General features: G+C 72.3%; 48 protein-coding genes (2 of these 48 running past the window's edge). 23 read left to right on the forward strand and 25 right to left on the reverse strand.

The window, feature by feature from the left end; translation table 11 throughout:
- On the reverse strand, window positions 1-679 hold the 5' end (the start) of the coding sequence (locus V1634_RS19280; RefSeq protein WP_331209264.1) for a coiled-coil domain-containing protein. Its footprint begins 692 nt before the window's first position; 679 of the gene's 1,371 nt are visible here — the first part of the coding sequence; its start codon is at window positions 677-679; its stop codon lies beyond the left edge, outside the window.
- Window positions 680-878: 199 nt separating this feature from the next.
- The gene (locus V1634_RS19285; protein ID WP_331209265.1) at window positions 879-2,771 is read right to left on the reverse strand and encodes a Xaa-Pro dipeptidyl-peptidase; all 1,893 of its coding nucleotides are present in this window, start codon (window positions 2,769-2,771) and stop codon (window positions 879-881) included.
- 222 nt (window positions 2,772-2,993) lie between these two features.
- Between V1634_RS19285 and V1634_RS19290 the strand changes: the two genes are divergently transcribed.
- A complete protein-coding gene (locus V1634_RS19290) occupies window positions 2,994-3,794 on the forward strand; it encodes an N-formylglutamate amidohydrolase (RefSeq protein WP_331209266.1) in 801 nt (266 codons plus the stop codon).
- An 82-nt stretch (window positions 3,795-3,876) separates the two neighbouring features.
- Window positions 3,877-4,995 (forward strand): NAD(P)-dependent alcohol dehydrogenase, encoded by a 1,119-nt coding sequence (locus V1634_RS19295; protein ID WP_331209267.1) that lies wholly within the window; start codon window positions 3,877-3,879, stop codon window positions 4,993-4,995.
- A 21-nt stretch (window positions 4,996-5,016) separates the two neighbouring features.
- Here the strand turns inward: V1634_RS19295 and V1634_RS19300 are convergent, their stop codons facing one another.
- Entirely contained in the window at window positions 5,017-6,534 is a 1,518-nt protein-coding gene (locus tag V1634_RS19300; protein WP_331209268.1) for an MFS transporter, read from the reverse strand.
- A 125-nt stretch (window positions 6,535-6,659) separates the two neighbouring features.
- Between V1634_RS19300 and V1634_RS19305 the strand changes: the two genes are divergently transcribed.
- The 4 genes from V1634_RS19305 (at window position 6,660) to V1634_RS19320 (ending at window position 10,837) form a co-directional block, all read left to right on the forward strand.
- Window positions 6,660-7,397 (forward strand): TetR/AcrR family transcriptional regulator, encoded by a 738-nt coding sequence (locus tag V1634_RS19305; protein ID WP_331209269.1) that lies wholly within the window; start codon window positions 6,660-6,662, stop codon window positions 7,395-7,397.
- Window positions 7,398-7,496: 99 nt separating this feature from the next.
- Window positions 7,497-8,540, forward strand: a complete 1,044-nt coding sequence (locus V1634_RS19310) for a sodium:calcium antiporter (protein ID WP_331209270.1) — start codon at window positions 7,497-7,499, stop codon at window positions 8,538-8,540.
- A 71-nt stretch (window positions 8,541-8,611) separates the two neighbouring features.
- Complete coding sequence (locus tag V1634_RS19315) at window positions 8,612-9,937, forward strand: hemolysin family protein (RefSeq protein ID WP_331209271.1); 1,326 nt, start codon at window positions 8,612-8,614, stop codon at window positions 9,935-9,937.
- 90 nt (window positions 9,938-10,027) lie between these two features.
- Window positions 10,028-10,837 carry an SAM-dependent methyltransferase gene (locus V1634_RS19320; protein ID WP_331209272.1) on the forward strand — a complete coding sequence of 270 codons (810 nt, stop codon included), beginning with the start codon at window positions 10,028-10,030 and terminating at the stop codon, window positions 10,835-10,837.
- Window positions 10,838-10,843: 6 nt separating this feature from the next.
- Here the strand turns inward: V1634_RS19320 and V1634_RS19325 are convergent, their stop codons facing one another.
- Window positions 10,844-12,691, reverse strand: coding sequence for an alkaline phosphatase family protein (locus tag V1634_RS19325; protein ID WP_331209273.1), 1,848 nt, complete (start codon window positions 12,689-12,691; stop codon window positions 10,844-10,846).
- Window positions 12,692-12,927: 236 nt separating this feature from the next.
- Between V1634_RS19325 and V1634_RS19330 the strand changes: the two genes are divergently transcribed.
- From V1634_RS19330 to V1634_RS19355, 6 genes are all read left to right on the forward strand, one after another.
- Window positions 12,928-13,977 carry a helix-turn-helix transcriptional regulator gene (locus tag V1634_RS19330; RefSeq protein ID WP_331209274.1) on the forward strand — a complete coding sequence of 350 codons (1,050 nt, stop codon included), beginning with the start codon at window positions 12,928-12,930 and terminating at the stop codon, window positions 13,975-13,977.
- Window positions 13,974-14,489, forward strand: a complete 516-nt coding sequence (locus tag V1634_RS19335) for a hypothetical protein (protein ID WP_331209275.1) — start codon at window positions 13,974-13,976, stop codon at window positions 14,487-14,489. The genes V1634_RS19330 and V1634_RS19335 overlap by 4 nt, the downstream gene beginning before the upstream one ends.
- 82 nt (window positions 14,490-14,571) lie before the next feature.
- Window positions 14,572-15,546 carry a phosphatase PAP2 family protein gene (locus V1634_RS19340; protein ID WP_331209276.1) on the forward strand — a complete coding sequence of 325 codons (975 nt, stop codon included), beginning with the start codon at window positions 14,572-14,574 and terminating at the stop codon, window positions 15,544-15,546.
- A gap of 59 nt (window positions 15,547-15,605) precedes the next feature.
- Window positions 15,606-16,298 carry a response regulator transcription factor gene (locus V1634_RS19345; RefSeq protein WP_331209277.1) on the forward strand — a complete coding sequence of 231 codons (693 nt, stop codon included), beginning with the start codon at window positions 15,606-15,608 and terminating at the stop codon, window positions 16,296-16,298.
- Window positions 16,299-16,362: 64 nt separating this feature from the next.
- Window positions 16,363-17,862, forward strand: coding sequence for a HAMP domain-containing sensor histidine kinase (locus V1634_RS19350; RefSeq protein WP_331209278.1), 1,500 nt, complete (start codon window positions 16,363-16,365; stop codon window positions 17,860-17,862).
- Window positions 17,859-18,452 (forward strand): hypothetical protein, encoded by a 594-nt coding sequence (locus tag V1634_RS19355; protein ID WP_331209279.1) that lies wholly within the window; start codon window positions 17,859-17,861, stop codon window positions 18,450-18,452. The genes V1634_RS19350 and V1634_RS19355 overlap by 4 nt, the downstream gene beginning before the upstream one ends.
- 18 nt (window positions 18,453-18,470) lie before the next feature.
- On the opposite strand, the gene V1634_RS19360 is transcribed toward V1634_RS19355, so the two are convergent.
- The 5 genes from V1634_RS19360 to V1634_RS19380 all read right to left on the reverse strand — a co-directional run bounded on the left by V1634_RS19360 (window position 18,471) and on the right by V1634_RS19380 (window position 23,756).
- The gene (locus V1634_RS19360; RefSeq protein WP_331209280.1) at window positions 18,471-19,466 is read right to left on the reverse strand and encodes a D-alanine--D-alanine ligase family protein; all 996 of its coding nucleotides are present in this window, start codon (window positions 19,464-19,466) and stop codon (window positions 18,471-18,473) included.
- 67 nt (window positions 19,467-19,533) lie between these two features.
- Window positions 19,534-20,676 carry an alanine racemase gene (gene alr, locus V1634_RS19365; RefSeq protein ID WP_331209281.1) on the reverse strand — a complete coding sequence of 381 codons (1,143 nt, stop codon included), beginning with the start codon at window positions 20,674-20,676 and terminating at the stop codon, window positions 19,534-19,536.
- A complete protein-coding gene (locus tag V1634_RS19370; protein WP_331209282.1) occupies window positions 20,673-21,881 on the reverse strand; it encodes an acyltransferase family protein in 1,209 nt (402 codons plus the stop codon). The genes alr and V1634_RS19370 overlap by 4 nt, the downstream gene beginning before the upstream one ends.
- 125 nt (window positions 21,882-22,006) lie before the next feature.
- On the reverse strand, window positions 22,007-22,834 hold the full coding sequence (locus tag V1634_RS19375) for an SAM-dependent methyltransferase (RefSeq protein ID WP_331209459.1): 828 nt from the start codon (window positions 22,832-22,834) through the stop codon (window positions 22,007-22,009).
- A 67-nt stretch (window positions 22,835-22,901) separates the two neighbouring features.
- On the reverse strand, window positions 22,902-23,756 hold the full coding sequence (locus V1634_RS19380; protein ID WP_331209460.1) for a helix-turn-helix domain-containing protein: 855 nt from the start codon (window positions 23,754-23,756) through the stop codon (window positions 22,902-22,904).
- A 181-nt stretch (window positions 23,757-23,937) separates the two neighbouring features.
- On the opposite strand from V1634_RS19380, the gene V1634_RS19385 reads away from it, so the two are divergent.
- Window positions 23,938-24,306 (forward strand): MmcQ/YjbR family DNA-binding protein, encoded by a 369-nt coding sequence (locus V1634_RS19385; protein ID WP_331209283.1) that lies wholly within the window; start codon window positions 23,938-23,940, stop codon window positions 24,304-24,306.
- Between the two features lie 57 nt (window positions 24,307-24,363).
- Here the strand turns inward: V1634_RS19385 and prfH are convergent, their stop codons facing one another.
- Window positions 24,364-25,023, reverse strand: a complete 660-nt coding sequence (prfH, locus tag V1634_RS19390; RefSeq protein ID WP_331209284.1) for a peptide chain release factor H — start codon at window positions 25,021-25,023, stop codon at window positions 24,364-24,366.
- On the reverse strand, window positions 25,020-26,219 hold the full coding sequence (locus V1634_RS19395) for an RNA ligase RtcB family protein (RefSeq protein ID WP_331209285.1): 1,200 nt from the start codon (window positions 26,217-26,219) through the stop codon (window positions 25,020-25,022). Before V1634_RS19395 ends, prfH begins: the two co-directional genes overlap by 4 nt.
- A 310-nt stretch (window positions 26,220-26,529) precedes the next feature.
- Between V1634_RS19395 and V1634_RS19400 the strand changes: the two genes are divergently transcribed.
- Window positions 26,530-27,666: a phospholipase D-like domain-containing protein gene (locus tag V1634_RS19400; RefSeq protein WP_331209286.1), complete on the forward strand. Its 1,137-nt coding sequence runs from the start codon at window positions 26,530-26,532 to the stop codon at window positions 27,664-27,666.
- 233 nt (window positions 27,667-27,899) lie between these two features.
- Here the strand turns inward: V1634_RS19400 and V1634_RS19405 are convergent, their stop codons facing one another.
- The 4 genes from V1634_RS19405 to V1634_RS19420 form a co-directional block, all read right to left on the reverse strand.
- A complete protein-coding gene (locus tag V1634_RS19405) occupies window positions 27,900-29,018 on the reverse strand; it encodes a Gfo/Idh/MocA family protein (protein ID WP_331209287.1) in 1,119 nt (372 codons plus the stop codon).
- Window positions 28,988-29,698 carry a ThuA domain-containing protein gene (locus V1634_RS19410; RefSeq protein ID WP_331209288.1) on the reverse strand — a complete coding sequence of 237 codons (711 nt, stop codon included), beginning with the start codon at window positions 29,696-29,698 and terminating at the stop codon, window positions 28,988-28,990. The genes V1634_RS19405 and V1634_RS19410 overlap by 31 nt, the downstream gene beginning before the upstream one ends.
- Before the next feature lie 264 nt (window positions 29,699-29,962).
- The gene (locus V1634_RS19415) at window positions 29,963-30,985 is read right to left on the reverse strand and encodes a cobalamin B12-binding domain-containing protein (protein WP_331209289.1); all 1,023 of its coding nucleotides are present in this window, start codon (window positions 30,983-30,985) and stop codon (window positions 29,963-29,965) included.
- Window positions 30,982-32,505 (reverse strand): PP2C family protein-serine/threonine phosphatase, encoded by a 1,524-nt coding sequence (locus tag V1634_RS19420; RefSeq protein ID WP_331209290.1) that lies wholly within the window; start codon window positions 32,503-32,505, stop codon window positions 30,982-30,984. Before V1634_RS19420 ends, V1634_RS19415 begins: the two co-directional genes overlap by 4 nt.
- A 331-nt stretch (window positions 32,506-32,836) precedes the next feature.
- Between V1634_RS19420 and V1634_RS19425 the strand changes: the two genes are divergently transcribed.
- From V1634_RS19425 to V1634_RS19450, 6 genes are all read left to right on the forward strand, one after another.
- Window positions 32,837-33,205 carry an STAS domain-containing protein gene (locus V1634_RS19425; RefSeq protein ID WP_331209291.1) on the forward strand — a complete coding sequence of 123 codons (369 nt, stop codon included), beginning with the start codon at window positions 32,837-32,839 and terminating at the stop codon, window positions 33,203-33,205.
- 110 nt (window positions 33,206-33,315) lie between these two features.
- Window positions 33,316-34,536: an alpha/beta hydrolase family protein gene (locus V1634_RS19430; RefSeq protein ID WP_331209292.1), complete on the forward strand. Its 1,221-nt coding sequence runs from the start codon at window positions 33,316-33,318 to the stop codon at window positions 34,534-34,536.
- Between the two features lie 5 nt (window positions 34,537-34,541).
- On the forward strand, window positions 34,542-35,864 hold the full coding sequence (locus V1634_RS19435) for a sensor histidine kinase (RefSeq protein ID WP_331209293.1): 1,323 nt from the start codon (window positions 34,542-34,544) through the stop codon (window positions 35,862-35,864).
- 5 nt (window positions 35,865-35,869) lie between these two features.
- The gene (locus tag V1634_RS19440) at window positions 35,870-36,523 is read left to right on the forward strand and encodes a response regulator transcription factor (RefSeq protein ID WP_331209294.1); all 654 of its coding nucleotides are present in this window, start codon (window positions 35,870-35,872) and stop codon (window positions 36,521-36,523) included.
- Between the two features lie 149 nt (window positions 36,524-36,672).
- Window positions 36,673-37,380: a fibronectin type III domain-containing protein gene (locus V1634_RS19445; protein WP_331209295.1), complete on the forward strand. Its 708-nt coding sequence runs from the start codon at window positions 36,673-36,675 to the stop codon at window positions 37,378-37,380.
- A 224-nt stretch (window positions 37,381-37,604) separates the two neighbouring features.
- The gene (locus V1634_RS19450; RefSeq protein WP_407951813.1) at window positions 37,605-39,713 is read left to right on the forward strand and encodes a cellulase family glycosylhydrolase; all 2,109 of its coding nucleotides are present in this window, start codon (window positions 37,605-37,607) and stop codon (window positions 39,711-39,713) included.
- A 50-nt stretch (window positions 39,714-39,763) separates the two neighbouring features.
- Here the strand turns inward: V1634_RS19450 and V1634_RS19455 are convergent, their stop codons facing one another.
- The 9 genes from V1634_RS19455 to araA form a co-directional block, all read right to left on the reverse strand.
- Complete coding sequence (locus V1634_RS19455) at window positions 39,764-40,987, reverse strand: chymotrypsin family serine protease (RefSeq protein WP_331209296.1); 1,224 nt, start codon at window positions 40,985-40,987, stop codon at window positions 39,764-39,766.
- A gap of 230 nt (window positions 40,988-41,217) precedes the next feature.
- Window positions 41,218-42,279 (reverse strand): COG1470 family protein, encoded by a 1,062-nt coding sequence (locus V1634_RS19460; RefSeq protein WP_331209297.1) that lies wholly within the window; start codon window positions 42,277-42,279, stop codon window positions 41,218-41,220.
- A 62-nt stretch (window positions 42,280-42,341) separates the two neighbouring features.
- Entirely contained in the window at window positions 42,342-42,974 is a 633-nt protein-coding gene (locus V1634_RS19465) for a hypothetical protein (RefSeq protein ID WP_331209298.1), read from the reverse strand.
- 244 nt (window positions 42,975-43,218) lie between these two features.
- Window positions 43,219-47,958, reverse strand: coding sequence for an Ig-like domain-containing protein (locus V1634_RS19470; protein WP_331209299.1), 4,740 nt, complete (start codon window positions 47,956-47,958; stop codon window positions 43,219-43,221).
- Between the two features lie 28 nt (window positions 47,959-47,986).
- Window positions 47,987-49,909, reverse strand: a complete 1,923-nt coding sequence (locus V1634_RS19475) for a glycoside hydrolase family 127 protein (protein WP_331209300.1) — start codon at window positions 49,907-49,909, stop codon at window positions 47,987-47,989.
- 2 nt (window positions 49,910-49,911) lie between these two features.
- Window positions 49,912-50,826, reverse strand: coding sequence for a carbohydrate ABC transporter permease (locus V1634_RS19480; protein WP_331209301.1), 915 nt, complete (start codon window positions 50,824-50,826; stop codon window positions 49,912-49,914).
- Between the two features lie 4 nt (window positions 50,827-50,830).
- Window positions 50,831-51,748 carry a carbohydrate ABC transporter permease gene (locus tag V1634_RS19485; protein ID WP_331209302.1) on the reverse strand — a complete coding sequence of 306 codons (918 nt, stop codon included), beginning with the start codon at window positions 51,746-51,748 and terminating at the stop codon, window positions 50,831-50,833.
- Between the two features lie 120 nt (window positions 51,749-51,868).
- Window positions 51,869-53,170: an ABC transporter substrate-binding protein gene (locus tag V1634_RS19490; RefSeq protein ID WP_331209303.1), complete on the reverse strand. Its 1,302-nt coding sequence runs from the start codon at window positions 53,168-53,170 to the stop codon at window positions 51,869-51,871.
- Between the two features lie 62 nt (window positions 53,171-53,232).
- Window positions 53,233-54,735, reverse strand: a complete 1,503-nt coding sequence (gene araA, locus V1634_RS19495) for an L-arabinose isomerase (RefSeq protein ID WP_331209462.1) — start codon at window positions 54,733-54,735, stop codon at window positions 53,233-53,235.
- Between the two features lie 219 nt (window positions 54,736-54,954).
- Between araA and V1634_RS19500 the strand changes: the two genes are divergently transcribed.
- The 3 genes from V1634_RS19500 (at window position 54,955) to V1634_RS19510 (ending at window position 57,105) form a co-directional block, all read left to right on the forward strand.
- Window positions 54,955-55,083 (forward strand): hypothetical protein, encoded by a 129-nt coding sequence (locus tag V1634_RS19500; protein WP_331209304.1) that lies wholly within the window; start codon window positions 54,955-54,957, stop codon window positions 55,081-55,083.
- 281 nt (window positions 55,084-55,364) lie between these two features.
- Window positions 55,365-55,520 carry a hypothetical protein gene (locus V1634_RS19505; protein WP_331209305.1) on the forward strand — a complete coding sequence of 52 codons (156 nt, stop codon included), beginning with the start codon at window positions 55,365-55,367 and terminating at the stop codon, window positions 55,518-55,520.
- A 274-nt stretch (window positions 55,521-55,794) separates the two neighbouring features.
- A complete protein-coding gene (locus V1634_RS19510) occupies window positions 55,795-57,105 on the forward strand; it encodes a M20 metallopeptidase family protein (protein WP_331209306.1) in 1,311 nt (436 codons plus the stop codon).
- Between the two features lie 127 nt (window positions 57,106-57,232).
- Here V1634_RS19510 and V1634_RS19515 read toward each other — a convergent pair whose 3' ends face one another.
- Window positions 57,233-57,671: the end of a hypothetical protein gene (locus V1634_RS19515; RefSeq protein ID WP_331209307.1), read on the reverse strand. It continues 458 nt past the right edge of the window; 439 of the gene's 897 nt are visible here — the last part of the coding sequence; its start codon lies beyond the right edge, outside the window; it ends in the stop codon at window positions 57,233-57,235.

Raw genomic sequence — 57,671 nt, forward strand, 5'->3', positions numbered from 1 at the left:
CCTCCTCGACCTGCTTCTGCACCCGGGTCAGCTCCGCCTCGGTGCCGTTGCGCAGCTCGGTCAGCTCCCGCTCCACGTTGGCCTGCCACTGGCCGAGCTCCTGCTGGGTGCGCGTCCGCGCCGCCTCGATCTCCTGCTGGATCTGGTTGCGCGCCGCCTCCAGCATCGACTCGGCCTGGGCCTGGGCCCGCTCGGCCTGCTGGGCGCTCCGCTCGCTGACCCGCTGCGCCTCCTGCTCGGCGCGCTCCCGGCTCGCCTCGCCCTCGGCGACCAGCTTCTCGGCCTGCTCGCGCGCGTCCGCCAGGACCCGTTCCGCCTCGTTCTGGTGCTCGGTCGCCCGCTGGGCGGCAGCGTCGACGATCACGCCGGCCTGCTTCTCGGCCAGCGCCATGATCTGGTCGACCATCGGGCCGAGGTCGCGGAACGACGCCCGGTCCACCTGCGGCGGGCGCTCCCGCAACTCGGTCAGCTCGGCCTGCACCTGCTGGAGATGGACGGTCAGCCCCTGGATGTGGCTGAACGCCTGCTCGCGTTCGGAGACCAGCTTCGAGAGTTCGTTGGCGGTCTGCGCCACGTACTGCTCGACCTGCCGCTTGTCGTAACCGCGCAGCGTGGTCTCGAAACTGGGCCGCGAAGTCTTGTCCTCGTGCAGGTCGAACAGCTCCTGGCCTTGGGACATGCGCCATCCTCCATACGGTCGCGAGCCCGGTGCCGGCGTCCGGGGCACACGCCGCAGGGGTAGGGCTCAACCGGCGGATCATACACCTGCCGACGGCCCGGCGGGGTGGCCCGGCCGACCCGTACCCGACCCGGCCGACCCGTACCCGGGACGACGGTGCCCCGCCGGCCGTCGCGGGGACGGCCGGCGGGGCGTACGGTCACAGCCCGGCGGCGTGCGCGGCGGGCGTACCGCCGACGATCGGCAGCACGATCCGGCTGGTCTTCAGCGCCACGTCGATGGTGGCCCGGTTCGGGTCGGCCTGACTGGAGTACTGCGGGTAGCTCCCGACGATGATCACGCCGATCCGGTGGCCCGGCTGGAAGACGTAGTCCTCCGGCAGCAGCGGGAAATCGAAGTTGTAGAGCTTGCCGGGGACCAGTGGGGTGGCCTTGCGGATCGACTGGCGGTTCTGGGCGTCCAGGATGCCCTTGGTGACCAGTTCGAAATCTGCGGTGGCCACCCGCTTCTGGGTCTGCTTGTAGCAGCCGTCGTCGGTCGGGCTGGTCTCGCCCCAGCAGTCCTGGGTCTCCAGGGTGATGATGCCCTCCCCGGAGGCCCGGTGCGCGACCCGTTCGGCGGTGCCGTAGTCGACCAGGATCGCCCCGAGGTTGGTGTCGGTGGCGTCCGCGCCGGCCCGCAGCCGCACCACGGGCGTACCGGAGACGTGCAGCGGGGCCCGCAGCGGCTCCGACAGGTACGCCAGCCGGTTCGGCGTGACGGTGTCCGGATTGTTGACCATCGCGTCCTGGCGCTGCGCCGGGTCGTCGGCGAAGGTCTCGGTGGCCGGCTTCCGCGCCGGCACCAGCTTGAGGCCCCCGGCGCCGCCGGCACCCGGCTGGAGGAAGACCTCGGTCTCGGTCGTACCCGGGACCGGCCAGTCGGCGTGCGTCTCCCAGACGTCGGCGGAGCGCTCCAGGTCGACCCGGGGCTCGTCCATGATCCCGTTCGGTACCTGGTGCAGCCAGTAGTCGAACCAACGGTGCAGGGTGTTCACCCAGACCGTCCGGCGGGAGTCGAACGGGTCAACGTGCCCCTCCTGGGAGAGCCACAGCTTGCGCGGTACGTCGTGCGCGGCCAGCGCGTACCAGAACTTGCTGAAGTGGTCCGGCCGGACGTTGTCGTCGTTGAGCCCGTGGTAGAGCAGCACACTTGCCTTGATCTTGTCGACGTTCCGGACGTAGCTGCGTTCGGTCCAGAAGGCCGAGTAGTCGCCGGTCTCGTCACCGTCGGCGGCGGCCATCGCGTCCCGGACCGGTTTGCAGTAGTCCCGGCGGTCCGGGTTGGTCACCGTGTTGGCCAGCGACGCCACGTAGCTGTTGCCCCGGGTGATCACCCCGTTGCTGCGGGTGTAGTCGTAGTATTCCGCCGGGCCGCTGATCGGCACGATGGTGGTCAGGCCCTTGACGCCGGTCACCGCCGTCGCCATCGCCAGCGAGCCGTCGTACGACTTGCCGATCATCCCGGTACGGCCGTTGTGCCAGTCGGCCTTGACCACCTGCCCGGCCGCGTTCCGCGCGGTGGCCCGGCCGTTCAACCAGTTGATCGCCTGCTTGGCGCTCAGGTTGTCCGGGTCGCCGTTGGTGGTCGGGCAGCCGGTGGAGTTGTTGGTGCCGACCATGTCCAGCAGGATCACCGCGTAGCCGCGCGGCACGAAGTAGTTGTCGTAGAAGAGCGGCCACTTGTCGAGCAGGCCGTCACCGTCCATGTCGACCTTGCACTCGGACTCGTTGCCCCGGCAGACGGTCGAGTAGTACGGGCTGGCGTCCATGACGACCGGCACCTTGAGCCCGTCGGCGGTGGCCCTGGGGCGCATGACGTCGAACGCGATGATGTCGCGCAGGCCGTCGTTGTCGCTGTCGAACGTCGAGTCGACGAAGAGCCGCTCCCGGATCGCGTCGGCGTACCCGAACACCGGCTGGGTCACACCGTCGCCCACCACGATGGAGGGTCCGGCCTGGGCGAACGCCGGTGCCGTGCCGCCGAGCACGGCCACCACCGCCATCGGCAGCACCGCGAGTCCGACCCGCCAGATCCTACTGATCCGACCCATACACACTCCTTTTTCGCCGGTCAGGGGCGTGGGTAGGCTACGGGCGGAAATGGTGATCGAACAACGTACATCTGTCGGAACCTGACCCGTCCGGGTTCGACGGCCCGCGCAAGGACCTGCGCGGACCGGGCCGTCGCCGGGTCGGCGTCCGAGGACCGGTCGACTCGACGGCGGTGGTTGGTGCGGCGCGGTGGAGCGGCGGGGTCGGCAGGCTTCCGGGTCGTGCCGGGCGCCGCCGACAGCGTGGTGGTCCTGCACGTTCCGCACGCCGGTCGGCTGATCCCGCCGGAGGTACGCGCCGGGCTGCTGCTCGACGACGGCGCCCTGGCGGCCGAGCTGGCCCGGATGACCGACGCGCACACCGACCTGGTCGCGGCCCGGGCCGCCGGCTCCGCCCGGCGTACACCGTGGACGTTCGTCAACCTGCTCTCCCGGCTGGTCGTCGATCCGGAGCGCTTCCCGGACGAGCGGGAGTCGATGCGGGCGGTCGGGATGGCCGCCGTCTACACCCGGACCAGCGACGGTTCCCGGCTGCGCGCCGACGACCCGGTCGCCGAGGAGCGGCTGCTCGACCGCTGGTACCGCCCCTACGCCCGGGCGGTCACCGAACTGGTGACGGCCCGGTTGGCCGCGCGGGGCCGGGTGACCCTGCTCGACGTGCACTCCTATCCGAGCCGGCGGCTGCCGTACGAGATCGGTGGCACCGAGCGGCCGGCGGTCTGTCTCGGCACCGATCCGGCGCACACCCCGGGCTGGTTGCTGGCGGCCGGGCGGGCGGCGTTCGCCGGCCTCGGCGGCGTCGGGATCGACTCCCCGTTCACGGGCTGCTACGTGCCGTTGCGCTACTACGGCCGGGATCGCCGGGTGACCGCCCTGATGGTGGAGATCCGCCGGGACGGCTACCTGGTCGAACCCGGCGGCCCGCCCACCGACGGCCTGGCCGGGCTGGCCGGTGCCCTGGCCACCCTGGTCGACGCGGTGGACACCGCCGCCGATCGTCGCACCGGGTTTGACGCCCGGTGATCCGGGCGCTAGAAACATGCAGTCAGCATCATCGATGCCTACCCGACCGTTCCGGGTGGTAGACCGACCCGCAGGAGACCAGATGCCGCTCCCCACCACCGCGGCGGTCGTCCGCGGTGCCGGCAAGCCCTTCGTCATCGAGCAGATCGTGCTGAACGGCCCGGCCGAGCACGAGGTCCTGGTCCGGATGGTCGCCGCCGGCATGTGCCACACCGACCTGATCGTGCAGGCCGGCTCCGCCCCGTTTCCGCTGCCCGGGGTACTCGGCCACGAGGGTGCCGGCGTGGTGCAGGCGGTCGGCGCCGCCGTCACCTCGGTGGCGCCGGGCGACCGGGTGCTGCTCTCCTTCTCCTCCTGCGGAAGTTGCCGGTCCTGCCACGGTGGCGAGCCCTCGCTCTGCCACACCTGGCTGCCCCGCAACCTGCTCGGCGGCGCCCGCCCGGACGGCAGCGCCCCGCTGGCCGGAGCGGACGGCGGCGAGCTGCACGGCCACTTCTTCGGGCAGTCGTCCTTCTCGGCGCTCGCCCTCGCCGACGAGCGCAGCGTCGTACGGGTCGACCCGGAGGCGCCGCTCGAGGTGCTGGCCCCGCTCGGCTGCGGTGTGACGACCGGCGTCGGCACCGTCTTCAACGTGCTGCGCCCGCGCCCCGGGGCCAGCATCGCGGTCCTCGGCAGCGGCACCGTCGGGCTGAGCGCGGTGATGGCCGCCGCGCTGAGCCCGGCAGCGCAGATCATCGCGGTGGACCGGGTGCCGGACCGGCTCCGGCTGGCCCGCGAACTCGGCGCCACCGACACCGTCGACACCGGCTCGGACGACCTCGCCGAGGCGCTCGCCCGGCTGACCGGCGGGCATGGCGTCGACCGGATCCTGGACGCCACCGGCGCGCCGACGGTCATCTCGGCCGGTCTGGCCAGCCTCGCGGTCGGCGGGATCCTCGCCTTCGTCGGCGTACCGCCGTTCGGCACCACCGTGCCGGTGGACGTCAACGCCATGTTGCCCGGCCGGTCGGCGGTCGGGGTGACCATCGGCGGCGCGGAGACACAGTCGCTGATCCCGGCCCTGGTCCGGCTGCACCGGCAGGGCCGGCTACCGGTGGACCGACTCGTCACCGGGTACGACTTCGGGCAGATCCAGCGCGCCGCCGACGACGTCCACGCCGGCCGTACGATCAAACCGGTGTTGCGCTTCGCCGAGGAGTAGCCGCCGGGTGGCTGGCTAGCCCTACCGCACGGTGACCTCGTCTCCGGCCGGTTCCACCGGTACGGCGGTCGGCGGCGGGGTCGGCTTCGGCCGGAGTACCAGCGCAGCGACGACGGCGGCGGCGACGCCACCGACCACTCCGACGATCGCGGTGGCGGACATCGCCTCGACGAACGCGTCCCGGGCCAGCCGGGCCAGGTTGTCGTCGCCGGTGGCGGTGGCGATCCGCAGCGCGTCGCCGATGGATTCCCGGGCCGGACCGGTGACCTCCGCCGGCATCGCGCCCCGGTACGCGGCGGCCAGTACGCTGCCCAGCACCGCGACGCTGAGCGCCGTGCCGATCTGCTGCACGGTGTCGTTGACCGCCGAGCCGACGCCGGCACGTTCCGGCGGCAGCGCGGCGAGCAGGGTGCCGACCGCCGGCGGTCCGGTGATCCCGCTGCCCGCCCCGATCAGGACCAGCGCGACGGCCAGCGTCGGGTAGCCGTCGGCGGGCCCGATCGAGGCGAGCACTCCGAAGCCGACGGCCATCAGCGACAGTCCGGTGGCGATCGCGACCCGGGCACCGAACCGCCGGTCGACCAGTACGCCGAGGCCGTTGCAGGCCATCACGGTGACCAGCATCGGCACGAATGCCAGGCCGGCCCGCATCGGCCCGTACCCGAGGACGAGTTGGAGGTACTGGGTCAGCGCGAGCAGCACGCCGCCGGCCGAGAGCGAGAGCAGCACGACGGAGAGGCTCGCCCCGGCGAAGTTCCGGTCCCGGAAGAGCGCCATCGGCAGCATCGGCTCGGCGACCCGGCGCTCCCAGAGCGCGAACGCGCTGAGCAGTACGGCCGCGCCGACCAGCCCGGCGACGGTCGGCGGCGACGACCAGCCGTCCTTGGCCGACGAGATGACCGCCCAGACCAGTGCCGCCATGCCGGCGGTGGAGAGCAGCGCACCGACCACGTCGGGTCGGCTGGCCGGACCGCGTGACTCGGGGATGATCAGGAGCGCCGCGACGATGCCGAGGACGGCGATCGGGACGTTGAGCAGGAAGACCGACCCCCACCAGAAGTGCTGCAACAGCAGGCCGCCGAGGGTCGGGCCGCCCAGGGCGCCGAGCACCAGCACCGAACTCCAGATCGCGATGGCCTTCTTCCGCTCGGAGGGGTCGAAGACGGTGGTGAGGATCGAGAGCGTGCCGGGCATCAGAAAGGCGGCGCCGACCCCCATCAGAGCCCGGGCCGCGATGAGTTGACCGGGGGTCTGGCAGAGCGTGGCCAGCACCGACGCGCCGCCGAAGACGACCAGGCCGGTCACCAGGCCGCGTCGCCGGCCGTGCCGGTCGGAGAGGCTGCCGGCGGTGAGCAGTAGGCCGGCGAAGACCAGGATGTACGCGTCGAGGATCCATTGGATGTCCGAGGCGCTCGCCCCGAGGTCGCGGATCAGCGACGGGATCGCGATGTTGAGCACCATGTTGTCGATGACGGCCACCAGCAGGCTCAGACAGAGCACGCCGAGGATCCACCACCGACGCGGATGGGATGTGGACACCGGGACCTCCACTCGTACAGCGTTCGAGAAATCTCGCACACCGTACCAGCACTCATGAACGGTGTACCAGAAAACTCGAACGCCGTACGAGGGTCGGTAGGATGGTCGAGTCGAAAGGATCGTGGATGTCGAAGTCCGACCCGTTCACCGACTCGGTGTGGCTGCGCCCGCCCCGGGGCCGGGGCGAACAACCCGCACTGAGCCGCGAGCAGATCGTCCGGGCCGCGATCGAGCTGCTGGACGCCGAGGGACTGGCCGGGCTGAGCATGCGCCGGCTCGGCACCCGGCTGGGTTCGGGCGCCACCTCGGTGTACTGGTACGTGACGAACAAGGACGAACTGCTCGAACTCGCCGTCGACGAGGTGATGGGCGAGGTCTACGTCCCCGAGGTCGGCGACACGAGCTGGCGGATCGGCGCGTCGGTGTTGACCGCCGGCACCCGGGAGATGCTGCTCCGCCACCCGTGGGTGATCGGCCTGCTCGGAGTGCGCCCGAACCTCGGGCCGAACGCGATGCGGATCGGTGAGCGTACGGTGGCGCTGCTCTCCGCGGCCGGCTTCGCCGGGCTGGAACTCTCGCACGCCAGTGCGTTGCTGACCTCCTACGCGATCGGCTCGGCGACCACCATCTCGGCGATGGTCACCAGCACGCGGCAGTCCGGCATGTCGATCAAGGAGATCGTGGCGAAACTGGAACCGCACCTGGCACGGATCGCCAGCGACCATCCGCAGTACGACAAGTGGCGGCAGGAGGTCGGGGCGACCGCGTACGTCCCGGAGCGGATCTGGGACGAGAGCTTCTCCTTCGGGCTGGACCGGCTGCTCGACGGGCTGGAGATGTGGCTGGACCGACCGGACCGGTGACCGCCGCCGGCCGACCGCCGGTTCTCCCCGGCCGGCCCGGGCGGAGGTACCGATGCCGGCGGCATGCTTCGGAGCCGGCAACTCGGGAATAACCGCCCGATGCTGGGCTTTCTACCCGCGACGCCCTGGCCACTCGGCCCCAGCGTCGGCGTCTTCGCCGTCGCCGGGCTGGTCACGATCCTGGGCAGCATCCGGCTCGTCGCCCTGGGCGACGCTCTCGCGGACCGGACCGGCTGGGGCGAGGCGGTCTTCGGCGTGGTCTTCTTCGGCGTCGCCACCGGGCTTTCCGGGATCGTGATCACCGCGGTCACCGCGGCGGGCGACCACCCCCAGCTCGGCTACAGCAACGCGGTCGGCGGCATCGCCGCCCAGACCACCGCGGTCGCGGTCGCGGACGCCTTCTACCGCCGGGTCAACCTCGAACACGCCGCCGCCTCCTCCTCGAACCTGCTCTTCGGCTGTCTGCTGATCGCCCTGCTCACCCTCGCGCTGCTCGGCAGTTACAGCCCGAACGTCACCGTCGGCGGCATCCATCCGATCTCGGTCGTGATCGTCGCGTGCTACCTCGGCGGGCTCCGGCTGATCCGGACCGCGGGCACCAGACCGATGTGGCAGGCCGTCGGCACCAAGGAGACCCAACCCGACGTACCGCAGGACCACGGTGCGCTCGACCGGCACGGCGTGGGCACGCTCTGGGGACGGTTCGTGCTGGTCGGGGTGCTCGTCGCGGTGAGCGGCTGGGGAGTGTCGCTGGCCGCCGAGAGCGTCGTCGAGACCACCGGCCTCACCGCAGGCTTCACCGGCGGGGTCCTGCTCGGCATCGTGAACGGGCTGCCGGAGACGGTCACCGCGATCGCCGCCGTACGCCGGGGTGCGGTCACCCTGGCCGTCGCGGCCGTCCTCGGCGGGAACATCCTCGACGTGATCACCCTGGTGGTCGGGGACATCGCGTACCGGCAGGGCTCCATCTACCACGCCGCCGGCAACGACGACCTCTTCATCACCACCAGCGGGCTGTTCATGACCGCGATCCTGCTCGCCGGACTGCTCGTCCGGCAGACCTGCGGCTGGGGACGACTCGGCTTCGAGGGCGTGCTGCTGCTGGCCACGTACCTCGGGATGACCATCGTCCTCGCCACCTGAGCCGGGCCGGAGCGCCGGCGACCGGCTAGGTTGGTGGCCACACCAAGCGGGACGAGGAGGCCGGACGTTCGGTGGACGGCTACGGGCTACAGGTGGCACTGGTTCTGTTCCTGGTACTGGTCAACGCGGCGTTCTCCGGCAGCGAGATGGCGCTGGTGTCGCTGCGGGAGAGCCAGATCCAGCGGCTGGAGCGGCAGTCGCGCGGCGGGCGGGTGCTGGCGAAGCTGGCGCGGGACCCGAACCGGTTCCTGGCCACCATCCAGATCTTCATCACGCTGGCCAACTTCCTCGCCTCGGCCGCCGCCGCCGTCTCGCTGGCCGCGCCCCTGGTGCCGCTGCTCGGCTTCCTCGGTTCGGCCGCGGAGCCCGCCTCCGTCATCCTGGTGACGGTCCTGTTGACCTTCGTCAGCCTGGTCCTCGGCGAACTGGCGCCGAAGCGGATCGCGATGCAGCGGGCCGAGGGCTGGTCGCTGGTGGTGGCCCGGCCGCTCGACATGCTCGCCGCCTTCTCCCGGCCGGCGGTGTGGCTGCTCAGCAAGTCCACCAACGTGGTGGTCCGGCTCACCGGAGCCGACCCGGAAGGCGGCCCGGAAGAGGTCACCGCCGAGGAGCTGCGGGAGATGGTCACGGCGCAACGCGGGCTCTCCGCCGAGCACCGCACCATCATCAGCGGCGCCTTCGAGATCGCCGACCGGATCCTGCGGGAGATCCTGGTGCCGCGCGGGCAGGTCGTCACCCTGCGCGCCGACCTGCCCACCGCAGCGGCCCGGCGGCAGCTCGCCGAGTCGGGGCACAGCCGCGCCCCGGTCGTCACCCGGGGCGGCCTGGACGACGTGCTCGGCATCGTGCACCTGCGGGACCTGCTCGACGACGGCGGTACGGTCGCCGGGCACGTCGCTCCGGCGCTCTTCCTGCCGGAGACCCTCGGTGTCACCGACGCCCTGCGCCAGATGCGCCAGCAGCGCCAGCAGTTCGCCGTGGTGGTGGACGAGCGAGGCGCCAACGACGGCATCGTGACGATGGAGGACCTCATCGAGGAGATCGTCGGCGAGATCTACGACGAGACGGACCGCGACGTGCAGGCCGTGGTCCGGCAGCCCGACGGGACGCTCCTGGTCGCCGGCACGTTTCCGATCCACGACCTGCCCGACATCGGCCTCGACCTCGACGAGCCCGACGACGGCGACTACACCACCGTCGCCGGTCTGGTCCTCGCCCGGCTCGGACACATCCCGACCGCGCCCGGCGAGACCGTCGAGCTGCCGGCCTTCACCGCGCAGGTCGCCGAGATCGACCGGCACGCCATCACCAGGGTGCGGCTCCGTCCCCGACCGGCCGGGGCGAACGACGACGAGGCGGCCGACGACCCGGCCGGTACCGTCGCCGGACGCGGCTGACGGGCGGGAGGGTCGAGCGGAGGGTGCGTACGAGGCATCGACGATCTACGGTGGAGCGATCGTGTCCGCTACGGAATCCTGGGGAGCCTCGTGACGAAGGAAGCGCCGCCAGCAGACCACGCACGGCCGGACGGGCTCGACACCGGCGTGCCGCACTCCGCCCGGATCTGGAACTACTGGATGGGTGGCAAGGACAACTTCGCCGCCGACCGGGAGGCCGGTGACGCCTACCGGCAGCAGTTCCCCGGCATCGTCCCGCTGGCCAAGCAGTCCCGGCGCTTCCTGATCCGGGCCGTGCACCACCTGGCGGCCGACGCGGGCATCCGCAACTTCCTCGACATCGGCACCGGACTGCCCACCCTGGACAACACCCACCAGGTGGCCCAGCGCGCCGCCCCGGAGTCCCGGGTCGTCTACGTCGACAACGACCCGCTCGTGCTGACCCACGCCCGTGCGCTGCTCAGCAACACCACCCCGGAGGGGGTCACCGACTACGTCGACGCGGACTTCCACGATCCCGACCAGATCATCGCCGACGCCCGGAACATCCTGAACTTCACCCAGCCGATCGCGGTGATGTTCATGGGCGTACTCGGGCACGTCGCCGACCACGAGGAGGCACGCTCCATTGTGGCCCGGGTGATGGCGGCGGTACCCAGCGGCAGCTACCTGATCCTGTGGGACAGCACCAACACCACCGAGGGATTCGACGAGGCGCAACAGGGCTACGACGACACGGGTGCGGTGCCGTACGTGCTGCGCAGCCCGGAGCAGATCGAGCGCTGCTTCGACGGCCTGACCCTGCTGGAGCCGGGCATCGTCTCCATCTCGCAGTGGCGCCCGGACAGCGCCGACGCGGAGCCGGTCGACGGGTACGGCGGGGTCGGGCGTAAGCCCTGACCTCTGTCACGAGGCGCTGCGGGACCCGAACGCGGTCAGGAAACGGTCCCGGAAGGAGTCCATCCGCCAGACCGGCGCCTGCCGGCCCGGCTTCAGCCCGTCCTGCCAGCCCCACCGGGAGATCCGGTCCAGCACGGCCGGGTCGTGCGCCACGATGCTGATGGGCACGTCCCGGCTGGCACCGGTACCGGTGACCACCGGCGAGGGCTGGTGGTCACCGAGGAAGACGACCACGGTGTCGTCGTCGCCGTACTTCTCCACATAGGAGACCAGGCTGTTCAGCGAGTACTCGATGGACCGGCCGTACTCGGCACGCACCTTCGCCCGGTCGCCCCAGAGCGCGCTCTTCGGCTGCCCCTGACCGGCCATCGGCGCGAAGATCGACCCGTCCCCGAGGTCGTCCCAGTCCACGAGCCGGGGAAGGGGTGTCCAGGGCGCGTGACTCGACACGAGGGTTATCGCCGCCATCAGCGGCGCCGTGTCCGGTGTCCCGTGCTCGTAGCGTTCGAAGGCGGCCAGGACGAACTGGTCGGGCATGGTGGCCCAACTGAACTTCGGGCCCTGGTAGCCGAGCTGCCGCGAGTCGTAGACCTTCTGGTAGTCGTACAGCTCCCCCTCCGGCCAGGCCCGGGTGACGCCCGGCATGATGCCGACGGTGCGCCAGTTCGCCCGCCGGAAGGCGCCGGTGAGGGTCAGCCGGTCGGTGGTGACGATGTTGCGGTACCGCTGCTGGTTGTCGATCCAGAGCCCGGAGAGGAACGTGGAGTGGGCCAGCCAGCTGCCGCTGCCCGCCGTCGGTGAGGTGAGGAAGGCGCTGCGCGAGCCGAAGCCGGCGGCGGCCAGCCGCCGGGTACCGGCGTCGAGTGCCGCGTTGACGGGCGGCGCGATCGCCGGATCCTCGACGGCGCTGCGCCCGTAACTCTCGACGAAGACCAGCAGGACGTCCTTTCCGCGCAGGCCGGTGAGCAGCCGGTCACCGGGGACGCCGCCGAAGGCGTCCACGGCGGCCTGCCGGGTGAACTCCTGCTGGCTGCGCAGACCGTCGCGGATCTGGTGGGCCCGCGCGTGCGCCAGGCCGGCCGTGTTCCGGGCCGCCACCGGCACCCCGGGCACGATCTGCACGCCGAACACCGCACAGGCGAGCCAGGCCGCGCCGAGCACAATGACGGTACGCGTCGCGGCGACGCTGTGCGCGGCCACGAGCCGGGTCACCCGGAGCACCGCCAGCGTCATGAGTACGAGTACCGCGACGACCAGCAGCACGGCCACGATCGCCGCGCCGACCGCGCCGGCCCGGCCGAAGGAGTCGGTGAGGAACGAGATCGCGTCGTCCACCAGTACCCAGTCGAGGACCGGGTCGAACTGCCGGGCGAGTACGGCGTAGAAGCCGACGTCCACGAGCTTGAGCAGGCCCAGCAGGCCGAGGGTGACGCCACCGAGTACGGCCGCCACCCGGCGCGCCCCCGGGCGCAGGGCGAGGAGGAGAAGGACGCCGAGGAGTGCCTCCACCGGAATCCGCGCGAACGTGCCGGGGGTGAACTGCTCCGGCCGGTTTCCCATGGCGAGAGCGAGCAGTACGAGCAGGACCGCGAGCGCGGTCGTCACCCGCGCCGCGATCCGCCGTGCGGGCGAACGGCGCCGCTGTTCCGCCGCCTCCCCGCCGTCGGCGGGGCCACCACCGTCGTCGCCGCCCGCGGTCTCACCGCCGCCGTCGACCCGAGCCGCAGCGTCGCCGCCGCCGTCATCTCCGGCGCCGGCCGGGGTGTCCTCGGGGTGCCCGTCCGGCAGCGGACCGTCCGCCGTGGTCGTCGGTTCCTGCTCCTGTGCCGGACGAAAGCGTGCGAAGAGTGACAACCCGAAGATCCTCTCCTGGAGGCCGTGTTGGTGGGGCGGGCCAGGCGCGCGACGCGTGGCCGCACGTGAGCTAGAACGGGATTTCCGCGCCTACGGTTCAACGGGGATTCCGGGACGGGCAGCACCGTTGCGTGATCGCGCAACGAATCGACGCGCTGATCTTGTCGACCCGAGACATCGGTGCCGTCCTGTGTTTGTATCGCGACGTACCGATTCCCAGGGGGAGGGAGTTGTTCATGACGGGCAGGGGCACGGGGGCGCTGGCCGTCGGGCGGGCGGTGCCGCTACTGGTCCGCTGGGGGGTCTCCGCCGATGCCGACCTGGTCTACCGCTGCCTGGTCACCTTCGGTTCCCGCAGTACCGGCGGAATCGCCGCCAGTCTCGGACTCGCGGTGCGCCGGGTCCGCGAGGCGCTGGACGAGTTGGCCGAGGCCGACCTGGTCGTGCCGATCGCCGCGCCGTCCGGCTCCGGGGCCGACGCGGTGACCTGGCGGGCCGCGGCGGCGGAGGTGGCGGTGACGACGCTGCGACGTCGCGCCCTCCGGCGGGCCGCCCCGGCGGTCGAGGGCCCGGCCGGCCTGCTGCGACCGGGTATGGTCCGGCCGTTTCCGGCCCGGCGGCTGCCGGATCGCGAGGCAACCCGTCGGCGTATCGCGGAACTGGTGGCGCTGGAGCGGGTCGAGCACCTGGCGATGAATCCGGAAGAGATCTTCAGCACCGAGGCGCTGGCGATCGGCGCCCCGTTGGACATCGCGCTGCTGCGGCGCCGGATCCGACTGCGTTCGCTGGGCCGGGCGCCCGCCGACGGCGACCGGTCGTCGCGGCACGCGACGGAGTTCGCCCGGCTGGGCGGGGAGTACCGGGAGACGTCCCGGCTGCCGCACAAGCTGATGATCTTCGACCGTCGCGTCGCGCTGGTCGCCGTCGACCCCGACGGGCTGCACCACGGCACGTGGGAGGTCGTCGAACCCTCGGCGGTCGAGTCGTTCGTCTCGCTCTTCGTCCGGTACTGGACGGAGGCGACAGATCCACGCCGGAACGGAGTACCCGAGGTCGTGCTCACACCACGGGAGAAGGCGCTCGTCGCACTGCTCGCCGAGGGCCATACCGACAGCAGTGCCGCGAAGGAACTCGGCATGTCCACCCGATCGGTCACCTACGCGCTGCGGTCCCTGATGGACCGGCTCGGGGTGGAGAACCGCTTTCAACTCGGCCTCGCCCTCGGCGCGATGCAGGCGGCGAGCCCACCGAGGAACAGGCCGCCCGTGGAGGGAGACGACCGATGAGACACCTGGTCGCGGCGGTGGCCGCCGCCCTGATCACCTCGCTCACCGCCGGGCCGGCGACGGCTGCCGAGCCGGTGTGGGAGCGGATCCCCTGCACCTCCGGCGCGATCGAGGTCGCGGCGACGGACGAGACCAAGGACGGGGTGTTCCTCACCCTCGCGGGTCAGCTCGACTGCGCCGAGGAAAAGACGGCCGCCGCCTTCGGGTACGGCATCTACGAGCCCGGTCGCGCGGAGGGCCTCGTGTACGGGTCGCACCTGCGGCCGTACGCGCCGGCCGGGGTCAGCCCGTTCTCGGACCGGAAGCGGGTGCCGACCGGGCCGGTGGACTTCGTGATCTGCGTGGTCACCGACTACCTGGTCCGGGTCGAGTGTGTCCGGGTGGTGTGGGACCTGCTGGACCACGAGATCCAGGCGCGCCCACTGGAGACCACCGATCCGCTGGTCGACCGCATGGTCCGACTCGTCTCGCCGGACTGGGGACCCCGGCCGGTCTGCGGGAGCTGCTGGTGACGCTCCGGTACGACCGGCGGTTGTGACAGAACCATGACATGGCCCGCACGGTCTCCGGACCCGGGCACCGCATCCTGGGCTGGTGCATCCGGTATCGCCGTACCCGTCAACGACCCCGCCGGGGGTTCCGGCCCGGTCCGACCGCCGGCCGGCGCCCGCCGACCGGGGGCCGGCCCGCCGGCTGCGCCACGCCGCCCTCGGTTACCTGCTCGCGTTCGTGCTGACCGCCGTCGGGTTCGTCGGCACCGGTGCGGGGCAGCTGCTCGACGGCACGCTGCTGCCCCGGGCCGAGCGGGGCGGCGGATACGCCCAGCCGACCGACCTGGTCGAGCCGGCGCGCACCGTACTGGCCTGGTTCGGCGACCCGGCGGTGCTGGGCCTGCTGCTCGTCGCCGTACTGCTGCTCGGTGTGCTCGGCCGGCGGCCCTGGGCCGGGGTGGCCGGGGTGGGCCTGGTCGGCGCCGCGGTGCTCGGCGCGGGCGTCGCCAAGCGGGTGATCCTGCGGCCGGAGCTCGGGGTGGCCACCTCGACCACGCACAACAGCTTCCCCAGCGGCCACGTCGCGGCGGCGATGGCGCTGCTCCTCGCGGTCCTGCTCGTGCTCCCCGCACCGGCCCGGCGCTGGTGTGCCGCCCCGGGGGCGGTGGGCGTCTGCACGGTCGCCGCGTCCACCATGATCGCGGGTTGGCACCGGTTCAGTGACGTCCTGGGCGGCGTACTGCTGGCGGCGGCGCTGTTCTGCCTGGTCGCCGCCGCGCTGGCCCGGCCGCGCCGGGATAGCGGTGCCGTGACGGCCGCGGTCGAGGTCGGGTCCTTCGGGCTGCTCGGCGGGGTACCGCTGCTGGCGCTGCTGGTCGGCGTGCCGGCGCACACCCCCTACACCGCGGCCGGCGGTGCCGGCGGGCTCTTCGTCGCGATCGTGGCCGGCAGCGGGTTCGTCGTCCTGGTCGTCGCCACCCTGCTGGTCCTGCTGCGTCCGGTGGACTTCGTCGGCCCCGTCGCGGGGCGCCGGCCCGGACCGGACCCCGAACCGGACACTCCGGCGGCGGAGGGCTGATCCGTGCCACGAATCATGATCGACAGGGCAACTTCGGCGGGAATGCAATAGTTGGTGCCATGTCTCGGGTGCTGTTGATCGAGGACCATCAGACGGTGCGCGACGGCCTCCAGCTGGCCCTGACCCGCCAGGGCCACACCGTGGACGCCGTGGCCACCGGCGAGCAGGGGCTGGCCCGGCTGGTCACGGACAGCGCCGACGTCGTCGTCCTGGACCTCATGCTGCCCGGGATCGACGGCTTCGAGGTGTGCCGCCGGATCCGGTCGACCGGCGACCTGCCGATCATCATGCTCACCGCCCGCAACGACGACATCGACGTGGTGGCCGGGCTGGAGGCCGGTGCCGACGACTACGTGGTCAAGCCGGTGCAGGCCCGGGTACTGGAGGCGCGGATCCGCGCGGTGCTGCGCCGGACGAGCGGCGAACCCCGGCGCTCCGGCCCGGAACCGGCGGTGCAGCGGTACGGCGCGCTGACCATCGACCGGTCGGCGCTGGTGGTCAGCAAGGCAGGCGAGCCGATCGGCCTCGCCCCGACCGAACTGCGGCTGCTGCTCGAACTCTCCGGCACCCCGGGCCGGGTACTCAGCCGGCAGCAACTGCTGGAGGCGGTCTGGGAGCACGGCTACCTCGGCGACTCGCGACTCGTCGACGCCTGCGTGCAGCGGTTGCGGGCGAAGATCGAGGACGACTCCGCCGCCCCGGTCTACGTGCAGACCGTGCGCGGCTTCGGCTACCGGTTCGGCCCGTTGTGAGCCGTACCCGAGCGCACGGTCGACCCTCGCGGCACGGCGCGCCGCACTGTGGCCGGGACCTGTGGTGAGCCGGCTGCGGTGGCCGGCCGGCCTGCGGGTCCGGCTGCTGCTCGCCTTCGTCTCGCTCGGCCTGACCACCACGGCGGTGGTGGCCGGAGCCAGCTACGTCCAGGCCCGGAACGTCATCCTGCAACAGGCCCAGGACGCGGCCGTCGTCACGTTGAAGGAGCAGATCACCCGGCTCCCCCCGATCCGAACCCTGCCACCGAGCCAGGCCGACCTCGACGCCATCGCCACCGAACTCTCCGGCCGCGACGACACCGCGATCGCCGCGTACCAGGGGCGCAGCTCCGCACCCGACCAGGTCTCCGCCGTACTCCCGCCGGAGTTGCGCAGGGCGGTGGGTAGTGGTCGGGTCGTCTGGCAGCGGCAGACCGCGCACGGCTACCCGTACCTGGTGATCGGGACCCAGGTGATGCTCAACCAGCCGGAGGGGACGGCGCGGCCGTCCGGACTGGAGATCTACCGCCTGCACAGCCTGGAGGCCGAGCAACGCAGCATCGAGCAGCTCGCGATGTGGAGCTGGTCGACCGGCGGGCTGTCGCTGGCGCTCGCCGTCGTGCTGGCGCTGCTCGCCGCCCGGGGCGTGCTGCGGCCGGTCCGGGAACTCGACCGGGCGGCCCGCCGGCTCGGCGACGGCGACCTGAGCACCCGGCTGGCCGTACGCGGCTCCGACGAACTCGCGCGGGTCGCCGGTACCTTCAACCACACCGCCCAGCGACTGGAACGGCAGGTCGACGAGTTGCGCCGGATGGAGGCGGACGCCCGGCGCTTCGTGGCCGACGTCTCGCACGAGCTGCGTACCCCGCTGGCCGCGATGACCGCGGTAACCGACGTACTCGACGAGGAGGCGCCCCGGCTGCCCGGCGACGCGGGCCGGGCCGCCCGGTTGGTCAGCCAGGAGACGCAGAGCCTGACCCGGCTGGTCAACGACCTGATCGAGGTGAGCAGGTTCGACAGCGGTACGGCCGCACTCGCCCTCGACGACGTCGACGTGCCGGCGGCGGTACGCGCGACCCTGCGCGCCCGGGGCTGGACCGACCGGGTGGTGGCAGACCTGCCGCCGGAGACCCGGGCCCGGCTCGACCCCCGCCGGCTGGACGTGATCCTGGCGAACCTGGTCGGCAACGCGCTGCGGCACGGCGCTCCGCCGGTGACGGTACGGCTGCGCGCCGAACCGGACTGGATCGTCCTGCTGGTCGGCGACCGCGGCCCGGGGCTCGACCCGCTGGTGCTGCCGCAGGTCTTCGACCGCTTCTACAAGGCGGACAGCGCCCGGAGCCGCTCCGACGGCAGTGGACTCGGTCTCGCCATCGCCTGGGAGAACGCCCGGCTGCACCGGGCCGGCGCCGAACGGGGCAGTCTGGTGGCCGGGAACGACCCGGCCGGCGGTGCGGTGTTCACGCTCCGCCTGCCGCGCCACTGCACCGATCCGGCGACGCCCACCGCCGGCCGGCCCGGTCCCGCCGCCGGCCGGCCCGGTCCCGTCGGGGGACGTCCGTGACCGGCCTCCGGCGGTGGGTGACGCTCGCCGCCGTCGCGCTGCTGACGGTGCTCGCCGCCGGGTGCGGCGTGCGGCCGACCGTGGTCATCACCGGCGGTCCCGCACCGACGGGGCCGGTGCAGGGGGTGGGCGTCTTCTTCGTCGCGGAGCAGCGCGTCACCCTGGTGCTGCGCCCCTCCACCCCGCCGGGTTCGGTCGACGACGCGCTGGCACTGCTGCTGGCCGGCCCCGACCGGCGGGAGCGGCAGCAGGGCTACCGCACCGAGATCCCGACGGACGCCGAGCCGGCGGTGACCACGTCCGACCCGTCGGGTACGACGGTGAAGCTCGGCACCGACGTGACCGCGCTGTCGGCGACGGCGGTCGACCAGATCGTCTGCACCGTCCGGTACGCCCTCCCGGACGACAGGCCGGCGGGGCGCTCCGTGGTCACGCTGACCGGTCCGGACGGGAGCCGGGGACCGTACCGTTGCGACCCGCCGAAATGCCCGGCCGCCCCGGGCGGGTCGGCGCACTCCCCCGACGCCGCCTGGTGCCTGCCGCCCGACGTCGTGCCCGCACCGCCCCGGGCCACCGCCCCCGGCTTCTGAGCAGCCCCGCCCGGCACCTCACCCGGCGGCCGCGGCGCTCCGGGCGCCGTCGATCAGGATGTCGAGCAGCCTCGGAAAGGCGATCCCGGCCCGGGCCCAGATCTGCGGGTACTGCGACTCGCCGGTGAAGCCGGGAAACGTGTTGACCTCGTTGACCACCGGCTCACCCGAGCCGTCGCCGGGCAGGTCGTCACCGGGCAGGAAGAAGTCGACCCGGAGCAGGCCCCGACAGCCGAGTGCGTGGAAGGCCCGGACCGCCCGATCCTGCAACAGCCGGGTCGTCGCGGCGTCGAGCGGGGCCGGAATCTGGAAGACGGCCCCGCCGTCGTACTTGGCGGCGTGGTCGAAGAAGGCTGCGGTCGGCGGCACACGGATCTCCAGCGGCGGCCCGGCCTCGACCCGTCCGTCCGGGTACTGGAGCACGCCGACGTCGATCTCCCGGCCGGGTACGGCCCGCTCGACGAGAACCTTCGGGTCGGCCTCGCGGGCCAGCCGGAGCGCGGCCGGCAGTTGCCACCACTTGTCGACCCGGGACACGCCGAGGCTGGAGCCCGCCCGGGCCGGCTTGACGAAGACCGGCAGACCCAGCCGCTGCTGTTCGAGCCGGGAGAGGAACTCGCCGTCCCGCAGCGTCACGCCGGCCGCGACGCGCAGTCCCTCGGCACCGAGCAGCTTCTTCGTCACCGCCTTGTCCATGCCGGCCGCACTGGCGAAGACCCCGTTGCCGACGTACGGCACGCCGAGCCAGTCCAGCATCGACTGGACGTTGCCGTCCTCGCCGTACGGGCCGTGCATGGCCGGGAACACCACGTCCTGGGCGGTCAGTACCCGCAGCGCCGCCGGCAGCGTGACCGGTACGCCGTCGACCTGCCACCGGCCGTCCCGCTCGACGAGCACCCGGGTCACCCGATAGGCGTCCCGGTCGAGGTGGGCGAGGATGCTCGCCGCCGAACGGCGGGACACCTCGTGCTCGCCGCTGCGCCCGCCGTACAGCACCGCCAGCCGGATACTCATCCTCGACACTCCCCTGCACTCCGGCCGCCACGCGGCACGCGGGCACCGAGCCCGCCGATCCGTACCCTCATTCCGCTACCACCCCCGCCGGTCGATACCGGCGGGCGACCCGGGCGCCGATGCCGGTCAGGATCTCGTGCGGGCTGGTCCGGGCCCACGCCGCCCACTGCGCCACCGTCGGCCAGCCGGGTTCTGCCGGGGCCGGGCCGAAGAGCACCACCGGGTCGCCGATCGACACCGGCAGGTCCCCGGCGTCGACCACGCACTGGTCCATGGCGATCCGCCCGACGATCGGCCGCCGGGTGCCGGCCAGCCACACCTCGGCCCGCCCCTCGGCGGCCCGGGGCAGCCCGTCCGCGTAGCCGAGCGGCAACAGTGCCAGCGTCGTCGCCCGCTCGGTCACCCGGTCCGGCCCGTAGGAGACGCCGGTACCGGCCGGCACCCGCTTGACGTTCACCACCGTGGAGCGCAGGGTCATCGCGGCCCGCAGCCGGTACGCCCCGGCGCCGGACGCGCCGAACGGGTCGACGCCGTAGAGCGCCAGTCCGATCCGGCAGAGGTCGTACCGGGTCGCCGGGGCGGCCAGCGCCGCCGCCGAGTTCGCCAGGTGGGCGAGATCCGGCCGCAGTCCGGCCGCCCGGGCGATCCGCAGCGCCTCCTCGAAGGCCGCCACCTGCCGGTCGACGCCCCGACCGTCCGGCGTCTCGGCGCCGGCCAGGTGCGACCAGACCCCCCGGACCCGGACGGTCCCCTCGACCTCGTACTTGCGGGCCCAGTCGACCAGCTCCGGCCAGTCGTCGCGGCTGGCGCCGTTGCGGGACAACCCGGTGTCGGCCTTGAGCTGGACCGTTCCGGGGCGGCCCGACCGGCGCGCCGCCTCGGCGATCGAGTGCAGGTGCGGCACGGTCGAGACCCCGAGGTCGACGTCCGCGCCGATCAGCCGGCCGAAGTCGTCGTCCGGTCGGTGCAGCCAGCTCAGTACGGGTGCGGTGAGACCCGCCGCGCGCAGGGCGAGCGCCTCGCCGGCCGAGGTCACCCCGAGCCAGCTCGCGCCGGCCGCCAGCGCGGCCCGGGCTACCGGTACCGCGCCGTGCCCGAACCCGTCGGCCTTCACCACCGCCATCAGCCCGGTACCGGCGAGCGCCGCGACCGTACCCAGGTTGGCCGCGACGGCCGCGAGGTCGACCTCGGCCTCGGCCAGCGCGCTCATCCGCGCCACCCCGCCGGTACGGCCTCCTCGAGCCGCCCCGCCGGATCCACCTGGCCACCGTCCGGGCCGCCGCGATCGGCTCGGCGCACCTCGCCGTCCCGGCACCGTGGCCACGGGCGACGCCGACGACCGGCGGGGCGCGGCGCCGGCAGGTCGAACATCCAGCCGGCCCGCAGGAAGAGCAGTCCCCGGTGCAGTGCCAGGGTCAGGGCGAGCAGGGCCGAGGTGAGCAGGATCGGATAGCCGAGCGCCAGCGCGACCTGTCCGGACCGGCCCAGCCCGGACAGCGGACCGAGCAGTACCCGGTCGGCGAGCGCCAGCAGTGGCAGGTGCAGGACGTACACCGGGAGGGTCCGCCGGCCGAGGGCGGCGAGCGGGTCGCCGAGCCGGCGCCACCGGGTCAGCCGGGCGGCGGCGGTGAGTCCGAAGGCCACCGCCGCGACCGAGACCAGCAGCCACACCCCCGGCCAGCCCTGCGCCCCGGTCCGGGCCATCCCGGCCAGTGCGGTCAGGTAGCCGGCGGCGGTGAGCAGCAGCCGGCGCCGGGTCGCGGCCGCCACCCAGCTCGACAGGTACGGCCGCAGGTGCAACCCGCCGAGGAAGAAGACCAGGTTCTGGTAGACGCCGGCCCGGTTGCCGGCGGTGGCGAGCAGTCCCGCCGTGCTGACGGCGGAGAGGCCGGCGGCGGCCGCCAGCAGCACCGGCGCGGGGATCCGGCGGGCCAGCTTGGCGACCGCGAAATACAGCGCGAGGGCGTAGAGATACCAGAGGTTGGACGGGCTGACGGTGAGTTCGGCCAGCAGGCCGGTGACCGAGCCGGCCCGGTCGGTCGGGAAGTCCGGCGCGGCGGCGAGCAGCAGGGTGTGGATCAGCAGCCATCCGGCGTACAGATAGAGGAACCGGGCGATCCGGGACCGGCCGACCTGGCGCCAGGGCCGGCCGACGGCGTTCGCGGCGAAGAGTCCGGAGATGGTGAAGAAGAGCGGCATCCGCAACGGCAGCAACTGCTCGCCCAGCGTCCCCCAGACCCCGGGCAGCGGTACGCCGCCGAGATGCCACTCGATCCGCAGATAGTGCTTGACGATGACGTGCCAGAGCACCACGAGGGCGATGCAGGCGCCCTTGGCGACGTCGGCCCAGCGCTGCCGGGGTGGCGACGAGGCGGCGCCCGGGCGGGCGGCCGGTGGGAAGGGCTCGGAACTCACCCGAGCGAAGGTGCCACCGCGATGTCCGGAGCCGGTCCGCGCATTGTCACGACCGGGTAATAGCGGTCCGGCGTCCCCGGTCGGAGCGGACGGTCAGAGCTCGCGACCGACGGTCGGTCGGACGGTCAGGGCTTGCGGCCGACGCCGACGAGGTTGTCCAACGGGCGCGGCGGGCCGGCGGGGCTGGGATCGGGCCGCCACCGGGTGACGTCTACCAGCCCCGGCTCGACCAGCTCCAGCCCCTCGAAGTAGCTGGCGATCTCCTCCGGGGTACGCATCGCGTAGGGCGGGTTGGCCGACTGGTTCCAGATCTTCATCACGTCGTTGAGTTCCGGGTTGGTGTCGGCACCGTCCACGGCCACCAGATAGCTCCCGGACGGCAGCGCGTCCATCAGCCGGCGGACGACCGCCCGCGCCTCCTCGACGGTGGGCAGGTGGGCCAGGATCCCGGAGAGGATGACCGCGACCGGCTGGGTGAGGTCGAGGGTACGACCCGCCTCCCGCAGGATCGTCGCGGTGTCGCGGATGTCCGCGTCGATGTAGTCCGTGGCGCCCTCCGGCCCGCTGGTCAGCAGGGCCCGGGCGTGCACGAGCACGAGCGGGTCGTAGTCGACGTAGACGATGCGGGCCTGCGGGGCCACCGCCTGGGCCACCTCGTGCGTGTTGTTGGCGGTGGGCAGCCCGGTGCCGACGTCCAGGAACTGCCGGACCCCGGCCTCACCGGCGAGGTGGCGCACCACCCGGTTCAGCACGGCGCGGTCGGCACGCGCGATCTCGACGATGATCGGGAACGCCTCGGCGATCTCGTCGCCGAGCGCCCGGTCGACGGGGTAGTTGTCCTTGCCGCCGAGCCAGTAGTTCCAGACCCGGGCCGTCTGCGGCACCTCGGAGTCGATCTTCGGCCTGGACGACTTTTCCTCGCCGGGAGTCTCTTCCTCGCCGGACGTGGAAATCTCCTCGGTCACGGGCAGAACCCTCCGGTCGGTCGATCTATGTGGCGGAGGCCAAGGATAACTGTGGTCACCGCGGCGCCTCGTCGAGGTCGCGGATGATCCGGTCCAGGATCTGGAAGGTGTCCTTGAGCGGCGCCGCCTCGACGAAGAGCCGGTTCACCGCCTCGAAGTAGCAGTCGACGTCCTCCCGCTTGTCGAGGTAGAGCGCGCTGGTCAACTGTTCGATGTAGACCAGGTCGGCCAGTTCCTGCTGCGGGAAACGCAGGATGGTGAAGGCGCCGCCGGCCGCGGCGTGCCCACCCGCGGCGAGCGGGATCACCTGTAGCCTCACGTTCGGCATCTTCGTGACGATGCTGATCAGCGCTTCGAGCTGGTCGCGCATCACCTGCGGCCCGCCGACCGGGCGGCGCAGCGCGGCCTCGTCCACCACCGCCCAGAACATCGGCGGATCCGGGCGGGTCAGCACCTGCTGCCGCTCCATCCGCAGCCGTACCCGGCGCGCGACCTCGTCCTCCCGGGCCGAACCGTGGCCGAGGCGCACCACCGCCCGGGCGTACTCCTCGGTCTGGAGCAGCCCCGGGACGAACTGGACCTCGTAACTGCGGATCAGTGTCGCCGTCGCCTCCAGCCCCAGGTAGCGCTGGAACCAGTTCGGCGTGACGTCGCTGTACGGATGCCACCAGCTCGACGTGTTCGCCTCGCGTACCCGCGTCAGCAGCGTGGCCCGTTCCTGCTCGTCGTGTACGCCGTAGAGCGAGAGCAGGTCGAGTACGTCGCGCTCCTTGAAGCCGACCCGGCCCAGCTCCATCCGGCTGATCTTCGACTCGGAGGCGCGGATCGGCTCGGCCGCTTCCGCCCTGGTCAGTCCCCGTTCCTCGCGCAGTCGTCGTAGTTGGGCCCCGACCAGGATCCGTACGGCCATCGCACCGTCGCCGGGCCCGTCCGGCTGTGCTGATCCGCTCACCCCACACCTCCGGGTTGCTTCCCGACGCCAAGCATGCCATCGAGAGTCGATCAGAGCTACCGGCTGGCCACGGTTGGCGATCATCAAACGGACGGTAGCCGGGTCAACACCGGATGGCGGGTACGCCAGAATGGTCGACGTGGCGGTACCGGATGCGCAGTTCCTGCGGATGGTGGACACGCTCGCCGAGGTCGAGCGTGCCCAGGCGCGGGACTACACCTCGTTCAGTGTCCGGGGCACGCGCTTCGGCTACCACTGGCCACGCACCAGGACGGTGGGGCTGAAGCAGACCCTGTCGGAGCAGGCGGCGCTGGTCGCCGAGCGGCCGGACGTCTTCGAGGTGCAGTTCACCTCCGGCGGCTTCGGTTGGGTCGTCGTCCAGCTGCCCAGGATCGACGCCGACGAGCTGGCCGAGCTGGTCTACGAGGCCTGGTCCCTCTCCGCGCCCGGAGACCTCGTCGACGGACATCCGCTCGTCCCGGTGCCACCGTCCGCCCCGGGCCGCTAGCCGGCTCACCGGAGTCGGTGCGGTTGCCGGTTCACGGAGGCCGGGGCGGTAGCCGGTTCACCGGTGTGCGGGCGGGTTCGTGCCGGCCCGGGGGTCCGGTCGTTCGACCCGCACGGGGTCGCCGCGCACGAGGTCGTCGTGGATGCGCCAGCGGGCGGTGGTGACGGCCCGGCCCGCCGCCTGGTCGCCGTCGGCGAGGCGCCGCCGGATCAGCTCCAGGGCGATGCGACGGTTCTGGCTGAACTGCCGCTCGGTGTCGACCACCACCACGATCCCGGAGGGACGGTGGGTGGCCCGCACGGCGGTGCTGGCCTTGTTCCGGTGCTGCCCGCCAGGGCCGCCGGTGCGGCAGCCGACGATGTCGACGTCCGCCTCCGCGAACGACGTGTGCGGGGCGTCGACCTGGCAGGGGCCGGCGATGACGTACCAGTTCTTCCGCCCGGCCCGCGCCCGGTAGGGGCTCGGCGCCTGCCAGCAGAGGGTGCCGGTCCACGAGCCGGCGAACTCCTCGGCGCCCCGCCCGGAGATCCGCACCAGGATCGACCGGTAGGTGCCGGGCCGGTCGCCGGGAACGGTCTCGACCCGGGACGTGCCCAGGCCCCGCCGCAGTGCCTCCGCCTCCAACCGGCGCACGAGCTGGGCGACGGCCCAGGCGCACTCCTGCGGGCCGCGCCCGGCCGAGACCAGCAGGTGGTACGGCGCCGGCGCCCCGCTCACGACCGGCCCCGGCCGCGGCGGTGTTCCGGCCGGTCCCGTCGCCCGGCCGGCCGGGTGTTGCCACCCCGGTCGATCGTCTTGTACGTGACCAGCGGCACCGTCGTCGCCGCCGGGGTGGCGAGGCCGTGCTCGACCAGGTCCCCGACCACCTGCTCGATCCGCTTGTACGCCGTCGGTGCCTCCTCGAAGAGGAGCTGCCGGTCGCCGCAGACCACCAGCGACCCCACCGGGGTGCGGCGGAGTTCCTCGACGGTGTGCTTGGCCCGGCCCCGGCGCAGCGCGTCGGCCCGGGACATCTTGCGGCCGGCGCCGTGCGCCACCGAGAAGTTGGCGTGCGCCCCCGCGTGGGCGGCGACCAGATAGGAGCAGGTGCCCCGGGTACCGGCGATCAGCACGTCCTGCCCATCGCCCGGCGCCGCTCCCTTGCGGTGCAGGTACGCCCCGTCGCGGACCTCGACCAGGTTGTGGCACTGGTCCACGATCGGCTCGGTCGGCTCGGCGCCCAGGGCGTGCAGCACCCGGGCGGCGAGAAGCCGACGGTTGACCGATCCCCAGCGCACGGCGGCGTCGTGCAGTTCCAGGTAGCCGGCCGGGTCGTCGGCGGGGCCGGCCCCGTGCCGCTCGGTGTGTGCCCGCAGGATCCGCTCGCCCAGCCCTCGGGAACCGCTGTGCACGATGAGCACGAGGTCGTCGGCGGCGAGCCCGAGCCGGGCCGCGTGGCCGGGGTCGAGGACGGTCTGGATCCGCGCCAGCTCCACGAAGTGGTTGCCCCGGCCCACCGTACCCAGGCCCGCCAGGTGACCGGCCGGGATCTCGTCGTCCACGACGGCCCAGGCCGGGTCGTCGGCATCCCGGTCCGGGTCCAGGGCGACGTCGAGGTCGGGGAACCGGCGGGCGATCTGCTCGGGTACGACCCGCTTCAGGTCGACCGGGAAGACGGCGATGCCGCAGCCGATGTCGGAGCCGACCAGGAACGGGTACAGCACGGTAGAGGCCATGGCGGCGCCGATCGGGGCACCCTTGCCGGGATGCAGGTCGGGCATGCCGGCGACGGAGACCATGCCGTCGAGGGCGGCCACCTGGTGGCACTGGTCGACGGCGTCGGACTCGATCCAACTGCGCTCGGAGGCGAAGACGGTGACGGTGGCGGACCCGGCGGTCGGCGTGGACTCCGGCCGGGAATTCTGCTGTGACAAGGACGCTCTCTTCGAAAGAAGGGTAGGGACGGACGGCGCTACGGCTCACCCCGGGCGCGCGACGGCGCGGCACGGGGCTCGGCTCACCTGGTAATGCCCGTCAGAACGTCATGCCCCCACCCTGGTCGTACCCGCCACGCGCGGCAACCGGTTTTCGGCGTCTGGCGCCCGGAGCCGGGACCGTTCCCGGGCTCCGGTCTTCGGTCTCCGCGTCCGGTGGGCCGTTCGCGGCCGAGCCCCCGCGCGACGGACCGGCCTGGCATGATCGTCGATTGTTCACGTCGGTGTCACGGGCTATCCGGAGGCGAGCATGTCCCTACGTCGTACGGTCGCAGCGGTGGTGGCGGCCGCCCTGGTGGTCGCCGGGACGGTGCTGCCGTCCACCCCGGCGGTGGGCGCCGTGGCCAGCGGCGCGATCTTCAACAACCCGACCGCGACCGCCGAGCAGTACCGGATCGTCGACCACATCCGGGGGCTGGTGCAGGGCGCCCCGGCGGGGTCGACCATCTCCATCGCGATGTACCACTGGACGTCCACCTCGGTCGCCGACGACATCGTGGCGGCCCACAACCGCGGGGTGAACGTACGGCTCGTCCTGGACTACCTGTCGGAGCAGTACCCGGCGGTGGGCACCATGCGGGCGACGCTGGGCAGCAACCGGGCCAACCGGTCGTGGCTGGTCTTCTGCACACAGGGCGCGGCATGCATCGGCAACTCCGGCTCGCCGATCATGCACAACAAGTTCTTCCTCTTCTCCAGCACGTCCGGCTCGAACAACGTGCTGGTGCAGAGTTCGGCGAACCTGACGGTCAGCAATGCCACGGCGTACTGGAACAACGCCGTGACCCTGGTCGGAAACGCCGGCCTCTACAACGCCTACCTCGACTACTTCGGCGACCTGGCGGCAAAGGCCAAGAACGGCGACTACTACCGCACGGTCGGCAGCGGCAACGCCAAGGCGTACTTCTTCCCTCGGGCGGGGTCGGACCGGGCCACCGACACCATCTACAACATGCTCAACGAGAACGTGACCTGCGAGGGCAACACCACTGTCGGTACCGAGACCGGTCGGACGATCATCCGGATCGGGATGTGGTATTTCAGCCGGAACGGCATCGCCGAGGAACTCCGCTCGCTGGCCGACCGGAAGTGCTGGATCGAGGTCGTCTACACCACCATGGACGCCGACGTGCTCCGCATCCTGGGCGGCCACTCCCGGATCGTCCTCTACCGGATCAGTGGCGACTACATCGTGCACTCCAAGTACATGCTGGTCGAGGGCACCTATGCCGGTACCCGGAACAGCAAGTGGGTGATGACCGGCAGCCACAACTACACGAACGCGGCGCTGCGGGAGAACGACGAGGCGCTGCTCCGGATCGAGTCCGCGACGATCCACGACCAGTACCGGTCGAACTTCTGGGCCCTGCGCGCGGCGGCCTCCTGACCCGACTCCGCCGACCGGGGTGGCCGCAGCGGCACCCGGCGGCTGAGATCGTCGGCGGCAGCGCGGCGCCCGGCGGTCCCGGATCTTCCGGGACCGCCGCTCGCGGTCGACCTGCGGGGGCCATCGGCGACGCCGCGCTCGACGTCACGGCGTGCGCCGCCCCTGCTCGCTCCGGCGTCATCCGGGCCGCCTGACAGTCGCGGCAAGGCTCGGCCTTGCAGACGCGGCAGGGCTCAGCTTGTCGCCGCCGGGTGTCCCCGCCAGTCCTCGACCGGGGTGTACGGGACCGGCGCGGGCCGCTCCGCCACGGTCGTCAACTCGATCCGCCGGCCCTCGGCGGCCGACCGGAGCAGCGCGGTCATCGTCTCCAGCACGTGCAGGGCGAATCCGCCACCGGCGCGCGGCGGTCGCCGATCGTCCGCCCGGACCAGGTCGATCAGGCCCAGCCCTCGGGAGCCGTCGGCGTAGCCCGCCCGTGGTTCGAGCGCGCCCCAGCCGGTACCGCCGAGCGGGAAGAGCCGGACCTCGCCGTCGAAGCGGTTCGGGTCGGGTACGGCGAGACTGCCCGTCTCACCGTGTACCTCGATCGGTGCGGCCGTCGTCGCCACGCCGTCGAAGCTCGTCGTGATGGTGGAGAGGGCACCGTCGGCGTGTTCGAGTACACCGGTGACGTGACTGTCCACCTGGACCGGGACCCGCTGGCCGGTGCGCGGGCCGGAGCCGATGACCCGCTCGGTGCGCAGCCGGCTGCCGGCGCCGACCACCGCGCGTACCGGCCCGAGCAGGTGGATCAGGGCCGAGATGTAGTACGGCCCCATGTCCAGCAGCGGGCCGCCGCCCGGGGCGTAGTAGAAGTCGGGGTGGGGGTGCCAGCGCTCGTGCCCGGGGGTGACCATCACGGCCGAGGCGGAGAACGGTCGCCCGATGAGGCCGCCGTCGATCGCCGCCCGGGCGGTCTGGGTACCCGTGCCGAGGACGGTGTCCGGCGCGCAGCCGAGGTGGACGCCGGCCGCCGCGGCCCGCTCGACGATCGTGCGACCCTCCGGGAACGTGACGGCGAGCGGCTTCTCGACGTAGACGTTCCGGCCCGCGTCGACCGCGGCGAGCGAGAGTTCGGCGTGCGCCGCGGGGATCGTCAGGTTGAGCACGGTCCGCACGTCGGGGTGGTCGAGCAGGCGCTCGACGCTGCACGCCTCGGCGTCGGGCAGTTCGGCGGCGACCGCGGCCGACCGGGCGGCGTCGAGGTCGGCCACCGCCGCGATGCGCAACTCGGCGTGGTTCGCCAGTGTCTCCAGGTACGCCCGGGAGATGACCCCGAGCCCTACGATGCCGACGCCGTGCGGGTCGCCCACACCATCCCCCTCTCGATGACGGTACGCACGCTCGGGTGCTCCAGCACGTCGAGGCTGTGTCCCGGGGTGGTCACGACGATCCGCCCGGCACCCCAGTGCCGGGTCCAGATCGCCGGCGAGGTGACCGGCCGGTGCCACGGGTGCCACTCGCGCGTCGGATGCGTCGTGGTGGCCAGCACGTCGATCAGGTCGTCGTGCAGCACCCAGTACTGCTCGGTGACCAGGTCGAAGTCCTCGATCCCCGCGGTGATCGGATGTTCCCGGCCGAGTTCGGTGATGTTCACGGTGTGCGGCAGGAAGTTGTCGGCCTCGCCGCCGTGCCGCTCGCACGGCTCCTTGCCCGGATGGGTGGCGAACTGACCGCCCACCAGGTGCAGGTAGTCGGATGAGGCCCGGAACGAGTCCGCGATGCCGCCGTGCCAGCCGGTGAAGCCGGTGCCGGCGACGACGGCGGCTTGCAGGCCCGCCAACTGCTCCGGGGTGATCTGCGACATCGTCACGCACTGCACGACGAGGTCGGTGTCGGCCAGTTCGGCGGCGTCGGCGTAGATCTCCGTCGACTCCTCGACCCGTACGGCGTAGTCGTTGCGTTCGAGGAACGGAATGAACAATTCGGTCGCCCTGACCGGCTGGTGTCCCTCCCATCCGCCGCGAACCACCAGTGCCCTGCGCTGCGCCACGCTCACTCCCTCTTCCGCCCGTCACCGGGCAGGCTCGCGCCGCCGGCGAGGCGGTGTGTACCGCCCACGCCCGGGCTTGTCGATCACTGAAACCGTAGCCGCCCGACCTGCGACGGTCACGGTGATCTACGCCCTTGTCGAGGCATCGCGGTCGGTTCGCGGCGGGGCGGGTCCTGCGGGAGCGTCCGGAGGCGGCCGGCATCTCGCCGAGGATCCGCACCACGGTCGGCCCGATCCCGTACACCGCCAGCGACTCCGCCTCGCTCAGCCGGGCGAGGAGCCGCCCGGGGCCAGCCGGGTGGATCGCAGGATGTGCAGCGCGCGCGGGAAGTCGCGCAGCCGCTCCGCCATCAGGTCGAAGGCGTTGTCCACGGTACGCAGCGGCACCTTCCGGCTGGCGAGCACCTCGCCGAGCCAGCCGGCGAAGTCGGCGAAGAGGGTGCCGTCGTCCACGTAGACCGCGGCGGCGAGCGTGTCGACGATGTAACCGAGATCCGCGACGGTGGCGTCGAGTTGCGCCGGGGTGTACCGCGCGACGTCGGGGATCCGGGCCACGCAGAGGTCGATCAGCTCGACCCGGGCGGCGACCAGGCCGGCGTACTCGGCGTCGTCCACGTCGACGACCGCGGACGTGTGCCAGGCCGGCAGGGACATTCCGGCCAGCGCCGTGGAGGCGGCCCGGGCGTCCCGGACCCACGGTACGCCGAGCCGCGCCGCCCACCGGCCGTCCGGCCCGAACCCCCGGCCGCCGACCAGCACCGGCACGTCGCTACGCCGGCACGCCTCGACGAACCGGGACGCGTGCGGCAGCCGCATCGGCAGCGAGCAGCCGAGCGCCACCGCCCGGGGATCGTGCCGGTGCAGGTAGGAGACGAGATGCGCGGCCGGCACGCTCGCGCCGAGGAAGGTCACGTCCCAGCCGTCCAGCCGGAGCACCTCGGCGACGAGCCGGGCCGGCAGCGCGTGCCATTCGCCGTCCATGCAGGCGACCACCACCCGGTCCCGGTACGGCCGTTGGCGTACGGCCGAGGCGACCGCCGCGACCACCCGCTCGCTGACGTGGGTCGCGGCGTGTTCCTGGGCCACGCTCCACTCGTTGCGCTGCCACCACTCGCCGACCTGTGCCTGCGCCGGTGCGACCAGCGAGAGCAGTACGTCCTCGGGGGCGACGCCGCGCTCCAGCAGCTCCAGCGCCAGGTCGATCGCGCCGTTCTCGTCGGCCTCGTCCAGCTGGCGCAGGTAGTCGGGGTAGGCCTCCTGCACCGCCCGGTCCAGGACGGCGGTCACGGGACCACCCGCAGGTGTCGCGCCGCCGCGCCGGGTGGTACGGCCCGGATCGCGAAGACGGCGATGTCGTCGTGGTCGCGCCCGCCGAGCCAGTCGCCGCAGACCTGCTCCACCCGCTCGGCCAGTGCCGGCGCCGGCATGCGGGAACAGCCCTGGAGCGCCTCGACCAGCCGGGTGGTGCCGAACTGCTCGCCGCGGATCCCGCCGCGCGCCTCGGTCACCCCGTCGCTGAACAGCAGGCACGTCTCGCCCTGGCCGAGTTGCACGGAGATCGAGGCGATCCGGGGGTCGGGCACCACTCCGACGAGCATGCCGCGCAGCTCGATCGACTCGACCCTGCCGTCGGTGCGCAGCACCAGCGGTGGCAGGTGCCCGCCGCTGGCCAGCGTCAGCGACAGCCCGCCGGACGGTGCCGGATGCGCCCGGCCGAGCACCATGGTGGCGAAGCGGCCGTGCCCGTGCGCCCGGGTGGTCTCCAGCAGCGACCCGTTGAGCAGCGAGATCAGCCGAGCGGGATCCGACTCGATGCGGCGCAGCGCCTGGATGCCCTGGCGGATCTGGCCGGTGAACACCGCCGCGTCGACTCCCTTGCCCGAAACGTCACCCAGGAAGAAGAGCGTGCTGCCGTCAGGCTGCGCGTGCGCGCCGTAGAAGTCCCCGCCGATCCGCAGCGAACTCTGCGCGGGCCGGTAGGCGGCACCCCACTGCACGCCCGAGACGGGCGGCGGGTCGGTCGGCGCGAGGCTGGCCTGGAGCGTGTCGGCGATCTCGGCCTGGTCGCGGTAGAGCACCGCCGCGTCGAGCGCCCCGCCGGCCCGCGCCGCGTAGCCGCGCAGCAGCTCCAGGTCGTCCCCGTCCAGCTCGCCGCCCTCGCGTACCACCAGCAGTGCGCCGGTCGACGCGGCCCGGCCCGGCAGTGGGACCACCCGTACCGAGACCGAGGCGGGGGCGCGGCCGTCGAGCCAGCCGATGTCGGCGCACTGGTCGGCCAGCCAGTCCACCTTGGAAGGCTCGGCACCCTGCCACGCCTCGAGCACCGCCGGCGGTAGCTGGTCGGCGGTCAGCAGGCCGCCGTCGACCGCGTGTCGCTCGCCGTCGACCAACGACGCCCGCCACCACCGGACCCGGCCACGACGCGGTGTCAGCACGATCACGGCGACCTCGCCGAGCCTGGGTACGGCGAGCCGGGCGGCCGCCCGGGCGGTCCGGTCCTCGTGCAGCGGGTTGCCCAGCAGCTGGCTCGCGGTCTCCAGGAACCGCGCCCGCCCTCGTTCGGCCAGCAGGGCGTCGGAACGGGCGATGGCGTCGGTGACGTCCTCGACGTACCAGACGGTGCTCGCCACGCCGCCGATGTTCAGGTTCACCTGGCGGCACCGCACCCGGCGGCCGCCGAGGGTCAGTTCACCCGGGACCAGCGCCGGTACGCCGGAGCCGGCGAGGGTCCGGCCGACGGCAAGTCCGGGCAGAAGGTGACCGGCGGGTTGGCTGAACCCGAGGACGACTCCGGAGGAGTCGCACACCACGACACCCTCACGGAAGTTGTCGACGACCTCGTCACCTAGCGTTGCCGCTTCGACCACGGAAGGTACAGACGACTGCGTCGTGCTCGCGCCGTTCGGCGCCGCCCTGGGAACCTGGCGACCGCCCGACTCCCAGCCGGCGAGATTGGCGGTGTTCACGCGAGTCGTACTCCTGTCCTCGGCCTGCGTCCCACCCTACGCGGTTACTTGTCACCCGGCATGTATCGACGACCGCGGCCCTGACCTCGGCGATCGCCGAGGTCGTCCTGTCGGGCACCACGGGCGCCGGTGTCTTAGAGTTGGACTGGTGTGCAAGCTCGGAGGTGACTAGTTGGATCAGGCGATTCCGGCACCGATACCGCTGACGATCGACGTCCACCAGGGCGAGCACACCATCGTGAGGGTCAGCGGTGACCTCGACTTCCCCTGCGCCGAGCTGCTGCGGACCGCGCTGGCCTCCGCACTGGGCTCCGCGCCGCGTGCGCTGACCGTCGACCTGGAGCGACTGACCTTCGTCGACAGCACCGGCCTGGCCGTCCTGGTGTACGCCTGGAACTGCGGCCGCGAGTCGGGCATTCCGGTCACGGTACGCCCGATCCCGCCGTTCCTGTCGGCGACCCTGGAGATCATGGGCCTCACCGAACTGCTGGAGCGCGCGACGGAGAGCCCGGAGTCCTCGGACGAGGCGGCCACCGCCTGAGCACCGCCCGCCGGTCGACGCCGCCGCGCGGAACGCGGTGCGGTTAACCGCACCCCTGTTGGGGAGACAGCCCGGCTGCCCCGGTGGCCCGGCTGCACCAGGGTGGATTCATGACCACTCCCACGGGTGCATCCCGCCGCCTGCTGCTGGGCACGGCCCTGGCGACCACGGTGACGACCCTGCTGCCAGCCGCCCCGGCGGCGGCGACCAGCGAGACCCGGGCGACGCTGCCGGTCCCCTCGGGACGGCAGCAGATCGGTACGGTGCCGCTGCACCTGGTCGACCGGTCCCGGCCCGATCCCTGGGTGTCCTCGGTGCCGTACCGGGAGCTGATGGTGAGCGTCTGGTACCCGGCCTCGGCTACCGGGCGGCCGATCGCCCCATACATGTCGCCGGGCGCGGCCGAGCGGTTCGACGCGGTGACCGCGCCGGGGCACGGTGTCCCGCCGGGCCGGCTCGACTGGGCGGCCATCCGCACACATGCCCGGGAGGGCGCGCCAGCCGACCCGCACGGCGGGCGGCGGCCGGTGGTGCTCTACTCACCCGGCTCCGGCGATCCCCGGACCTGGGGCACGGTGCTGGTCGAGGAACTGGCCAGTCGCGGGTACGTGGTGGTGACCGTCGACCACACCTACGAGTCGCCCGGTGTCGAGTTCCCGGACGGCTCGGTGCGGGGAAACGAGCCGGTGCTGACGGCGTTCGCGCGGGCCGACCGGGAGGGTACGGTGCCGGCTCTGCTGGAGAAGATCCTTCGGGTACGCGTCGACGACACCCGGTTCGTGCTCGACCGGCTCGCCGCGCTGCCGGGCGGGCTGTCCCGGGTCGTCGACGTGCGCCGGGTCGGCATGTTCGGCCAGTCCGCGGGCGGGATCACCGCCGCCCAGGGCATGTACGAGGACCGGCGGATCATGGCCGGCATCGACCTGGACGGCACGCTGGAGTACAACCGCGAGCCGAACGGCACGAACCTGATGCCGGTGGCCGTGCACGGCCTCGACCGCCCGTTCCTGCTGATGGGCCGGCACGGCAGCGACCACACCAGCGAGCCGTCGTGGCGGGCGTTCTGGTCCCACAGCGACGGCTGGCTGCGCGACCTGACCCTCGTCGGCTCCCGCCACCAGACGTACACCGACCTCGCGGCGCTCCTGCCGCAGGCCGACGTCGGTGCCGAGGTCGTCGAACGCAGGATCGGCACCGTCGCCCCGGAACGGGCGGTGGCGGCCCAGCGGGCGTACGTGTCGTCGTTCTTCGACCGGTGGTTGCGCGGCCACGACGACCATCTCCTGGACGGCCCGTCGCCGGGTCATCCCGACGTGGTGTTCGTACCGTGACCGGCATGCCCCCGGTGACCCCGACACGGTCCGTCGTACCGCCCCGGTGGACCGGACCCGTCACCGATGTGGTGGCCACGGTGCTGCGGGCACCCGTCGACCCGGCCACCTGGCGGCTGCTCGGCTACGCGCTGCTCGCGGTACCGCTCTCGGTGCCGGTGTTCCCGCTGGCGCTGCTGGGCCTGGTCGCCGCCGTGTCGTCGCTGGCGATGGTCGGGCTGCCGATCCTGGTCGCGGTGCTGCGGGTCGCCCGCGCCACGATCGTCTACTTCCGCTGGCCGGCCCGGTCGCTGCTCGGCTGGGACTGGGCTGCGCCGCCGACGCTGCGCGGCCGTGGTCCGCTGGACCGGGCCCGGGCGGTGCTCGGCGATGCCCCGGCCTGGCAGGCGCTGCTCTACTGCCTGCTGAAGCTGCCGCTGGCGGCGCTGACCGGCTATCTCGCCGGGCTGGCGCTGCTCGGCGGGGTGTACTGCCTGACCTGCCCGGTCTGGTCCATTCTGGAGGCGACCCGGTTCGGGCCGGTCGAGATCGGCGCCTGGACGCAGAGCTGGTACGTCGCCGGCACCGGGGCCGGCCTGCTGCTGCTCCTCCCGTGGCTGCTGCGCGCGCTCGTCGGGCTGGACCGGATACTCATGGCAGCGCTGCTCGCACCGGGGCCGGCACGGCAACGGATCGCCCGGCTGGAATCCGACCGGGCGGTACTCGCTGCCGACGCCGCGACCACCCTGCGGCGGGTCGAACGCGACCTGCACGACGGCACGCAGGCCCGGCTCGTGTCACTGGGCATGATGCTGTCCCGGATCGCGCACCGGGTCGACCGACTGCCCCGGGACACCGCCAACCCCGACGGGCTTCCCGCCGAACTGGACGCCCTGGTCGGCACGGCCCGGGACGCCGTCACCGACGCGCTCACCGAACTGCGTGACATCGTGCGCCGTGTGCACCCGCCCGCGCTCGACGACGGCCTCCCCGTCGCGTTGACGACCCTCGCCACCCGCAGCGGCCTGCCGGTCGAGGTCTCCGTCGCGCTGGCTGGTACCCCGTCGGACGCGACCGCCACCACCGTCTACTTCACCGCCGCCGAACTGCTCGCCAACGCGGCCCGGCATGCCGGGGGCGCCCGGGTCCGGCTCCGGCTCGACGAGCACGACGGGCGGGTCCGGCTGGTCGTCGTCGACGACGGCCCCGGCGGTGCGGCGCCGAGCCCTGCCGGCAGCGGACTCACCGGGCTGTCCCGGCGTGCCCGCGCGCTCGGCGGAAGCTTCGAGGTGGTCAGCCCGGCCGGCGGGCCGACCACCGTCACGGTGACGCTGCCGAGGGAGGGCTGAGCCCGATGCGTACAGTCATCGCCGAGGACAGCGCGCTGATGCGTGACGGTATCGCCGCCCTGCTGACCGACCACGGCATCGCCGTTGCCGCGACCGTCGGTAATGCCGACGACCTGCTCGTCGCCGTCGCCGCGCACCGGCCCGACGTGGCGATCGTCGACGTACGGATGCCACCGACCCACACCACCGAAGGGCTCCGGGGGGCGGCGGCCATCCGGCGACACCATCCGGACACCGCCGTACTGGTCTTCTCGCAGTGGATCGAGACCAGCTACGCGCGGGAACTGCTGCGCGAGAACCCGACCCGGATCGGTTACCTGCTCAAGGACCGGATCGTCAGCACCGGCGACTTCGTCGAGCAGCTGCACCGGCTCGCCGGTGGTGGCACCGTCCTCGATCCGGAGGTGATCCGGCAAATGCTCAGCACACCCACCGTCGACCCCGGGCTGGCTCGACTCAGCGATCGCGAGCGCGAGATCCTCGGCCTGCTCGCCGAGGGTCGTTCCAACCTCGCCATCGCCGCGCGCCTGCACCTCGCCGGACGGAGTGTGGAGAAGCACGTCACTTCGATCTTCGGCAAGCTGAGCCTGCCGCCCGCCAGTACCGACCACCGCCGGGTGCTGGCCGTGCTGCGCTATCTGGACGCGCACCGGGACTGACCGCCTCCTGAGGTCGGCTCCCGGGCCGGTTCGTCCGCGGACGGCAGCCAAGAGCAGATACGCCGGATTCGGCAGGTACGGCGGGAGCGGCGCCGGGAGATTGGCCCATCACATCGAAGTTGATTAATCTGATGACCATGACGGTCCCGATGCGTCGCAGGACAATGACAGCCGCCCTTTCCGCAGCCCTGATCCTCAGCGGCGCGGCGGCGATGCCGCTGCCCGTCGCCGCCCGGTCGGGCGGGCCGGCCGTGGCGGGCACACCAGGCCCCGGCAGCGGACCGGACGTCAGCCCGCCACTCGTCCCGGCCAACCCCCGGACGATGTTCGGAGGCCAGACCCTGACGCTGCTCTGGGACGCCTCCTCCGACGACCGTGGTGTCACCGGGTACGAGATCTTCTCCAACGGCCGCAGGTTCGCCACCACCAGCGGAACCAGCCACACCATGCCGGTCCCGCCGCCGATGATCTTCACCTTCGGCATCCGGGCGCTCGACGCCGCCGGCAACTCGTCGCCGTTCGCCATCATCAAACTGGGCTCGCTGCCGGACAGCGTCCCCCCGGACATTCCGGCCAACCTGCGGCTCACCGGCCCCCGCGACGGCTACTACCGGCTCAGTTGGGACCCCTCCCGAGACAACGTCTTCGTCGCCGGTTACCAGGTGCGACAGACCGGCACCGCCACCGCGACCACGCTGGTCGGCGGCACGTTCGGCTACGGCGTCTCGCGAGGGTTCGGCGAGTACCTGTTCGAGGTACGGGCCTTCGACAGCTCGGGCAACTACTCCGCCCCGGCGCGCATCGGGATCGCCGTCGACCCACCGCCGCCGACCCCACCGGCGGCTCCGGTGCCGTAATCGGCCGGTGTCCGGGACCGGTCGCGCTGCCGCCGGGTACGCCTTCCAGCAGTGGGATGGAGGTGCCGGCACACCTGGGGCCGGCGGTCGAGGCATAGCCGGATGCCGATTGACAAAGTTTGGTAACCAAACTTAATGTCGGCTCTCCGGGGGCACTGCGACGCCCTCCCCTGCGGCGTGCCCCATCACCTTCCAGCGCCGGAACCCAGGCAAGGAGTCCCATTGTGAGTCTGCAGAGCACGGTGCGAAGAGCCCGATGGCGGGTCGGTCTGGTCGCGGCGAGCGCCGCCGTACTGCTGGTCTCGGGGGTGACGGTGGCAGTCAGCGCCCAGGCGGCCGCGGGCTGCCGGGTGGCGTACTCCACCTCGGCGCAGTGGTCGGGTGGCTTCACCGCCAACGTCGGGATCACCAACCTCGGCGACCCGGTCAGCGGTTGGAGCCTCGTCTGGACCTTCCCGTCCGGTCAGCGGGTCACCCAGGCGTGGAACGCGAACGTCACCTCCTCGGGCAGCCAGGTGACCGCGACCAACGTCAGCCACAACGGCACGATCGCGACCAACGCGACGGTGTCGTTCGGCTTCAACGGCTCCTGGACCGGCACGAACACCGCGCCCACCTCGTTCGCGCTCAACGGCGTCACCTGCACCGGCGACGTCGGCGGGCCGACCGGCCAGCCGACCACCCGGCCGCCGACGAGCGCGCCGCCGACCACCCGGCCGCCGACCACCCCGCCCCCGGCCGGCAACGCCATGGCGGCGGTGGCCGCGATGCAGCCGGGCTGGAACCTCGGCAACTCCTTCGACGCGGTCGGCGCCGACGAGACCGCGTGGGGCAACCCCCGGGTGACCGAGGCGCTGCTCGACAACATCCGGGCGCAGGGCTTCAACAGCATCCGGATCCCGGTCACCTGGAGCAACCACCACGGCGCGGCGCCGAGCTACACGATCGACGCCGCGTGGCTCAACCGGGTACGCGAGGTGGTCAACTGGGCGCTCGCCGACGGCTTCTACGTGATGATCAACATCCACCACGACTCGTGGCAGTGGATCAACACGATGCCGACCGACCGCACCAACGTGCTGAACCGCTACAACGCGCTCTGGACGCAGATCGCCGCCGCGTTCCGGGACGCCTCACCCCGGCTGACCTTCGAGAGCGTCAACGAGCCACAGTTCACCGGCAGCTCCGGCGACGCCCAGAACGCCACCCTGCTGCACGAGCTGAACACGTCGTTCCACCGCATCGTCCGGCAGTCCGGCGGCGGCAACGCCACCCGGCTGCTGGTGCTGCCGACCCTGCACACCTCGGCCGACCAGCCCCGGGTCGACGAACTGGTCAGCACCTTCAACACGCTGAACGACCCCAACCTGATCGCCACCGTCCACTTCTACGGGTACTGGCCGTTCAGCGTGAACGTCGCCGGCGGTACCCGCTTCGACGACACCGTGCAGCAGGACCTGACCGGCGTCTTCGACCGCGTCTACAACGCGTTCGTCGCCCGCAACATCCCGGTCATCATCGGCGAGTACGGGCTGCTCGGATTCGACCGGCACACCGGCACGATCGAGCAGGGCGAGAAACTGAAGTTCTTCGAGTACCTCGGCCACTACGCCCGCAGCCGCAGGATCACCACGCAACTCTGGGACAACGGGCAGCACTTCGGGCGTACCTCCTTCCAGTGGAGCGACCCGGAACTCTTCGCGCAGATCAGGTCGAGCTGGACCACCCGTTCCGGTACCGCGTCGAGCGACCAGGTGTACGTGCCGCGTACCGGCGCGATCACCAGCAAGAGCCTGACGCTCAACCTGAACGGCACCACCTTCCAGGGGTTGCGTCAGGGCAACACCGACCTGGTCAACGGCACCGACTACACGGTCTCCGGCAACACCCTCACGCTCACCGCCGCCGCCGTCACCCGGCTGGTCGGCTCCCGGGCGTACGGCGTCAACGCGAACATCCAGGCCCGGTTCTCCCAGGGCGTGCCGTGGCGGATCAGCATCATCACGTACGACCCGCCGGTGCTCTCGAACGCCACCGGACCGGCCAGCTCGTTCGCGGTGCCCACCCAGTTCCGGGGCGACCAACTCGCCACCATGGAGGCGAAGTACGCCGACGGCAGCAACGCGGGCCCGCACAACTGGACCTCGTTCAAGGAGTTCGACGTCGCCTTCGCCCCGAACTACAGCGCGAACTCCATCACCCTGAAGCCCGAGTTCTTCGCCGAGGTGAACGACGGGCAGCGGGTCACCCTCACCTTCCACTTCTGGAGCGGCACGACCGTGACCTACTACGTCACCGAGTCGGGCGGGAACGTCACCGGTACGACGTCGTGAACGGCGCCGGGGTGTCGGGGCAGCGCCCCGGCACCCCGGCACCACCATCCCTACCGCATCACCCGCACGCCGAGGGCCTCGTCGAAGAGATCCGCGACGCTGAAGGCGGAGACCGAAGCCCCGTTCACCTGGGCGTTGCCCACGTGCGTGCCGTACGCCACGGTGCCGACGAACCAGGGCCCACCGCTGTCACCGACCTGGGTGATGTTGTCCCGTACCGCCACCTGCCGGTGCGAGGTGCCCCGCCGGTCGGTGATCGAGACGTCCAGGTCGGCGATGAACGAACAGCGGCGCAGGCCGGTGCTCTGCCCGAAGACACACGCCTGGTCTCCGATCATCATGTCGGCCAGTGCCCGGACGCCGGTCACGTCCCGGGTCTCGGTCGAGCCGGCGACGAAGTCGTCCGTCACCGGTACCCCGGAGGTCGTCGACCATTCGACGTCACCGAAGTCTCCGAGATGTTCGTCGAAGAGGTTGAGAGGGTGGCGGGCACCGTTGTGGGCCGCCTCGCTGTTGTTGCAGTGCGCGGCGGTCGTCACGCCGACGAATCCCCCGGGACTCACCGAGAACCCGGTGGTGCAGATCAGTCCCGCACCGGGCCGGGTGGTGGGCATCCCGCCGAACAGGCTGGTCTGCCGGATGTTGGCCGGGCCCTCGACGACGTCGAGGTCGAGCCCGGTCCGCAGTGCCTCCGGCAGCGCCGTGCCGACCGTGGCGGCCCGCAGCCCGGTACCCGGCTCGGCCGTGACCGTCGCCCTCACCTGCCCGGAGGTGATGTCGGCGGCCGTGGTGACGGAGGTGTATCCCAGCGCCTTGAGGTGCCCGTGCACCGCCCTGGACCGGTCGGCCAACTCCCCGGCGGAGTACGGCTGGCCGTCCACGATCCGGATCGGCACCCCGGAGGCGGCCACCATCGTCCGGACCAACTCCGGGGCCACCCCCTTGACCAGGAACGTGGCCGCCTCCCCCGCTGTGTCGGGGAGGACCGCGCCGACGTACGTGTCGGGCAGTCGCTTCGCGAGCGCCCGGTGCACTGGGCGTACCCGCTCGGCCAGCTCGTGCCGGGCGCGCGCCTGGGCCAGCGTCCAGCCCTGTTCCTTCGCCATCGTCGCCAGGTCGGCCGCCAGGGCCTGGGCCTCGGTCTGCCGGGTCAGCCCGACCGGCTCCGCCTGCGCCGTGCCGGACAGGGCGAAGGCCGGCGACGGTTGCCCGGTCGCCGAGGCCAATCCGAGCACCACTGCGGCGACCACTGCCATGCCGGCTCTCGATGTCATCGTCGGATCCTCCCTGACTGGGTGCGGCACACGCGGCAACCTCGACCGGCCACGCTAGGCCGCACACCACTCGCCGAAGGGTCTGACTGGACACCGTTGGACAGGGTTGGACACCGGGCGCCGCCGGTCGCCGCCTCGGCCGCGCACCGGGCTCCGCACCGGGCAGCCGGCCCGGTGCACCGGCGCCGGTTCCGGTCTCCGGACTCGTCGGGGCGTGGACGCAGGCTCGGTCAGCCCGCCGCCGGCGTACCCCTTCCGGTCACCGCGCCGCGGCCGCCGACCAGGGCGGATGCCCGGCCCTCCGCCCGGGCCCGGTCGAGAAGCTCCGCCAGCCGCCGCCGACGCCGCCGCCGGAGGGTCCGGAAGGCGAGACCCACGGCCGCGAGGAGGGCGGCGAGGGCCAGTTGCGGCCAGGGCAGCGTCCACGCCGTCACGGTCGCCGAGCCGGGCCGGATCTCGGCACCGGCCGGGCCGCCGCCGAGGACTGCCGGGGTCACCCGGACGCTCGTGCGCAGCGAGCCCAGCGCCCAGACTCCGTCGACCCGGACCTCGACCTCGCGGTCACCGCCCGGCAGCAGCTCGCCGGCATCGGCCGGGACATCCTGCTCGGCCAGGCCGAAGGGTCCGGCGGTGACCACCCGGCCGGTGCCGGTCACCGCGACGTTGCCGTCGTTGGCCGTGGTGTACCTGACCCGGACGGTCCCGGCCGCGAAGGGATTCCAGGAGTACCGGTAGCTGGCGGCGAGTCCGACGACCGCCAGGCTCGCCGCGACCGTGCCGCTGACCCGGGTCATCACCCGGAACCCGACCCGGCTCTCCACGGCCACCGTGCCCCCGGCGCTGGTGACCGTCGCCGCGATCCCGGCGGGATGGTCGCCGGGCGTGGCGTCGCGCGGAACGGTGACGGTGAACGGCACCACGCTGGTCGCCTTGGCCCCGACGGTGACCCGCGGCTGCACGTCGATCCAGGTGCCGCCGTCGGAGGACGGGCGGTCGGAGGGGAGCATGTTGAACCGCCCCCGGTCGGTGAGGTAGCCGTCGGCCGCCTTCAGCGAGAAGACCACGGCGGCGTCGCCGAAGTTCCGCACCGCCAGGTGCTCGGTCACCACCTGGCCGGGGTCGAGCGTGTGCTCGATCCACCGCCTGCCGTCCGGACCGTGCTGGTCGGCCGGCTGCACCGCCCAGGTGACGGCTGGCCCGGCCGGCTCCGCCCCGGCACCGGTGGGCGCGACCGGCACGGTGCCGAGCACCACGACCAGCACGGCGAGCAGCCGAGGCAACGTACGGATCATGACGGGATCCTTCCCGCAGGGGATGTGCTGGGAGCCGCCGGCCCGCGGCCCCCACCCGTGCCTCACTCGAACAGGGAGAGCGTCAACGTCGAGGCGTACTCGCCGGCCGCGACGTCCACCGGGGTGCGCAGGTAGAGGTCGGCGTCGACCGAGTACGAGTCGCCGGCCACCGCACCGGAGTCGAACGTGGAGACCAGCAGTTCCTGGTCGACCAGACCGACGTTGTTGCCCGGCTGGGTCGGCTCGTCGAGGACTGTCACCACCTCCTCGCCCTCGCTGACCTGGCCGGTGTCGCCGCCGTCGAGCAGGCGCGGCTTCCAGCCGAGGTGTCCGGCACTGATCGGCGCCTGACCGGCGCTCCCGACGAAGTCGGTGGCGCTGCCGAGTACGGCCCAGGCGGCGCCCTCGGGCACCTCCTCCGGGGTACGGGTGTCGGAGACCGTCACCGTCGGCAGGGTACCGACGAACTGGCGTACCAGCAGGGTCGAGCCGTCCTCGGCGAGCGCGACCGAGTCGGCGGCGATCGACAGGGCGAGTACCCCCGGTTCCTCGATCGCCTCGATCTCGACCGTCACCTCGACGTCGGCGCTGTCGCCCGGCTCGGCCACGGCCGGCGAGGGCAACGCCATGGTCCCGGCCAGTACGAGACTGGCCGCGCCGGCCGCGACCAGCCGGCCGCGATTCGATGTGCTCATGCGATTCTCCGTTGCTGGCGTGGTTGGTGGGGATGGCGGAGATCAGTCGGCGCAGCCGACGGCAGGGTGTCCGGCGGCGATCTCCTCGCCGTCACGGGCGGGGGGGGGGGGCCCGGGGGGGGGCCCCCCCCCCCCCCGGGCCCCCCCCCCCCCCCCCCCCCCCTGGCGGGGGGGGGCGGGGGGGCCCCCCCCCCGGGGGGGGGGGGGGGGGGGGGCGGGGGGGGCGCCCCCCCCACCCCGGGGGCTAGCCGCAGTCGAGTGCCCCGTAGGGCGTGCGCAGCTGCGCCGTCACCGGCTGGCCGTCGACGGTTCCGCTGGCCCGCACCGTCGCGGTCCCGGCCGGCACCGCGCTGGTACGGGCGTTGAACGCCTGGTAGGCGGCCTTTCCGGGAGCCACCTCCGCGACCGTTCGCGACCCGTACGGCGTGACCAGCGCGATCGTCAGCGGCACCGCCTCGGCGTTGACCGCGTTCACCGAGAGGTAGGCGTTGCCGCCGATGCACTGGGTCCGGGTCTGCACCCGGACGTCCCAGGCCGGCTCCTCCGGCGGGTCGCCGACGGTCAGGGTGAGGGTGGTCCGGGTGGTACCGGCCTCGCTGACGTAGTCGGGCAGGACCAGGTTCCCGATCACGGTGTACCGGCCGGGGGTGTCGACGACGCTCTCGTCGAAGTCCCAGTCGACCCCGATCGCCTGGTTGTCCCGGGACCCGTCGTTGTAGGAGACCTCCACCCGCTCCGGCAGGTACGGCAGCTCGCCCACCTCGACGTCCTGCTGGAACGTCTCGGCACCCTGGATCGAGATGCCGCCCGGCGCGGTCTCCGGCCGCACGTAGACCCGAGCCTCGGCGATCAGCCCGTACGCGTCGTTCGTGCCGTAGACCACGAACGGCTCGACGTTGGTCTCCGCGACCATTTCCGGGGTGATTTCCTGCCAGTCGAACCCGACCTTGCCCCGGGCACCGCTGGCGTAGACGCCGTCGAGTTCGCCCGGCAGGGCGGGCACCTGGCCCACGGTGGTCCGGATCAGCACCGGGGACCGCACCGACTCGACGGTCTCGCCGTTGGCGCGCCAGCGCAGCACACCGGTACCCGCCCCGCTGCCCTGCACCCCCCAGATGCGGATCCGCAACCGGCTGGTGGTGATCGGCGCGAAGTCGAGGTGGTTGTAGGTGTTGGTGGCGAGCGCGTCGGCGTACGCGGACCCGTTGGTCAGGGTGACCGGGGTCCAGGTGGTGCCGTCGGTGGAGGACTCGACGGCGTACGTGGTGGCCGTCGGCCGGCGGGTGCCGCCGTTGTCGTCGTACCAGTAGACGTCGGTCGACGACAGCCGTACCGGCGAGGTCCACCGGTACTCGATCCACGCCTCCCGCTCCGGGCTGGTGCCGTTCTGTGGCAGGTTCCAGTTGCCCCAGCCGTTCCCGGCGCCCGGGTTCGAGTTGGCCGGGGTGCTCGGCTCGTTGACCCGCTGGTGGTTCTCCCAGGATGCGGTGCCGCTGGTGGTGATCGCCGCCGTCGCACCGAACTCCGCGACCACCTCCCGCTCGGCGAGGGTCACCGCCACGGTCGCCTCGGAGCGCTTCTCGCCGTCGTCGGCGAAGAACCGGAACACGTAGTCCCCGGCGACCGTGCCGGTGACCCGGGTCGCCGTCGCCGACGGGTCGGCGAAGATGACGGCCGCGCCCGCCGGCTTGGCGACGGTCTCCCAGCCGGAGCGCAGTTCCTCGTCGTACGGGACGCCGTCGTCGGCGGCGGTGCCGACCAGCCGGGTGGAGAGGTTCCCGTCCGCCGAACCGTCCCGGGTGGCGGTGACCGCCGGGGCCTGGTTGGTCACGTCCGGCACGTCCCGGCCGGAGTCGAAGACCTGGATCTCGGAGACCGCGGTGAAGAAGGTCGGGTTGTTGGTGAAGGCGATCCGCACCCTCTCCGACGTCACGGTCTCGAAGAGCGCCTCGTTGAACTTCGCCGACGGTACGGTCGGGTTCTTGAACTGGCCCGGCACCTCCCGCCAGCCGCCGTCGCCGTCGGGCACCTGGATCCACCAGCGTGCCGGCTCGCGGTAGCCGCCGGCCTGCCGGTCACTGACGAAGAAGACCTTCACGTTGTCGAAGGACTTCGCCGCGCCGAGGTCGAGTTCGACGTAGCCGTTCCTGTCGGTGGTGCCGTAGTTGCCCCAGTACGGTTCGTTGGCGGTGACGCCGTCGGTGACGGCGGCCAGCGAGACGGGTCGCTCGGTCTCGGAGATCGCCCCCGGTGTGTGGTTCATCGAGGTGCTGCTCCAGCCGGGCGTGTGGAACTGCCGCCACGGCGTCGGCCGGACACCCTGCTGGGTGTAGGAGGAGCGCAGCTCGGCACCGGTCGCCAGGTTCGGCGCGTCCTCGGTGAGGTCGATGCCGGCCGTCTTGAGGTATCCGACGACGCGGTCGTCCTGCACCGGGGTCTGGACGGCGGTCGGGAAGTCGGTCCCGGTGGCGGCGGTGAAGGTGACGGTCACGCCGTCGGCGGCCTGCACCTGGTTGGTGTTCGGGTCGTAGGTCAGCTTGCCGAGCTTGTCGGTGCTGACCTTCCGCTCGCCGTTGAGGAAGAGGCTGTAGCCGGCGCCGAGGCCGTACTTCGTGCCGTCCGGGTCCCAGACGACGGTGACGTCCTGCCCGTGGTAGCGCAGATTGTTGACCATGAAGTGGTCGTAGCCGAACCGGATCGGCCACAGCTCGATCTTGTCGTCGGAGCGCGGCTGGAGCCCCGCCATGTCCTCGACGAAGATGTAGCTCATGTTGCCGAGCATCACGTGGTTCGGGTTGTTCCGGTTGTAGGTCCTCGTGGTCGGGTTCCAGTTGGAGTAGTACTCGGCCTGGTTCGGCGCGCGTACGTCCGCGTTCGGGTAGATGCTCCAGGCCATCCAGTCCAGCAGCCGCTTGGCGTACTCCGGGGTGATGTACTTCTGCTCCGGGTCGTAGTGCCGCAGCGCCGACCGGACCCCGCGGTACTGCACCGTGAAGTTGATGTTCGAGAAGTTGTTGGAGCCGCCGATCCCGTATGCCGCCCGGTCGTACTGGTTGGCGGTGTAGAACGGGAAGATCGGGAAGTTGTCGCCGTAGGTGAGGAAGCGGAACCCGTCGACGTATTTCTGCCACTGGTCGAACGGGATGAGGTTCTCGGCGTAGACGTCGTAGAGGTTCGACTCCTTCGCCGGGATCAGGGTGCGGGCCGGCTCCGGCAGCGGATTCGGCCGGCCGTTGGAGCTGGCCGCGCTGGTGGCGCCGTGCGACGTGCCGGCCAGGAACATCCGCATGTCCGGGCTCCACAGCCGGCCCAGGATCGCGTCGCGGATGCCGTTCGCGCTGGCCGCCATCTGGTCGACCTTGGCCTGGTCACTGCCGGCGATCTGGTGCAGTTGCCGGGCCGCGTCGAAGGCCCCCCAGACGTACGCCGACTCGGGGCGCTCGATCGTCCGCGCTCCGGGTGCCCCGGCGTTGGCCTTCGGGAAGCCGAACGAGATCGCGTCGGCGTCGTTGCCCGGCATGTAGTTGGTGTCGTAGGCGATCAGCTTGTCGTCGTTGCCGTCGTAGTGTTCGAGCTGCCCGACACCGTCACCGGCGAAGTAGTCGGCGAACTTCCGGGCGATCTCCTCGCCGCCGCCGTGCACGTTGTACGCCTCGAGCCCGGCGGTGCCGAGGTACTGCGAGTAGTGGTTGTTCCAGCTCGTGTGCCCGGGGCTGTCCAGGAACGCCGAGGAGCCGGAGAGTTCACCGATGTTGAGGATCTGCCCGTACGGCAGGTAGGGGGTGCGCAGCCACTTGGTGTCCTGGAGGTGCATCGGCTGGGTCAGCGCCACCGAGTTCTGGTAGAGGTGCACCCCCTCGATCGTCGTCGGGTACTGGTAGACGTGACCGGGGGCGTTCGCGTCGAGGCTGTTGTAGCGCTCGCCCCACCAGCGGTAGACGATCGCCTTCTCCAGGGCCGGATCGGGGACGTCGACGTACGGCACGTCCTGCGCCCAGCGCCGGTTGAAGTCGGTGATCCCGGTGCGGACGGCCTCGCCCGCCGGCATCCCGGCGTACCGCCGGTAGCTCTCGACGGTTTCCGGCAGGGTGGCCGAGGAGACCGCGCCGACGACGGAGAGCGAGACCCGGCCGCCGGCCGGCACGGTGACCTCCCGGTCGAGGTTGCTGCCGCTGCGGGTGAAGCCGGCGCCGGTGAGGTCGACCCGGACGGTGTTCCAGGCGGTGTCGACGAGACCGTTGTTGGCGCCGCTGGTGACGGTGCGGGTGCCGGTGAGTTCGGCGGCCCCCGCGCCGGGCTGGGTCGCCAGCGGCGACGCGGCGCGGACGGTGAAGGTCGCCGCCTGCTCACCCGGGTTACGCAGGTCGACGGCGGTGACCGCGACGTTGTCGTAGGTGATGAACTTGGTCAGCTCGGCGGTGACCCCGGTGCTGCCGATCGTGTACCGGCCCCTGGCGTGGCTCGGTGCGTTGAACCGGTCGGCGCCGACCTCGGTGACCGACTGCCCCGGCACCGTGAGGGTGTAGAGGTTGCCGAGGTTGTTGGGGCCGCCGACGAAGGTGTTGCCGGCGAAGCCCATCACGGTGAAGTTGCTGTTGTTGGCGCCTCGCATGTAGAGCGAGCGGCCCCGGGTCATCAACACCGCCGAGCCGAGCGTGCCGTGCACCCCCAACACCCGGTCGAGGTAGTAGTCCGTGCCGCCGGCCGCGAGGTCTCTGTCGAAGATGGACTGGTACATGCTCGACGCGGTGAACGGCACGCCCGGCTTGAGCTGCTCGGCCACCTCCGCGACGTTTGTGTAGACCGGGTCGCCGATCTCCATGACGTGGTGCTGCCCGTCGGTGTAGACGCCCACGTCGCCCTCGTTGCCGGGCAGGACCGGGGGCGCGGCGTGCGCGGGCGAGGGCGGGCCGACCACCCCCGCCACGACGAGCGCGGCGAGCGCGGCCCAGGTGGGCGCCCTCCTGGTACCTCTGTTGCTCATCTCGTCCTCCTGGTGGGGGTTGGCGCGGTCAGCTCGTCGGGATCCAGACCCGCATGGTGGACGGTCCACGGTTCGCCCAGGCGTGGTACGGAACCAGCGGAACCTCGACGAGGTCCGCCTCCGTCCCGGCCACCGACCCGGCCCCGCCGTCGCCGTAGGGCCAGTCCCGGTCGGGCGGGTCGAGGCGCCGGCAGCGCACCACCACCCGGCTGCCGGCCATGCCGGGTGGCCGGCTCACGTCGACCCGGAGGTCGTCGACGCTCCCGCCGCCCGGCAGGTCCACCGACTCCACCGCGTACACCAGCGGGCCGCGTTCCACCGCGACGCAGCCGCGGACCGCGTCGATGCGCGGGTCCGGGTAGCTGAACCGGGGCGCCATGGGCAGCCGCAACACCACCTCGTCGCCGGCCCGCCAGACCCGACGCTCGGTGGCGTAGCCGGGGCGTACCGGCCGGGTCCGGCCGTCGACGGTCAGGGTCGCGCCCTGCTCCGCCCAGCCCGGCACCCGCAACGCCAACGTCCACGGACGGTCGTCGGCACCGTCGACCCGCACCCGGATCTCCCCGTCCGCCGGGTAGCCGGTGGTGACGGTGATCCGCCGCTCCGCCCCGTCCCCCGGGCGGTGCACGACCGTACCGGACGCGTACTGGTGGAGCTGGAGACCCTCGTCGTCGGTGGTCGCGACGTACGCCGCGAGGCTCGCCATGGTGCGCGCCACGTTGGTCGGGCAGCACGACACCTCGTACCAGGGAGCCCGCTGCGCGGCGGCGGCCCGGATGCTGGGCCGGTCGTCGTCCGGGACCGTGCCGGGCTCCCGCCGGTGCAGGGTGTTGGTGTAGAAGAAGCTCCGCCCGTCGGCCGCCGGTGACGTCGACACCACGTTGAAGAGGGTCCGTTCGATCAGGTCGGCGTACCCGGAGTCGCCGCAGGCGAGCAGCAGCCGCCAGGCCAGCATCACCGACCCGACCCCGGCACAGGTCTCCGAGTAGGCGCGGTCGGGCGGCAGCACCCAGTCCTCGCCGAACGCCTCGTCCTGGTGCCGGGAGCCCTGCCCACCGGTGACGTACGTGCGCCGGGCCACCCCGGTCCGCCACTGGTCGCGTACCGCCTTGAGCAGGCCGGGGTCGTCCGTCTCGGTGGCCACGTCGACCGCCCCGGCGGCGAGGTAGTTCGCCCGGACCGCGTGCCCGCGCAGCGCCGTCGCCTGGCGTACCGGGGTCTCGTCCTGGAAGTACTCCCGGCGCCACTCCACGTCGCCGAGCCGACCGTGGCCGCGCCGCTCGACGAAGAGCGCCGCCTGGTCGAGGTAGCGGTCGTCTCCGGTGACCCGGGCGAACTCCGCCAGCGCGGGCTCGATCTCCGGGTGCCCGCAGAGACCGTCGATGCCGTCCGGCCCGAAGGTCTGGCAGATGTTGTCGGCGGCCTGCCGGGCGATCGCCACCAGCCCGTCGTCCGCGTCCGGCCGGGTACGCGCCCGCGCGACGGCGGCCTGGAGGAGGTGGCCGACGCAGTAGAGTTCGTGGCCCCAGCGCAGGTCCGACCAGCGCGGCGGCTGACCGGGGTGCCCGAACCTGGTGTTGAGGTAACCGTCGGCGTCCTGGGCCCGACCCACCCGCCGCACGACGGCGCGGAACCTCGCCTCCAGTCCCGGGTCGTCGCTGCGGCCGATCTCCCAGGCCATCGCCTCCAGGAACTTGTAGACCTCCGAGTCGGAGAACTCCCGCCCCCGGCGCCCCCCGGCCAGGTCGCCGCCGTCGGCCACCAGGTCGAAGTTGCGGATCCAGCCCTCCCGTTCGAGCCAGTGCGCGATGTGGTCGAGACTGGCCGCCGCGTTGACGGACTGACGTTCGGCCCAGAAGCCGCCGGTGATGCGGACCTCGTCCAGTCCGAGCGGCCGGAGCCGCCCGCGGCTCGGCAGGACGGGGGCCGCCGTGGAGGCGCTGGATGCCATGGTCATCCCTTCAGTGCGCCGGACATGAATCCGCGCACGTAGTGTCGTTGGAGCAGCAGGAACAGCACGACGCACGGAAGCGCCAGGACGACGACGCCGGCTTCCGTCGCGCCGTAGTCGACGACGCCCTGCACCTGGCCGCGGAGGTTGGCCACGGCGAGCGGCAGCGTCATCCGCTCGGAGTCGTTGATCAGGATCAGCGGCGCCATGAAGTCGTTCCAGGCGGCCAGGAACGCGAAGAGTCCCACGGTGATCAGGCCCGGCTTGACCGCCGGGATCAGCACCCGCCACAGCGCGCTGAACGACGAGCAGCCGTCGACCCTCGCCGCCTCGTCGAGTTCGCGCGGCACCGCCTCGAAGGAGATCCGCATCAGGAAGGTGGAGAACGGCAGCTGGAACATGGTGAGCACCAGGGCGACACCGACCAGCGAGTTCTGTAGCCCGACCTCGTTGAGCAGGACGTAGAGCGGGATGAGCAGGGTCGCGTACGGCACCATCAGGATGGCCAGGGTGAGCAGGAAGAGGAGGTTCCGGCCGGGGAAGCGGAACCGGGCGAAGGCGTAGCCGCCGAGCAGCGAGACCAGCAGCGTGAGGACGACCGTCAGCAGGGAGACGAGCGCCGAGTTGGCGAGGTAGCGCCAGACCCCGGCCTGGTAGTCGGCGAGGGTCGTGTAGTTGCCGAAGCCCCACCCGGTCACCTGGTTGGTGCCCGCCTGCGGCGAGACCGAGGCGACGGCGGTCCAGACCAGCGGGAAGAGGAAGATCACCGCCACCGCTCCGGTGAAGACCCAGTAGGGCGTCCGGAAGGCGACGCCGGCGATGGTGAGACCGCGCGGCCTCGGCCTGGTCGGCACCCGCTCCGGCGGCCGGGGCGGCCCCGGCACGGCGGCCCTGGTGGGCCTGGAATCGACGGTCATGGCGTCAGTTCTCCTCCGACCGGAAGGCGCGCAGTTGCAGCGCGTTGATGAGGACCAGGGCCGCCAGCACGATGACCGAGAGCGCCGCCGCGACGCCGAGGTCGTTCTGCCCCTGGAACGCGATCATGTAGATGAGCTGGACCACCGTGATGGTGCTGTTGTCCGGACCGCCCTTGGTGAGGATGTAGAACTGCTCGAAGGCGAGCAGGGAGCCGGTCACGCAGAGCACGGTCGTCAGCGCGAGTGTCGGGCGGAGCAGTGGCAGGGTGACGCTCCGGAAGGTCTGCCAGCGGGTCGCCCCGTCCGAACGCGCCGCCTCGAAGACGTCGGCCGGAATGCTCTGCAACCCGACCAGCATCAGCACCATGTAGAAGCCGGCGTAGCGCCAGACGATGAGGAACACCGTGGAGAAGAGCGCCGCGTTCGGTGAGCCCAGGAACGTGATGCCGAGCCGCTCCACCACCGGCGCCAGCGGGCTCGCGTACGGCGAGTAGAGCACGTAGAAGAGCAGGGACGCCGACGCCAGCCCGAGCGCGCTGGGCACCAGGAAGGACGCCCGGAGCAGGTTGTTCCACCGGCTGGACTCCTGCACCAGCAGGGCCATCCCGAGGCCGAGCGCGAGCAGCAGCACGGTCGCGATCACGGTGTACTTGAGGGTGAAGACCACCGAGTCGGTGAAGAAGCGGTGGTTGATTGCCTTGGTGAAGTTGTCCGGCGCGTTGACGCCCTGGTCACCGCTGAGCAACGGCCACCGGGACAGCGACATCTTGATCACGAGCAGCAGTGGCACCACGAACAGCGCCACCACGAATGCCGCGGTCGGCGTGGCGTAGATCCAGCCGAGCAGGGCCTGCCGCCGGCTGGGCCGGATCCGGCCCGGCCGGGCCGCACTGGGTGGCCGGACCGGTGCGCTGACGTTCATCACAACTCCTCGTTCGATCGGCGACGGGCCGGACCGGCGACGGTTCGCGGATGCGGCGCGGCCGGCGTATGCCGGGTCCGCACACCGTGGCGGTGGACCGGCATACGCCTGCGGCGACGCCTACTGCTGGAGTACCGCCGTGATTTCCTTGTTGTCCTTGGCCAGGTCCCCGCTGCCGTTGAGCACCTGGTTGCGGACCAGGGTCAGCCAGGGGCTGCCCGGTGCGTTGAACGCCTGCTGGAAGTTGAGCGCGACCGGGGTGTCGCCCTTGCCGGCGACCTCGTTGATGGTGACGAGGCGGGGGTCCTGGGCGGCGTACCTGTTGTTGGCCAGGTCGGAGCGGGACACCACGTCCTTGTTCTTGGCCAGCACCTCCACCTGGGCTTCCTCGGACATCATCCAGCTCAGGAAGTTCCAGGCCTGCGCGGCCTTCTTCGAGTCCTTGGAGACGCCGATGCCGTCCCCGCCGACGAAGGTCGAGGCGCCGCCGTCCGGGCCCGGGATGCCGGCGACACCGACGTCGAACGGCGTCGACGAGAGCAGCGTCGCCGGGTAGAACATCAGCCCGACCTTGCCCTCGGTGAACGCCGCCGTCCAGGTCGGCCCGGTCTCGCCGGCCGAGGCGGGCAGCACGGCGCCCGACTTCCACAGGTCGGCCCAGGTGCTGTACACCTTCTGTGCTGTCGCGTCGGCCAGTCTCGCCTCGGTGCCGTCCTCGCTGAGCACCTCGCCGCCGCTGGCCCAGACGGAGGGGAACCAGGTGAAGACGAGGCAGCCGCCGCAGTTCAGCCCGGCCGCCGTGCCGTAGACGCCGGGCTTCTTCGTGGCCTGGACGGCCTTCGCGGCGGCGGCGTACTCCGCCAGGTTCGACGGTGCCTTCTCCGGGTCCAGCCCGGCGTCCCTGAAGAGTTGCTTGTTCCAGAACAGCATCGACAGGTCGAGTACGAAGGGCAGCACGTGCGCCTTGCCGTCCTGGGTACCGGCCGAGAGGTGGCCCTTGTTGATGGCGTCCTTGAAGCCGAGGCCGTCGATGTTGGTGCTGAGATCCTGGAACAGTCCCTGGTTGACCCAGTTCGGCACGTAGACGATGTCGGCGGCGAAGAGGTCCGGCAGGCCGCCGGAGCCGGCCGCCGCGCCCACCTTCGCGACGTAGTCGTCGTTCGGTACGACAGTCAGCTTGACCTTGTTCTGGTGACCGGCGTTGTACGCCTCGACGAGCAGCTTCGCCTGCTTCTCCAGCGGGGCCCGGGTCCAGAGCGTCAGTTCGCTGCCGTCGTCGACGCCGGTGGGACCGGCCTCGGCCACGCCGCCCTGGTCGCCCGGGCCGTCGTCACCGCACGCCGCCGAACTGAGGATCAGCGTCGCGGCGAGGACTCCGGCCAGGGACCGCCGGACGGTCCGCCCGCCCGATCTTCTTTTCATGATTCTCCTCGGATTCGTGTGAGATGTGCGCCGTTCTCCTTGTTGGTGCGGTAGACGTGCGGCTAGAGCCGCTGCGCCAGGCGGTGGTAGCCGCTGTTCCAGCGCAGGTGGTTGGCGAACGACCGGTGGTCGGTCCGGGCGTCGATCGTGAGCAGTTCGACCCCGGACATGTCGGCGAGGTCGGCGAGCGCCTCCGCGCCGACCGCCGTACTCAGTACGGTGTGGTGCGGGCCGCCGGCCAGCAGCCAGCACTCGGCCGAGGTGGCGAGGTCGGGACGCGGAATCCAGACCGCGCGGGCGACCGGCAGCCGGGGCAGTGGCTCGTCGGGCTCGACCAGGTCGATCTCGTTGGCGGTCAGCCGCAGCCGCCCGCCCAGGTCGGCGAGGCCGACGACGAGTCCCGGGCCGGGTGCGGCGGTGAAGACCAGCCGGACCGGGTCCTCCCGGTCACCGATGGACAGCGGGTGGATTTCCAGGCTGGGCCGGGTGGCGGCGATGCTGGGGCAGACCTCCAGCATGTGCGCGCCGAGGATCTTCGGCTCGCCCGGACCCCAGTGATAGGTGTAGTCCTCCATGAAGGAGGTCCCGCCCGGCCGGTCCCCGGCGACGACCTTGAGGATGCGCAGCAGGGCGGCGGTCTTCCAGTCGCCTTCGCCGCCGAAGCCGTAGCCGTCGGCCATCAGGTTCTGCACGGCCAGGCCGGGAAGTTGCCGCAGGCCGCCCAGGTCCTCGAAGTTGGTGGTGAAGGCGTCGAAGCCGCCGTCGACGAGAAACTGGCGCAGCCCGAGTTCGATCCGGGCGCCGTAGCGCAGTGAGGCGTGCCGCTCGCCGCCGCGCCGCAGTTCCGGTACGACGTCGTAGCGCTCCTCGTAGTCGGCGACGAGCCGGGTGACGTCCGAGTCGGCGACCTCGTCGACCGCCGCGACGAGCGCGTTGACCCCGTAGGCGTTGACGGAGACCCCCAAGGTCGCCTGGGCACCGACCTTGTCGCCGTCGGTGACGGCGACGTCCCGCATGTTGTCCCCGAAGCGGGCCATCCGCAGCGACCGCGCGGCGCGGGCGCCGGTCGCGGCGCGGGCCCAGTCGCTGACCCGTTCGTGTACCGCCGGATCGCCGGCGAAGCCCGCGACGGTCTTGCGGGCCACCCCCAACCGCGACTGGACGTACCCGAACTCGCGGTCGCCGTGTGCCGCCTGGTTGAGGTTCATGAAGTCCATGTCGAGCTCGGTCCAGGGCAGCGACCGGTTGGCCTGGGTGTGCAGGTGCAGCAGCGGCTTGCCGAGCGCGGAGAGGCCGGCGATCCACATCTTCGCCGGTGAGAACGTGTGCATCCAGGCGACGACGCCGACCACCCGGTCTTCGGCGGTGGCGTCCAGACACGTCCGGCGGATCGCGTCGGCGGTGGTCAGCACCGGCTTCCAGACGAGACGAGGCTGCGCGCGCAGACCGTCGGCGAGTCGCTGGCACACCTCGCGGGACTGTGCGGCGACCTGTTCGAGCACCTCTTCGCCGTAGAGCGACTGGCTCCCCGTCAGGAACCAGATCTCCGCCGGCTCGTTCGCCATGCTCACCTGCCTCACTCCGTTCCACCCGACCGGCCGGATCCGCATCGACGGCGGCGACGGTTCCGGTCAAGGTCGCTGGCGGCCAGCCACAGCCGCGGGTCAACCGGGCGTGGTGCTCCGCGCCGGAGCGCGTCGAGGTGCCGAGTGGTCGTCATGGTCACCGGCCCCCTCACTGCACCGAAAACCTTTTCGGAGGATTCTGGTGGCCCGGTTACGCTCATGTCAACAGTGGATTTCGACGCCTGCCTGCGGATCATCGACCAGGATCGACGGCCCGCCGCCCGGCTGCCGGTACCCGCCGAAATGCTTTCGGGCCGGTGGGCGCCGGCCGGGGCGTCGGGCGCCTGACGGACCGGCGGGTTCGGGCCGACACGGGCGCAGCAGGTCCGCCGAACCGCGCGCTCGCCGTCCGGGCGTGACCCCGGCCGGGCACAGCCACCCGACGCGGTCGAGAGGAGCCGCCACCGGAAGCGTCCGCGGACCACCCGCGCCGCGGCACAGGGTTGAAAGCCTTTTCGGCGGCCGGGGCCGCCGACGCTGACCCCTCCGTCGGTACCCTCGGAGCGGATGCCCGTCCTCGGGCCCTACCGGAGAGTCCGCCGTGGCACCGACCGTTGCCCCCGGCGCAGTTGCTGGAGAGCCACGGCGCACCGGAGCCGTTCGTCGAGCCGTACACCCGCCCGCGTACGGCCACCGGCGACCCCGGCACGGTCGATCCCACCGACCCGCACACCATCGACGCGCCTACTACGCACTCCGGCTCGGCCGGGCCGCCGAGGCGCTGACCGCCACCCGCACCGCCGTACGGGTCGCCCGGACTCGGCCGAGGCACGCCAGCCGCTCGGCGAGTCGACCCGGGCCGTCGGCGACCTCGGGACCGCCTAGCCGGCTCGCCGGACGGGGTCGGCCGCACCGGTCCTGCACGGTTATCGAGGCGCGGGGTAGGGGTAGCCGCCGGTCGAATGGAGGGGCCAGCTTCAATGCGTTCCCCCGGTCCCGTGCCACAGACTCGGTCGGTCGACTTGCTCGGACGGCAGTCGCAGTCTCACGGGAGGAAGCATGTCGAACGTGGATGGGCCGGTCGTCAGCCGGCGGGCGCTGCTCGGTGGTGCCGCTGTCGCCGTACTCGGCGGTGGGCTGGCGGCCGCGGAGGGCGCACGGGCCGCGGCTGCATCGCCCCGGGGCGGTGCTCCGGCCTTCGGTCCGGTCGACGGGCGCGCGGTGGACGCCGTGGCGTCCCGGCTGGACCGCGACCTCGTCGAGTTACGCCGCGACCTCCACCGGCACCCCGAGACGGCGGGCGCGGAGCGGCGCACCGCCGCCGTGGTGGCGCGGCGACTTCGCGCGGCGGGCCTGCAGGTCAGAACGGGGGTCGGCGGTCACGGAGTCGTTGCGGTCCTCACCGGCGCCCGGCCCGGCCGGACGGTCGCCTACCGGGCCGACATGGACGCGGTACCGCCGGGCGATCAGTTCGGCGGCGGCACGCGACCGGCCCACCTGTGCGGGCACGACCTGCACACCACCGTGGGGGTGGGGATCGCACAGGTCCTGGCACTGCTGCGCAACCGCCTCACCGGCTCCGTGGTGTTCGTCTTCCAACCCGCCGAGGAGGCGCTCAGCGGCGCCGCCGCGATGCTCGCCGCCGACCTGTTCGGCCAGGCCCGGCCGGCGGAGATCCACGCCCTGCACTGCGGTCCCTTCCCGGTCGGCCAGTTCGTCGTGATGCCCGGGTCCGGACTCCCCGGTCAGGACCGGGGCGTGGTGACGCTGGCGGGACCGGACGCGACTGCCCGGGCGCAGCGGCTCGCCACCGCGATCAACGCCCTCGGCACGGTGTCCCCACCCGCCACGCCCGCGGACCTCGAACGGCTCGTCACGGACATCCAGACCCCGGACGGACCGTTGGCCGAGTTCGTCTTCATGCGGGCGGAGACACCCGACGCCGCCGGTCCGCCGGAGGTCCGGATCTCCTACCGCTGCTGGCCGGAGCACCGGTACACCGAGGTCCGCGAGGAGATCCGTCGACTCGCGCACTCGTCCGGCGAGGCGTCGGTGAGCTTCCGGGACACCCCATTCCCGGCCATGCTCTGCCCGGAGCGGGAGGGCCTGGCATTGCAGCGCTATCTGCGGCAGCGCCTCGGTGCTGCCCGGGTCGGCAGGCTACACGCCCCGGTACCGTTCAACGGCGAGGACTTCGCACTCTTCCTCGACCGGATGCCCGGCACCTACACCTTCCTCGGCGTCCGGGCCCCGGGGGCCGGCATCGAGACCAGCGCCCCGCACTTCGGCACCTTCGACCCGGACGAGCGGGCCATCGGGTACGGCGTCCGCGCGATGGCCGGCTGGCTGGCCCGGCGTACCCGCGGTTAGCGCACCTCGCCCGGCCCGTCGGGTACGGGCCGGGTCGGCGCCTCCGCGACACCCGGCGGGCGGCCCGGGCGGCATCACGACGGTAGACCGGTGACCCGCACCCGCCGGCCGCCTACTGACCGACGACTCAGGGCCCGGGTCGTTGTCCCGGGATCCCCTCGATCGCCGCGAGAAACCGGGACTGGTCGTCGTGGATCGTCGGGTTGACGATCCGGATCCACGAGCCGTCGTCGAAAACGACGGTGGACGGGAACCGCAGCAGTCGGGTGGGGCCGCCCTCGGAGTCGATCCGGGCCACCCGGTCGCGCCGCACGCTCCAGAGCAGTCTCGGCTGGCGCCGGTCCGGCCGGCCCTCGTCGGGCCGGCGACCCATCCGCAGCAGGTGCAGGTGCGAGTCGGTCACCGCCAGTGGTGTACCGGTGTACCGGTCGAGGAAGAGCAGCAGGCTACCGGCGTGGGTGGCGAGATCACCGCTGAAGGCGTACCGACGCCGGTAGGCGATCTCGGCGAGCTGGTCGGCCAGCGGGCGGTACGGGCTCAACCGGAACAGGGCCCGGAACGCCTCC

This window comes from Plantactinospora veratri (genome assembly GCF_036421995.1).
GTDB classification, from domain to species: domain Bacteria; phylum Actinomycetota; class Actinomycetes; order Mycobacteriales; family Micromonosporaceae; genus Plantactinospora; species Plantactinospora veratri.

Excerpts from the sequence above, each read along its gene's own strand:
- V1634_RS19335 (WP_331209275.1), top strand. The coding sequence starts at position 13,974 with ATGAGACACCTGGTCGCGGCGGTGGCCGCCGCCCTGATCACCTCGCTC.
- V1634_RS19500 (WP_331209304.1), top strand. The coding sequence starts at position 54,955 with ATGTCAACAGTGGATTTCGACGCCTGCCTGCGGATCATCGACCAGGAT.
- V1634_RS19380 (WP_331209460.1), bottom strand. The coding sequence starts at position 23,756 with ATGGCCGTACGGATCCTGGTCGGGGCCCAACTACGACGACTGCGCGAG.
- V1634_RS19475 (WP_331209300.1), bottom strand. The coding sequence starts at position 49,909 with ATGGCATCCAGCGCCTCCACGGCGGCCCCCGTCCTGCCGAGCCGCGGG.
- V1634_RS19310 (WP_331209270.1), top strand. The coding sequence starts at position 7,497 with ATGCTGGGCTTTCTACCCGCGACGCCCTGGCCACTCGGCCCCAGCGTC.
- alr (WP_331209281.1), bottom strand. The coding sequence starts at position 20,676 with ATGAGCGCGCTGGCCGAGGCCGAGGTCGACCTCGCGGCCGTCGCGGCC.
- V1634_RS19430 (WP_331209292.1), top strand. The coding sequence starts at position 33,316 with ATGACCACTCCCACGGGTGCATCCCGCCGCCTGCTGCTGGGCACGGCC.
- V1634_RS19510 (WP_331209306.1), top strand. The coding sequence starts at position 55,795 with ATGTCGAACGTGGATGGGCCGGTCGTCAGCCGGCGGGCGCTGCTCGGT.
- V1634_RS19445 (WP_331209295.1), top strand. The coding sequence starts at position 36,673 with ATGCGTCGCAGGACAATGACAGCCGCCCTTTCCGCAGCCCTGATCCTC.
- V1634_RS19400 (WP_331209286.1), top strand. The coding sequence starts at position 26,530 with ATGTCCCTACGTCGTACGGTCGCAGCGGTGGTGGCGGCCGCCCTGGTG.
- V1634_RS19435 (WP_331209293.1), top strand. The coding sequence starts at position 34,542 with ATGCCCCCGGTGACCCCGACACGGTCCGTCGTACCGCCCCGGTGGACC.
- V1634_RS19455 (WP_331209296.1), bottom strand. The coding sequence starts at position 40,987 with ATGACATCGAGAGCCGGCATGGCAGTGGTCGCCGCAGTGGTGCTCGGA.
- V1634_RS19360 (WP_331209280.1), bottom strand. The coding sequence starts at position 19,466 with ATGAGTATCCGGCTGGCGGTGCTGTACGGCGGGCGCAGCGGCGAGCAC.
- V1634_RS19285 (WP_331209265.1), bottom strand. The coding sequence starts at position 2,771 with ATGGGTCGGATCAGTAGGATCTGGCGGGTCGGACTCGCGGTGCTGCCG.
- V1634_RS19470 (WP_331209299.1), bottom strand. The coding sequence starts at position 47,958 with ATGAGCAACAGAGGTACCAGGAGGGCGCCCACCTGGGCCGCGCTCGCC.
- V1634_RS19485 (WP_331209302.1), bottom strand. The coding sequence starts at position 51,748 with ATGAACGTCAGCGCACCGGTCCGGCCACCCAGTGCGGCCCGGCCGGGC.
- araA (WP_331209462.1), bottom strand. The coding sequence starts at position 54,735 with ATGGCGAACGAGCCGGCGGAGATCTGGTTCCTGACGGGGAGCCAGTCG.
- V1634_RS19440 (WP_331209294.1), top strand. The coding sequence starts at position 35,870 with ATGCGTACAGTCATCGCCGAGGACAGCGCGCTGATGCGTGACGGTATC.
- V1634_RS19490 (WP_331209303.1), bottom strand. The coding sequence starts at position 53,170 with ATGAAAAGAAGATCGGGCGGGCGGACCGTCCGGCGGTCCCTGGCCGGA.
- V1634_RS19480 (WP_331209301.1), bottom strand. The coding sequence starts at position 50,826 with ATGACCGTCGATTCCAGGCCCACCAGGGCCGCCGTGCCGGGGCCGCCC.
- V1634_RS19460 (WP_331209297.1), bottom strand. The coding sequence starts at position 42,279 with ATGATCCGTACGTTGCCTCGGCTGCTCGCCGTGCTGGTCGTGGTGCTC.
- V1634_RS19305 (WP_331209269.1), top strand. The coding sequence starts at position 6,660 with ATGTCGAAGTCCGACCCGTTCACCGACTCGGTGTGGCTGCGCCCGCCC.
- V1634_RS19295 (WP_331209267.1), top strand. The coding sequence starts at position 3,877 with ATGCCGCTCCCCACCACCGCGGCGGTCGTCCGCGGTGCCGGCAAGCCC.
- V1634_RS19465 (WP_331209298.1), bottom strand. The coding sequence starts at position 42,974 with ATGAGCACATCGAATCGCGGCCGGCTGGTCGCGGCCGGCGCGGCCAGT.
- V1634_RS19330 (WP_331209274.1), top strand. The coding sequence starts at position 12,928 with ATGACGGGCAGGGGCACGGGGGCGCTGGCCGTCGGGCGGGCGGTGCCG.
- V1634_RS19345 (WP_331209277.1), top strand. The coding sequence starts at position 15,606 with ATGTCTCGGGTGCTGTTGATCGAGGACCATCAGACGGTGCGCGACGGC.